Below are 57,671 nucleotides of genomic sequence, written 5' to 3' on the forward strand. Positions count from 1 at the left end.
CAAAAATGACGCGCGGCCACCCGTAGCCGCCCGGCGCGTATTCGTGAAACCACGGCACGCGAAACCAGATGCGGCTGTCGTGAACATAGTTGTCGAGAAGATGGATGGCTTCCGGGCGAAGCCGCGCAGCGGCCTCCAGCGAAGCATGCTTTTTCAGAAAGCTCGTGACGCCGCGCGCCGGCGCGGCCAGGAGGTCGTCGCCCGTACTGAAGTTGCTTAAGATCGTGCTCCACGTCGTTGCGAGCAGAATGCCGCTTTCGGCAAGCGCTACGTGCGGCGAATCGCTGTTTGGGTGGTCATGCGACACCGAAAGCGTGGTTCGCGTCTGCCCCGCGTAGGGAGAGTTCTCGTACACCGAGTGAACTGAAACTGTTTCCGTTACTTGCCAGGAAATCTTGCGTTGCTCAGGATGCAGAAAGCCGAGTAGCAGGCGCATTTCTTCGGCGCCCTGACGCAGATCGTTCTGGTCATTGGTGGTGACATCGCACGGCCCTTCGCCGGGACGCGCGGGAGAAGGATCGTTCTTGTCCGGATGTCCGACCGATCCGCAGATTGCTTCCGTGCGCCGGTCCATCGACTCGCGCGTCGCGCTGATCTGGCCGTCGAGCTGCGCGATGCGCACCGTGTTGGTCGGATAGGTGCGGTTGTCCGCCAGACGGGATTTCTCTACCTGCAATTTCGACAGCCGGTCGGCGAGCGCCTGGTATTCCGGGTCTGTTTTTCTGGCTCTGTCCACGTCGAGGGCCACCTTGTGCGGTGTCATGCTGTCCTCTTGCGCGAGACGGAAGAATTCCTGCTCGGTCACGTAGTCGGCCGTGCCGATCTTGGCGCGTAGCGTTCGCCATGCCAGCATTTCCGTCATGCCGTGCTTTATCGCATCTTCGATGCTGCCGATCGGACCGGCTGTCTTGCGCCAGTCGTTGAAGGCGGTGATGGTTTGGGGGGAGAGGGAGAAGTCGGATGCAGTGTCGGATTGAGCCAGGATATCGGAACCGCTCTGCAGCGGGACACCATATTTGAGCGCGTGAATATACATGTCATGCAGCGGGATCTGGCTTAGTTTGCCACTGTCATGATTGCCGCGGCCGGACCCACGCCCCTTGCCCTGTTCGTTCGGCGCGTATCCGCCGCCGACATCCGAATGCACGCCGGGATAGGCAATTTCAAGACGCACGCCGCCGGGATAACCGCCCACATCGCGTATCGAATCGACGGGAAAGCTCATGCGCTGTTCGTGAATCGAAAACGCGTGGACGCAATAGCGGACGGAATCGGGAATGCGCATCGCGCCGTTATTGGCGAAAGCGAAGTGGCCGTCGAATGATCCGATATCCACCGATGCACGGGTCAAATCAGGCGGCCCCACGGAGGCGACCGTGTCGAAAAGCCCCATGAAGTTGACCTGATAAGGTATTGCATACTTGCCGCTGAACTTCACCAGATTGCCACCGGGCGCCCAATCGTTGACCAGTTTGTGAACGAACGCACGCGCACCCGCTGCGCCGCGCGAAAAGCCGATCACGTTGATCCAGACTTTTTTGATGGTGCGTGGTTTGTCGCCGTTATCTATTGCATCTTTGTGCGTTACGCCGAGTATCTGGATGAGATCGTTGAAGCCGCTCATGTCGCCGTTCGCGCCTGCGGCGCACAGGGGCTTGGCCTTGTCTACCGGGACTAGAAGATGGGTTCGGTCCGGTGCGACAGTCTCATAGACTGCGTTCAGAACGCGGGTAAAGCCCCAAAGACAACGTGCGTTGAAGCCCTTGGCCATGGCCTTGCCCATCTGCAAATAAGTCTTTTCGCCGATGTCTGGTAGCGGAGTACCTACGCCGGGAATGTAGAATGGGAACAGACCATCGCTATTCTTTTCGATTGCCGCTTTAAATAATCTGGCGACGTTGGTATGGCAATATTTGAGAGAATCGCGCCGCGGATTTTTCTTGTCGTCGTTGTTATTCGTGCCGTCGAAAAACAAGCTGATATGGAGTGTCTGCTCGCATGAGCGTGTTTCGTCGTGCATTCGCAGCGCGCCATCGCGAAATGCATCATCGCTTTCGGACGGCTGCAGTCGCCCTCCATCCGCCATTTCTTCCGGCCATTGGATACTCATTGCATTCCTCCGTCGCGATACAGCCTGTTCCATTCTTCATCAATGGCACCCTGCACAACGTAAGGGTCGTCGTCCGCAGGGCGGTTGTTGGCGTTGTTTCCACCATTGTGGTTGCCGTCAGTTATCATGAGGCGCACCCTGTCACCGGGTAGAAAAATGCCCCACACTGCTCCCGCCATTCTTCCGTCGTATTGGGCGATCCGCACGTTCTCCGCCTTGTACCAATATCCCGGCGTCTTGCCGTCGCGCTTTTTGTCTACCAACCAGCGCACGGTCAATTTTAGGTCCGGTTGCCACTCGCGCGGGAATGACATGCAGCAAGTTTCCTTTGCTCCGCCGGAAGGCTCGTCGCTACCCTTCTCCATCGGCCAGACGTTTGGACCACCGCCACCGATATCGCTACCCTTCGGGCCCGTGATCGCGAAGTCATGGATGTACCAAGGCGTATAGTTCAGCGCCCTGACGCCACCGTCCAGAAGCTCGACATGCGGAGGTACGTACACAGTACTCGCCGCATCGCTCCGGATACCTGAGCATCCAGCCAGTGACGCACACAGTGAGAGCAACAGACTCCTGAACAGACGAGACTTCGCCACTCGTGATTTCGACAAGCCGTTGTTGGTAGTCTGAACCACCGTGTCTGCTTCGATGATGTTTTGCATCTGCACTCGCCCTCCAATAGGCATTGTTTCTGGCCTCTCAAACCTTCGCCACACTTCGAATCTGCTAGTCATGCGCGGGGGGATACAGCCGATTCCATTCGTCATCAATGACACCCTGCACGATGTAGGGATCGTCGTCTGCCGGACGGTCGTTGACGTTGTTTCCACCATTGCGGTTGCCGTCAGTGACCATAATGCGAACCCTGTCATCGGGCAGAAAAATGCCCCACACGGCTCCTGCTTTTCTTCCTTCGTACTGCGCGATCTGCACGCCTTCGGCCTTGTACCGGTAACCGAATACCTTGCCATCCGGTCTTTTTTTCTCGACTAACCAGCGAACAGTCAGCTTCAGGTTCGGTTGCCATTCGAGTGGAAATGACATGCAGCAAGTTTCTCCTGCACCACCGGAAGGTTTGTTACTGCCCGTTTTCATCGGCCAGACGTTTAGACCACCGCAACGATGCCACTATCCTTCGGGCCCGTAATCGCGAAGGTGTGGATATACCAGGATGTATAGTTCAGCACCTTGACTCCTCCGCCGAGAAGTTCAATATACGGCGGCACGTCCAAAGTACTCGTCGCATCACTCCGGACACCGGAACATCCAGCCAGCAATACGCATACTGATAACATCACGCCCCTGGACAGACCAGACTTCTTCGGCAGCAACTTCGACACCCAGTCGCTAATCGCGCGAAATGTCGCGCCCACTTTCCCGACCTGTTCTTGTGCTTCGCTCGGCTTGTGTGGAGTCATCCTGAACTCGCATGCCGGGCAGACTAATTCCTGTCTTGTCTCATCGCGCATTCGCCGCGCCCCGTCGCGCAAAACATCATCGCGTTTCGATACCTGCACCTGTCCACCGCCCAGTAGCATTGCTATCCATTGAAACTTCATTACATTCCGCCCTTGCGATATAGCCGGTTCCATTCGTCATCGACAACGCCTTGAGCAATGTATGGATCGTCGTCCGTCGGACGGTTGTTGGCGTTGTTTCCGCCATCATGATTGCCATCAACGATCATGATGCGAACCCGGTCTCCAGGTAGAAAGATGCCCCATACGCCTCCAGCGTTTTTCCCGTTGTATTGTGCGATCCGCACGTTCTCGGCTTTGTACCAGTATCCCGGCGTCTTACCGTCGCGTTTTTTGTCCATTAGCCAACGTACGGTCAACTTCAGGTCCGGTTGCCATTGGAGCGGGTAAGTCATGCAGCACACTTCCTTTCCTCCTCCCGCAGGCGCTTTATCCCCCGTTCTCATCGGCCAGACGTTCGGACCACCACCGCCGATACCACTACCCTTCGGGCCCGTAATTGCAAAAGCGTGGATGTACCACGGTGTGTAGTTGAGCGCCCATACACCGTCGCTCGCCAGCTCAATAGGAGGAGGCAGGTCCACCATGTTCACCGCATGATTCTGGATACCTGAGCATCCAGTCAGTGATACGCACAGTGAGAGCAACAGACTCCTGAACAGACGAGACTTCGCCACTCGCGATTTCGACAAACCGTTGTTGATCGTCTGAAACATCGTGTCTGCTTCTATGATGTTGTGCCTCTGCACTCGCCCTCCAATACGCATTGTTTCAGTGCTGCCTAACGGCTTCCGCGTTTCGAATCTGCTAGTCATGCGCGTTCCGATAGTTGCACTAGTCCTCCATCCAGCCGTTGCCTCACCCATCGAATCCTCATTCCATTCCCCCGTCGCGATAAAGCCGATTCCATTCCTCATCAAGGGCGCCCTGCACGACGTAGGGATCATCATCGGCTGGACGGTCATTGACGTTGTTTCCGCCATTACGGTTACCGTCGGTGATCATGAGGCGCACCCTGTCACCGGGCAGAAAGATGCCCCACACTGCGCCGGCATTTCTCCCGTCGTACTGTGCGATCCGCACGTTTTCGGCCTTGTACCAGTAGCCTGGCGTTTTGCCATCGCCCTTCTTATCCACCAGCCAGCGCACGGTCAGTTTTAGGTCCGGTTGCCACTCGAGTGGAAATGACATGCAGCAGGTTTCCTTGGCACCGCCGGAAGGTTTGTTACTACCCGCTTTCATCGGCCAAACGTTTGGACCACCGCCACCGATGCCGCTACCCTTCGGGCCCGTGATCGCGAAAGCATGGATGTACCAAGGCGTATAGTTCTGCGCCCTGACGCCGCCACCGAGAAGTTCAACATACGGCGGCATTTCCACAGTACTCGCCGCATCACTCCGGATACCTGAACATCCAGCCACCGCTACACCCACCCAAACCAGCAACCCACGCAACCAAACGCTCGCCCCCAAAAAGCCCGATCGACTACCCATAGCCCATTGCTCCAGATAAACGTGAACTAGCGGATCACAAAAGCAGATCCACCTCTCGCGGCCTTGAGCAGACAATCTATGCAAACACCTTTAGGCGAAAGGTCCGCAGGCGTGCTCTTCGGTCCGGGGAGTGAATGCGTCGCGGCAAACGCGGCGAACTTGCCCGGCGTGAATATCTGCGCGCCGGAGTCATCCAGCACCAACCTGCTCTTGCCTCCTTGCAGCTCCAGCTTTTCAACACCGGTAATCCGAATGACCTTGCTCAAAAGCGTGATGGACTTCGCGGAATCGAGGCTGATGGAACTCGTCAACGCGTGCAAAACGATGTCGCCCGCCGCTGCCGACAGCCTGATGCCGGCACGCTGCGCGAAAAGCCGGATGGTGTCTCGCACAGTGCCGAACAGGCTGCGTCCGCTCGCAATGGCCACATGTCCTTCGGCGGTCACCGCAGCCTGCTGGGCCGCGATGTGCACCGTTGCAGGCGACGCGATTTCAACGCCAGCCTTGCCGTCGATAAGCAGATGCGGTTCGCTCAACTGTGGAAACGCGGCGTCCGTCGCAGCCGTTCCGCGAAGCTGTTCGTTTTGAGCCTGGATCGTTCTGGCGATGTCCGCCTGGTGCCCCTCCGCATCCTGCGCTTCGCCCTGCACCGCGACCTGCGCCAACGCGTCGTGCAGCACCTGCGCCTTGTCGAGCCGGCCGACAATCTCATCGTTGTCCTTGGCGGCGGCGCAAGCGCCCGCGCGCGTCTGCGTGGTAATGAGCATGCCCTTGTTGGCTCGCATCACGCCCCACGCATCCGTCGCGAGTTCGAAGCCCTCGCCGCGCGCCTTGTCGCGTCCGCTATGTCCGTCAATGCGCGTGTTGTAGCCCAGCACCAGCCGCGACTGCGCATGATCGCTGGCCACCTGCACCTGCAACTGGCCCGGCGTGTCGTCCGTCACCACGCTGTTGGCAGCCACGCCCTTCAGGTCCCGGCTGCGCCACCCCGACAGCGCGTCGTTCTTCGGCAACTGCCACGGCGCCTGATGGAACTCAGTCGTATGCTCCGAAATGATGTAGGGACGGTCAGGATCGCTGTCGTAGTAGCCGACCAGCACATGGTGCCCGACGCGCGGCAGCCACATCGCGCCGTGTTCCACGCCATGCCAGGGTGACGCCACGCGCAGCCAGCAACTCGCGTTCTCATCTTTCTCGCCGAGCCGGTCCCAGATGAAATGCGCCTTGACCCGCCCGTACTCGTCGCAATAAACCGGTTCGTCGCCATAGCCGGTCACAACAGCCGCTTCCGCATAGGCGCGCGGCTTCTTCGCTTTCTGCGGCGTGCGGTAGAAGGTGTTGGCGGGCACTGCTGCAAACTTCGTCGTGCAGCTGTACTGGCGGTCGATCGCCCCGCGCTGCGTAACCGTGTCGTTGTTGACGATCTCAGTGATGGTCGAGACGACCAGATATTCGCCATCGCCTGGCGTGAGCGGATAGCCTTCGAGCGTGAATGTGTAGCCCGTCATCAAGCCGCGCAGGTTGCCTTTGCCCTTCGCCCGCAGACTTTTCGCGCGATGCGCTTCGACCTTCACGCGCGCCAGATGCTCGCCCTCGAACCGCGCGTCGCCGTGCAGGCCGCGCGTGCCCATGGGCCCTTCCATCGGCTGCGCGTAGTCGCCCCACGCGTACTCCTCCGCGTTGTCGAAGGCGCGCCCGCCGTAGTCTTCCTGAGCGACGGCAAGATTGCCCAGCGACTGCGTGTAGTCGTAATCGGTGAGCGACACTTTGCCCGTGGTGAGCTGCCGCGCAACCCTGAATTCGTGGACGTACTCCTCGTCGATGCGCTGACCGTCGCGCTCCAGATAGCGCAGCGTCTGGTACGCGGGGCCGTGCTTTTTATAGGCGCCAGGCGAATCGCACAGCACCAGCGTGCTGCGCTCGAAGAAGAAGCTGATGCCCCATTCCTGCCAGATTCGATTCAGATAGCAAAAATCCGACTCCCACCATTGCCGCTGGTAGTTGCGCTTGGGATACGGACGGCGCTGCATGCCAGGACCCGCGAGGCGCAGCTCGAACGGGAACGGATATTTCTGCAGGACATCCCGCGTTATTTCGATCACGTCGCGTTCCTGCCAGAACCGGCTATCGCGGTTCAACGTCGCAAGCCATAGCCACGGGCGCAGCTTGAGCCGGTAGAACGCGCGCCGGTCGTCCGCTCCGACGCACTGCGCCGAGACGATCAGGCCCGTCAGCTTGCGAATGTCGGCGCCGATATTGGACATGCCGGCGTCGCCTCTGGCGCCCTGCACCCACGTGCCGTTGCCTTCGACGGCAATGTTGAGCGTGATTTCCTTGCCGATCAGCGCATCCACATCGACTAGCGCCTGCGCTTCGCTTGCGCTCAGCGCCGCAGCGTCGATCGTGCTGACCTCGATGTCGTACTCATACAGGTGGCCGAGCTTTTCCCTGCCCCGCAGACGCGAGACTACGAACAGCGGTTCGCCCGCCCATTGCGGCAGCGCCTTGCCGGTGATTTCCAGCGTGCGCGGCTGTGTGAACCATGACATCGGCAACTCCGTTCGTTGGGTCAATCCACAGATAGGGCCGCTCAGGCCGCGCCGCGCGTACCCGCGCGCGGTGGCCAGTGCGTGATGCGTCCGCGCTGCGTCGAGCACAGCACGGTTGTCGTGAATGAGCGCTCCGACACGTGACGGGCGACGTAGCGCTCCAGCACGAGCCCGAGCGTGTACGGACTCATGCCGTCAAAGCCGCTCTCGTCGAAAGTGAGCGTGCATTCGATACCGCGGCCGAACGGCTGCGGGAAGTGCGGCGGCAAGCGGCGGTTCACGGGCGTCGCCGTCGCGCTCGTTAGCGCTTCGACCTGACGGCGCAGCACGGCGGTGTCCTCGCTCAGATAGAGGCGCAACAGTCTGCGCAATGCGTCGCCGGTCGCCGGCCGGTCGGGCGGCTCGTCGAAGGTCATGTAGCCGAGGTTGAGCTGGCCGTACAACTGCCAGGCCCGCTCACCAGACGCCAGCGGTGGCCGGGGCATGGTCGGCGCGCGCACCAGGCCGACGCTTTCAGCCGGTATCGATTTGTGCGGGAACAGGTCACGCCTGCCGTCGCATGGAATCAAGCACGGTAGATCGCGGTTGGTCAGCAACGCCTCGAGCGACAGGTAGTGAATCCCCTCGGTATTGGGCCGCTCATCCCGGTCAACCAGCGAAATAAAGGTGCGCGTCTCGGTAAAAGGGCGGCGCGTGCCGTAGTGGCGATCGTCCTCTTCGGACCGGTTCAGTTCGCGGCGGATCGTGAAATACCGCGCGCCGCGGCTCGTGCTTTCACCAACGGACGCATGCAGCGGATAAAAACGCAGCGCTTCAGAAGCTTCGGAAACCTGGCCCCAGGCCGCCTGCACGGAATGCACAGCGTAATCAGAAGACGCGGCCGGTACGGGCAAAAGCCGGTGTGACTGCCGGTCCGGATCGAGATCGAGCCGGTCCGTGCGCCTGGGGAAGAGATTGATGACCGGTGTACAGAACAGCGCGAAGTGCGACGCATCAACGGTCTCGGCCAGCCTGTGCGCGGGCCGCTCCAGCAGGAGCACGATCTCGGCCTCGTTACCGGCAATCGAGGCGAGTCCCTTGGCCAGCCCTGTGAGCGTGAAGAACCAGAAGCGTGCGGGACAGGCGAAGTACTCCTGCAACAGGTTGTGACCGTGGAACTTGCGAGGCACGGCGGGCAGCAGGCTTTGTTCCGGTTCGAGCGCTTCATGCACAACCGCGCCGCGCGTGACCGCGTGCAACGTGCCGGTCGCGAACTCGCCGGGCACGCCAGTCACGCTGGCGAGGCCCGCCGCATGAATCAGCTCGAACAGATGCGAGGCGGTAGTTTCATCACCCGAGAGATAGACCGGCAACCGGTCCAGACCGGCCAGATTCGCAATGGACGCGCCGTTCGTCGTGCGCAACCGCAGACGCAGCGCCCCATGCGCAGTCCGGCCCGCCGGCACATACCGGTCGAGCATGGGAATGTCGGGTGGAATTCCGGTCAGCCGCGCCTGCACGATCTCCAGGGGAAACAGCGTGACGTCCTGGCTGCTGCGGAATTCACAGGCGGTGACTTCGCCATCGGGAATGCGCGAGGGGAATGCGGTGCCGCGCGGCACGACCGTGCCATTCACGGCATGCTTACCCTGTGCGAGCGGGAAGAATCGCGCAACGGCTATCGACGGTGTCGGACACGTGTAGTTCGGATAGACGGTCTGCAACAGCGGCAGCGTGAATTCCGGGAACGCGTCGTCCAGCCGGATTTGCGCCCGGGCGGTCACGAGGGCCGACGACTGCAGCAGGCGCTCCACGTAAGGGTCGCCGATCTCGCCAGCGTGCATGCCGAGCCGCCGCGCGATCTTTGGATGCGCGGCGGCAAACTCCATCGCCAATTCGCGGATGTAGAGCAGTTCACGGCTGTAGTAGTCGAGCAGTCGCGGGTCCATCGCTTCGCGTCAATGCCGCTCGCGCATTGACGGGGTAAATGGGCGACGCCTCTCGTCGCGGGAATGGGCGGGTGTGCCTTCTCTCTCTTGCATAACTTTTTTTTGTTGGGGAATGGGCGCGGCATCGCCCGGAAGAGAGATTGGAGCGCACAGCACGGCGTTGCGGGACGGGAAAACTCCGCAAAAACATGCAGGCATTTCCCGCGCGCAGTCGGCATTTGATGCAGTTGAAAAAAACCGCACGGAGGTGGCTCAAGGACTTCCGGGTAGAAATCACCGAGCAAAAAACCGTCGAGCGTGCAAAACCTCAGTTCCGCGCCAGTAACCGCCAATTACTTTGCCGTCGTCAACTCCGCCCATTTGCGACCTTCGGACTAAAACAGAAACGACCTGCCCCGAACATCGCCGAACCCCAACCCCGCACGCAAAAACCGCGCTTACAGCCCTAGTGCACACGACGAAATAAACCGCTAATCTCGACCCCGCAAGCCCGTTCAGGGCCGCGCGCAGCGCAAAGAAATCCGCGCCACGCGTCTGAAAAATGGCCCTAAAAAGCCACGCCGCGCAGCGGCAAAAAAGCACCCCGTGGAGTACCCCTTTGGAAAATCCTGCACCACCGTCAGCCGTCCCTGAAGACTGGATCGCCCGCAGCCTGCGCGCCGTCTGGCACCCCTGCACGCAGATGAAGCACCACGAGCGCCTGCCGCTCGTGCCCGTCGCGCGCGGCCAGGGCGCGTGGCTCTACGACCGCGCCGGCCATCGTTATCTGGATGCCATCAGCTCCTGGTGGGTCAACCTGTTCGGCCACGCCAACCCGCGCATCAACGCGGCGCTGAAAGACCAGCTCGACACGCTCGAACACGCCATGCTCGCCGGCTGCACGCACGAGCCGGCCATCGAACTCGCCGAGCGCCTCGGCGCGCTCACAAACAACACGCTGGGCCACGCGTTCTTCGCGTCGGATGGCGCGTCCGCCGTCGAAATCGCCCTGAAGATGAGCTTCCACTCGTGGCGCAATCGCGGTTTCGCCGACAAGCAGGAATTCGTCTGCATCGCCAACAGCTATCACGGCGAAACCATCGGCGCGCTCGGCGTCACCGATGTCGCGCTCTTCAAGGACGCCTACGATCCGCTGATCCGTCACGCGCACGTCGTGGCATCGCCCGACGCGCGCCTCGCGCAACCAGGCGAAACCGCCGCCGACGTCGCGCGCCGCGCGCTCGATAACGTTCGCTCGCTCTTCGAAGCACGCGCCACGAAAATCGCCGCGCTGATCGTCGAGCCGCTGGTGCAGTGCGCCGCCGGCATGGCCATGCATGACGCGTCGTATATCGCGGGATTGCGCGCCTTGTGCGACCAATACGGCGTGCATCTGATCGCCGATGAAATCGCCGTCGGCTGTGGACGCACCGGCACTTTCTTCGCCTGCGAACAGGCCGCCATCTGGCCGGACTTTCTGTGTCTGTCGAAAGGCATCAGCGGCGGCTATCTGCCGCTCTCGATCGTGCTGTCGCGCGACGAAATTTTCGAAGCCTTCTATCACGACGACACGGCGCGCGGCTTCCTGCACTCGCATTCGTACACGGGCAATCCGCTCGCCTGCCGCGCGGCGCTAGCCACGCTCGATCTGTTCGCGAGCGACAACGTGCTCGCCGTCAACGCGCAAAAATCCTCGAAGCTGAAAGCCGCGCTCGCGCCGCTAGCCGAGCACAAGCAAGTCCGCAATCTGCGTCAGTGCGGCACGCTCTTCGCATTCGACGCCGTCCTCGACGATGCTCAGCAAGCCCAAACATTCTCGCGCCGCTTCTTCGAAAACGCGCTGCAGCGCGAACTGCTGCTGCGCCCGATTTCGACCACGGTGTATCTGATGCCCCCTTACATCCTCGACGACGAAGAACTCGCGCTGCTCGCCGCACGCACCCGCGAAACCTTCGAAGCCACGCTCGCGGAGACCCGCTAATGCATCTGCTCGACACGCTCACCGAAGGCCTGAAGGACATCGACGCGCGCGGCCTGCGCCGTCGCCGCCGCACCGCCGATACGCCGTGCGCCGCGCACATGACTGTGGACGGCCGCGCAATCATCGGCTTCGCCAGCAACGACTATCTCGGCCTCGCCGCGCATCCGCAACTCATCGCTGCCATCGCGGAAGGCGCGCAGCGTTATGGCGCAGGCAGCGGCGGCTCGCATCTGCTCGGCGGCCACTCGCGTGCGCATGCGCAACTCGAAGACGATCTCGCGGAATTCGCCGGCGGCTTCGTCGACAACGCGCGCGCGCTTTACTTCAGCACCGGCTACATGGCGAATCTCGCCACGCTCACCGCCCTCGCGGGCCGCGGCACGACGCTCTTCTCCGATGCGCTGAATCACGCGTCGCTAATCGACGGCGCGCGCCTGTCCCGCGCCGACGTGCAGATCTACCCGCACTGCGATACGGAAGCGCTGAGCGCGATGCTCGAAGCCTCGGACGCCGACGTCAAAGTGATCGTCTCCGATACCGTGTTCAGCATGGACGGCGATATCGCGCCGTTGCCGCGCCTGCTCGAACTCGCCGAACAACACGGCGCATGGCTGATCGTCGACGACGCGCACGGCTTCGGCGTGCTCGGCCCGCAAGGCCGCGGCGCGATCGCGCAGGCCGCGCTGCGTTCGCCGAATCTCATTTCCATCGGTACGCTCGGCAAAGCGGCCGGCGTCTCCGGCGCGTTCGTCACGGCGCATGAGACGGTGATCGAGTGGCTCGTGCAGCGCGCGCGTCCGTACATCTTCACCACGGCGTCGGTGCCGGCCGCGGCGCACGCGGTGTCGGCGAGCTTGCGCATCATCGGTGGCGAGGAAGGCGACGCGCGGCGCGCGCATCTTCAGCAGCTGATCGAACGCACACGCGCCATGTTGAAGGCTACGCCTTGGTTGCCGGTCGACTCGCACACTGCCGTGCAGCCGCTCATCATCGGCGCGAACGATGCCACGCTCGACATCGCCGCCACGCTCGATCGCGCGGGTCTGTGGGTGCCGGCGATCCGTCCGCCGACCGTACCGACCGGAACGTCGCGTTTGCGTATTTCGCTGTCGGCCGCGCACTCGCAGGCGGACCTCGACCGGCTCGAAGCCGGCTTGCAGCAACTCGGAGCGAAGGCGGCATGAGTAGCACAGTTCAACCCGCCCTGTCCTTATTCGTCACCGGCACGGATACAGAAATCGGCAAGACGTTCGTCTCGTCGGCACTGTTGCGCGGCTTCGTCCGCGAAGGCCTGCAAGCCGCCGCGATGAAGCCGATCGCCGCCGGCGCATTCGAACTGAACGGCGTACTGCATAACGAAGACGCGGATCAACTCGACGCCGCCTCGAACGTATTACTGCCGCCCGCGATGCGCACGCCGTATCTGCTGAAGGAACCGGCCGCGCCGCATATCGCGGCCGCGCTGGAAAACGTTACGTTCGATCTCGACCATGTCGTCGATTGTCACGCGCAGGCTTTGAAGCGCGCGGAGATCGTCGTCGTGGAAGGCGTCGGCGGCTTTCGTGTGCCGTTGACGGCCACTCAGGACACCGCCGATCTAGCCGTCGCATTGAACCTGCCGGTCGTGCTGGTGGTCGGCATGCGGCTCGGCTGCATCAGCCATGCGCTGCTGACCGCCGAAGCGATCGCCGCGCGCGGGCTCACGCTCGCCGGCTGGGTCGCGAACCGCATCGATCCCGACATGACGTTCCCCGATGAAAACATCGCATCGATCCGCGAGCATCTGGCACGTCAATACGACGCGCCGTTGCTCGGCATCGTGCCGAATCTGCATCCGGCGTCGCCCGAACTTGCGGCGGACCAACTCGACATCAATCGGCTTTTGCAGACGCTGAGGCACATGCAAACGCATTCGCAGCGCTAAAAACTCACATATCCATCCATGAGGATTGACGACATGACGCAACTGAACATCGCTCCCACGCCCGCCGGCACAGCCGCGGCAAACAACAATGCCAACACCGCGGCCGGCGCGAAGCAGGTCGCGCGCTGGCGCGTCGCCGACATCGTCGCATTGTACGAACTGCCGTTCAACGACCTGATGTTCAAGGCACAGCAAACCCATCGCGAGCATTTCGATGCGAACACCGTGCAACTGTCCACGCTGCTGTCGATCAAGACCGGCGGCTGCGAGGAAGATTGCGCGTACTGTCCGCAGTCGGTGCATCACGACACGGGCCTGCAAGCCGACAAGCTGATGCCGGTCGACGAAGTGCTCGCCGCCGCGAAAGTCGCCAAGGAAAACGGCGCGACGCGCTTCTGCATGGGCGCCGCGTGGCGCAATCCGAAAGACCGTCACCTCGAACCGATCAAGGACATGATCCGCGGCGTAAAGGCGATGGGTCTGGAAACCTGCGTGACGCTCGGCATGCTCGAAACGCATCAGGCGCAAGGGCTGCGCGAAGCGGGCCTCGACTATTACAACCACAACCTCGACACGTCGCCGGAGTTCTACGGGCAGATCATTTCGACGCGCACGTATCAGGACCGCCTCGACACGCTGGAACGCGTGCGCGATGCGGGTATCAACGTGTGCTGCGGCGGGATTGTCGGCCTGGGTGAATCGCGCCGTGAGCGCGCCGGTCTGATTGCGCAACTGGCGAACATGGAGCCGTATCCGGAATCGGTGCCTATCAACAATCTGGTGCAGGTGGAAGGCACGCCGCTGACCGGCACGGAGGCAATCGACCCGTTCGAATTCGTGCGTACGATCGCGATCGCGCGCATCACCATGCCGCGCGCGATGGTGCGTCTGTCGGCCGGCCGCGAGCAGATGGACGAAGCGTTGCAGGCATTGTGCTTCCTCGCCGGCGCGAATTCGATTTTCTACGGCGATCAGTTGCTGACCACCAGCAACCCGCAAGCGGAAGCGGACCGCAAGCTGCTCGAACGTCTCGGCATTCGCGCCGAAGCCGCGCAGCAAATGCCGCTCGATCAAAGCGGCTGCGAACATGGTTGCGATAAGCACGCTGCGCCGAACTGAGCGTATGCATAGCGCGAGATAGAGCACGCGCAATAAAAAAAGGCTGCCTCGTTTTTCGAGGTAGCCTCTTTGCTGACTGACGGCGCTAAAAACCTACTTCTTATCCACGATGATCTGATCGAACGTCCCGCCATCGGAGAAGTGCGTTTGCTGCGCTTTCTGCCAGCTGCCGAACATCTCTTCGACGGTGAAGGTCTTGATCGGCTTGAACTCCGCCGCGTGCTTCGCGAGCACGGTCTTGTCGCGCGGACGCAGATGATGCTGCGCGATGATCTCCTGCGCCGCCGGCGACCACAGATAGTCGAGATAAGCCTGCGCCTCCTTGCGCGTGCCGCGCTTGTCGACCACTTTGTCGACGATCGACACCGGCGGCGCCGCCAGCAAACTCACCGACGGATACACGGCCTCGAAATTGCCGCCGCCCACGCCTGTGTCCATCAGAGCGACTTCGTTTTCGAACGTCACCAGCACGTCGCCGATGCCGCGTTGCGTGAAGGTGGTCGTCGCGCCGCGCCCACCCGTGTCGAGCACCGGCACGTTCTTGAAGATCTCTTTTTCGAAGTCGAGCGCCTGCGCATCGGTGCCGCCGTGCTGCTTGCGATAACCCCATGCGGCCAGATATGTGTAGCGTCCGTTACCCGAAGTCTTCGGATTCGCGATCACCACCTGAACGCCCGGCTTGGCGAGATCGTCCCAGTCCTTGATGTGCTTCGGATTGCCCTTGCGTACCAGGAACACCATGGTCGTGGTGTACGGCGCGCTGTCGTTCGGCAGACGCGCGCGCCAGTTGGCCGGCACCAGTTGACCTTTCTCGGCGAGCAGGTCGATGTCGTTCGGCTGGTTCATCGTCACCACGTCGGCCTGCAGGCCTTGCAGCACCGACAGCGCCTGCGCGCTCGACGCGCCGTGCGACTGGCGGATCGATACGTTCTCGCCGCTCTTCTGCTTGTACGCCGCGATGAAACCGGCGTTGATGTCCTTGTACAACTCGCGCGTCACGTCGTACGAGACGTTGAGCAGCGATGTATCCGCGTGCGCCGTCGACATGCCCGCCAGCGCGAGCATGATTGCCGTCATGCCGGCTGCCAGCCGGCGCGATGTCCCCGTCTTGCCTGCCATCTTGTCCCCGCCTATCGATGATGAAAACCAGTGGCCGCACGAACGTGCAGCGTGAAGCGGGATTCTAACGGATCGCTTACTTGGCCAGCGGCCGCTACGCGCGTCACTCGAAGCGCGAACGGCGCGGCCCGATCACTCACACGAACGCATGCTGTACAGCCTCGAACGACTCCTCGCGAAAGCGCAGCGGCGCCGCGCAATGCACGAGCGTATCGACGAAATATTTCGCGCGCGGCCACGGACCGAAACCGGCCGCGGTGTTGATATGCCCCGCGTCGCCGAGATTGACGAACGCGCTGCCGAAACGCCGCGCGAGATCGCGCGAACCGGCGAGCGGCATCCACGGATCGGTTTCGCTGCCGATCAGGATCGAGGGCACGCCGAGACGCCGCGCGTCGAACGGTCCCGCGAAGGCGAATTTCCGCGGACTCGCGGGCGCCACGAACAGCACGCCGACCACGTCGTTCGCATGCGAGGCCTGCTGCAATGCATACGCGGTTGCAAGGCAACCGAAGCTATGCGCTGCCAGCACGAACGGCCCGCGCTCGCGCGCCAGCAGATCGCGCAACGATTTCGACCACACCGCGAGGTCCGGTGCGTCCCAGTCGGCTTGCTCGACGCGCAGCGAGCGCGCGAACTGACGCTCCAGCCAGCTCTGCCAGTGCGCGCCCTCGCTGCCGTGCAGACCGGGAACGGTGACGAGCCGCGGCGGCCATGTCGATTTGGTGCATGAAAGCATGTGTGCGCCTCGCTGCGGGAATCCGGATAGTGATTGTCCCGCCCGGCGCCGCGCGGGCGAACCAAGTTTTTGTGCTTTGTTTATGGGGCAAATGCGCAGGCAAATGCGGCGCCAGATACGGCCCGCGCGGCGGAAAGCTCAGCAACGAACCGCACGCCCGTACGCAAACGCGCGCGAATCGCGTCGAAAAAGTAGAATGAAGCCTATCCATAAAAGGAGGAGGTCTCATGCCGCAAGCGTCGTCCGCAACGCCGCAGCCGTCGCGCCGATCATGCCGTGGCTTGTTCGTCTCCAGACCCGTTCTCGCAGGCGCCTTCCGGACCGTATGAAAATCCTCTTCTACACGCCTCAATCCGATGCTGCCGCGTGGCTGCACGATCTTGCCCGCGCACTGCAGCAAGCCGATCTGCGTGAATGGCAACCGGGCGACACCGCGCCGGCCGATTTCGCGGTCGTGTGGCGTCCGCCGCGCGAGATGCTGGCCGGCCGTGACGATCTGCGCGCGATCTTCAATCTCGGCGCGGGCGTCGACGCGATCCTCGCGTTAGAACACGAACAGCCCGGCACGTTGCCGCGCAACGCGCAGTTGATCCGGCTGGAGGACACCGGCATGGCGCCGCAAATGGCCGAGTATGCGACGCACGCGGTGCTACGCTACCTGCGCCGTTTCGACGAATATCAGACGCTGCAAAACGAGCGCCGCTGGGAAGTGCTCGAGCCGCATCCGCGTGACACTTTCACGGTGGGCGTGCTCGGACTCGGCGTGCTCGGCGCAAATGTTGCACAAACGCTCGCGGCGTTCGGCGTGCCGGTGCGCGGCTACAGCCGCAGCCCGCGGCAGATCGACGGCATCACGACATTCGCTGGCGAAGCGCAGTTCGACGCGTTTCTCGACGGCGCGAAAGTGCTGGTCAATCTGCTGCCGCATACTCCGGATACGGCCGATGTGCTGAACGCGCGCACCTTCGCGAAGCTCGCGCACGGCGCCTATCTGATCAACCTGGCGCGCGGCGGGCATCTGGTCGAACAGGATTTGCTCGACGCCATCGCGAGCGGGCAGATCACCGCCGCCACGCTCGACGTGTTCCGCGAAGAACCGTTGCCGCCGGATCATCCGTTCTGGCGGGAGCCGCGCATCACGATCACGCCGCACGTGTCCGCGCTGACGTTGCGCGAAGAAAGCGTCGCCCAGATCGCGCAGAAGATCACCGCGCTCGTGCGCGGCGACACGATCAGCGGCGTGGTGAATATCGAACGCGGATACTGAACCCATCGAATCCAGTTGAAGGGAGCGCCGCCATGCGCGGCGCCGACATAGGAGACACATCATGGCCCTACCCCAGCAAGTGAAAATCGTCGAAGTCGGTCCGCGTGACGGACTTCAGAACGAAAAGGACTTCGTACCCACCGCGATCAAGATCGAGTTGATCAACCGTCTGTCGGCGGCGGGCTTTCGTAACGTCGAGGCCGCTTCGTTCGTGTCGCCGAAATGGGTGCCGCAGATGGCCGACGGCGCCGACGTAATGGCCGGCATCGAACGCCGTCCCGGCACGATCTACTCGGTGTTGACGCCGAATCTGCGCGGCTTCGAGGGCGCGCTCGCCGCGCGTGCCGACGAGATCGTGATTTTCGGCGCCGCCAGCGAAGCGTTCTCGCAGAAGAACATCAACTGCAGCATCGCGGAAAGCATCGACCGGTTCGTGCCGGTCGCGCAGGCGGCCAAGGAGCATGGCTTGCGGATTCGCGGCAGCGTTTCGTGCGCGTTGGGCTGCCCGTATCAAGGCGAAGTGCCGGTCGCGTCGGTCGTCGACGTGGTCCAGCGCTTCGCGGCGCTCGGCTGCGACGAGATCGATATCGCCGACACGATCGGCGTCGGCACACCGAAGCGCACGCGTGAAGTCTTCGAGGCGGTCACGCAGGTGTTTCCGCGCGAACGTCTATCGGGCCACTTCCACGACACTTATGGCCAGGCGCTCGCCAACATCTACGCAGCGCTGCAGGAAGGCATCGAGATTTATCACGCCTCGGTGGCGGGCCTCGGCGGCTGTCCGTATGCGAAGGGCGCGACGGGCAACGTCGCGACCGAAGACGTGCTGTATCTGATGAACGGCCTCGGCATCAAAACCGGCATCGACCTCGCGCAAGTCGTGGCGATCGGCGATTTCATCTCGACGTCGATCGGCCGGCCCAATGTTTCGCGCGCCGGCAAAGCGCTGCTCGCCAAAGCGCGCAGCGAAGCGGCCAACTGCGTTTGACGCTGGTGCAATGGGACCGCTCAACACTCATGCAATCAATCAGGACCTGAACCGATGACGGACCACGCTTCTCTCGACTCCGACGATCTCACCACGCTGCCCGACTCGGCGCGCCGCGTCGCGCTGCTGTTGCGCGAACGCGGTCACGCGGGCCGGATCGTGATGCTGCCGGAAACCGGCAAGACCTCCGCCGAAGCCGCCGCGGGACTCGGCTGCTCGGTCGCGCAGATCGCCAAGTCGATCCTGTTTCGCCGCCGTGAAGACGACGCGCCGGTGTTGGTGATCGCGAGCGGCGCGAATCGTGTGGATGAAAAGAAAGTCGCCGCGCAGGTCGGCGACATCGGCCGCGCGGACGCGAAATTCGTCCGCGAAAAAACCGGCTATGCGATCGGCGGCGTCTGCCCGATCGGTCATGCGACCGAGCCGGTCACGCTGATCGACGCCGATCTGCTCGAACTCGACAGTCTGTGGGCCGCCGCGGGTCATCCGCACGCGGTGTTCAATCTGACCGCGCAAGAGCTGATTGCGCTCACGAACGCGCCGGTGATCGACGTGGCGCTGCGCGAGACGGCGTGACGCGATGACGACGATGACGATGACAGCGGGCCTCGATAACGAAGATCACCACGCCGTGCCGTCGCCTTGCATCAACGTGTGCAGGATGGACGCGTCGACGGGCTGGTGCGAGGGATGCCTGCGCACCATCGACGAAATCGCCGGCTGGTCGTTATTCGACGACGACGCGAAGCGCGCGGTCTGGGACGCGATCGAGCTTCGCCACGCGGAGTTCGTCGCCAGGCAGCCGAAGGTGCGGCGATGAACGCCGCGCCGCGCATCGTCACGGTTGGCGAAACGTTCAGCTCGACGCTGGAGTTGTCGGCGGAGTCGGTGAAGTCGTTCGCCGCGCTCGTCAATGATCACAACCCGCTGCATCACGACGAAGCGTATGCCGCGCAAAGCCGCTTCGGCGGACTGATCGCGTCCGGCACGCAGCCCACCGCGCATTTCATGGCGCTCCTGGCAACGCACTATTCGACCTTCGCGCAACCGCTCGGTCTCGACTTCGATATCAAGCTGAAGAAAGCCGTCCACGCGAACGACACGCTCACGATCACCTGGCGCGTGAAGCATGCTTACTGGAAGCCGAGTCTGAACGGCGATCTGACGCATCTCGAAGGCTCGGTCGTGAACCAGCGTGGCGAGACCATGTTGATCGGTTCGTCGACGATTCTCGTAATGCCGAAACCCGAGGCGTCCGCGAATGCAGACACAAGCGCAAACGTAGCGCCCGATTCGCCATGATCGCGCTGCCGGAATCGATTCGGGTTTTCGAACGCGGCTGGCTCTCGTCGAACAACGTGCTGCTGGTGGACGACGCCTGCGCCGCGCTGGTCGATACCGGCTACGCCACGCACGCGCCGCAAACGCTCGCCCTCGTGCGGCAAGCGCTCGGCGCGCGGCCGCTCGACCTGATCGTCAACACGCATCTGCATTCGGACCATTGCGGCGGCAATGCGCTCTTGCAGGCGACGTGGCCGTGCCGTACCGTCATTCCGGCCTCGGAAGCCGGCGCCGTGCGCGACTGGGACGAAACGCGCCTGACGTTTCTGGCCACTGGCCAGACCTGCGAGCGCTTCGGCTTCACCGGAACGATCGCGCCCGGCGCACGCTTGCGGCTCGGCGCGCTCGACTGGGACGTGCTCGGCGCGCCCGGCCACGATCCGCATTCGCTGATGCTTTACTGCGCGGACGAACGCATCCTGATCAGCGCGGACGCGCTGTGGGAAAACGGCTTCGGCGTGATCTTTCCCGAACTGGAAGGCGAAAGCGGTTTCGCCGAAGAGCAAGCCGTGCTGGAAGCCATTGCGAAGCTCGACGTGTGTCTCGTGATCCCCGGCCATGGCGCACAGTTCACGAATGTCGAACAGGCGCTTGAACGCGCGTTTTCGCGTGTTGCGTGGCTGCGCGCCGATCCCGCGCGCAATGCAAAGAACGCGCTGAAGGTGCTGATCGTGTTCAAACTGCTCGAAGTCCGCGCGATGCACTTCGACACCTTGCTGCAAATGCTCGACGACGCCAGCGTGATGCGCGCCGCCGCGTCGATGCTCAAGCCGCGTGGTGAATGGCCCGCGTTGCTGAAGGAGATCGTCGAGGAACTGGCGACCAGGAATGGGCCGCTGGAAGTGGATGGCGCGCGCATCGTCGCGCGCGCGGCCTGACGCGCCGCCGCTGACAGAGGCAAAGCGAAATATCGTCGCTACAAAAAGAAAGCCGCTCGACCCTTGCAGGCGAGCGGCGGAAATTCTGTCGGACGTGATCAGCGTCAAGACGCATGATACGCGCGCCGGTTTTTTGACCGCATCGGTGATTTCCCTACAGAAGTTTGACGCCCGCTTTCAAAGCCGTCTGCAACACGTCGCGTTACGAGGCCCCGCAGTCGCGCGTCTTTCTATTCATTACCGATATGAATAAATTCGCGCGCCTGGTTACTCTGGAATCCGTAGCATTGTGATTCGCCGCAACAGCGCAACGCCCGTCAGGTCGACGACAGGCGCTTCTGCGGAACGATCCGCCAGCCCAGATTGACGCCGGCAGCCGCCACCAGAATCAGCACCGCCCCCAGCACCTGAATCCACGCAAGCGTTTGCCCGAACGCAACCCGGTCGACAATGATCGCCACCACTGGATAGATGAACGAGAGCGCGCCCGTCATCGAAGTCGGCAGCTTCTGGATCGCACCGTACAGGAGCACGTACATGAGGCCGGTATTGACGATGCCGAGCACGATCAGTTCGAGCCACTGCACGCCGGTTGCGGGCAACGCATCGAAGCGCACGAACGGCGCGAGCATCAGCACGCCGAGCGACACCTGGATCAGCGCGATCAGATGCGGCGGCGTGCCCTTGAGCCGCTTCGTAATGATCGACGACACCGCGTACATTGCCGCCGCGCCCACCGCGTACGCGACGCCGACCAGATATTGCCCCGGCACCGCCAGCACCGCCGGTTCGACCTTCACGACGAACACCAGGCCGACGAACGCGATCACCAGCCACGCAACCGTCGACGCGCTAATGCGCTCGCGGAACACCAGCGCGCCGAGCGCCACCAGCATGAACGGCTGCGTGTTGTAGACCGCCGTCGCCATCGAAATCGACGCGCGCGAATACGCGGCGAACAGCAACACCCAGTTGACGACGATTGCCGCGCCGCCGAGCAAGGCGAGGCCGAGCATCTTCCACGAGAACAGCTTGCGCTGGAACAGGCCGAGTAAGGCACACACGAGCGCGAGCGTCGCGCCGCCGAAAATGCAGCGGAAGAACACGACATTGAACGGGCTTTGCTGCGACGACACCACCAGCCAGCCGATGGTGCCGGACATCAGCATGGCCATGGTCATTTCCGCTGCTCCGCGGCGGATTTCGTTTGACGCCATGTTTCGATCCTCGAATTGATTCCTGCATGACGAGCAGTGTAATTAATCCGATCGTCCGAATACATGGCTAAACTTAAGCATTCTCGCCAGGCAACCTAATAATCGAAGGCCGTCATGACCAAACGCCTTGTTACTGCAACGCCCGCCCCGCTCGACGACACCGACCGCGCGCTTCTCGCTGCGCTCGCGGAAGATGCCCGTCAGCCGGTCAGCGAACTGGCGCGTCAGGTCGGCCTGTCGGCGCCGAGCACGGCGGAGCGCGTGCGCAGGCTCGAAGCGCAAGGCGTGATCGAGCGCTTCACAGTGCAGATCGATCCGCGCGCGCTCGGCTACACGCTGCAGGCCATCGTGCGCGTGAAGCCGCTGCCCGGTCAGTTGCATCTGGTGGAAGAGGTGATCCAGCGGATTCCGGAGTTCGTCGAATGCGACAAGGTAACGGGCGACGATTGCTTCATCTGCCGCCTGTATCTCCATTCGATCGAGCAACTCGACGAGATTTTGTCGAAGGTCACGGAGCGCGCGGAGACCAGCACCGCGATCGTCAAGTCGACGCCGGTCGCGCGCCGTCTGCCGCCGCTCGGCTGAGCGAGGCGCCGGCGCGGCGTCGCGTATGCGCGAAACGGAACGAACGGAAAGACTTACTGTTCGACCGCTTCGAAGAAGGACAGCATTTCGGCGACCAGTTCGTCCGGCGCTTCTTCGGGAATGTAGTGTCCGCAAGACAGCGCGCGGCCGCTCACGTCGCGCGCCACATGACGCCATTCCGCCAGCGCGTCGAAGCACTTCTCGATCACGCCCTTGTCGCCCCACAGCACGCGCAACGGGCAGCCAATCTTGTGACCGCGTTCGATGTCGGCGCGATCAAGCTCAAGGTCGATGCTCGCCGACGCGCGGTAGTCCTCGCACATCGCGTGAATCGCGTCCGGTTGCGCGAGGGCCGCGCGATAGGCGTCGAGCGCGGCGGGCTCGAACGGCGCAAGACCCGCGTGACGGCTGCCCATCACCGCGTCGACATACGCCGCTGGATTCGCGCCGATCAGTGTCTCAGGCAGCGGCTCCGGCTGGATCAGGAAGAACCAGTGGAAGTAGTGCGTCGCAAAGGTGCGGTCGGTGGCTTCGTACATCGCGAGCGTCGGCGCAATGTCTAGCAGCATCAGACGCTCGACGGCGTCCGCATGATCGAGCGCCATGCGATGCGCGACGCGCGCGCCGCGATCGTGCGCGCACACGAGAAAACGTTCGAAGCCGAAATGGCGCATCACGGCGACCTGGTCGGCCGCCATCGCGCGCTTGGAATACGGCGTGTGCGCGGCGTCGCTCGGCGGCTTGCCCGACGCGCCGTAACCGCGCAGGTCCGTGGCGATCACCGTGAAATGCTCGGCCAGTTGCGCGGCGCACTTCTGCCAGATCAGATGCGACTGCGGATGACCGTGCAGCAGCAGAAGAGGCGGCCCCGCCCCGCCCTTCACTCCAAAAATATCGACATCGCCCACGGCGACGCGAAAGGGCGTGAAACTCTCGAAGGCCATGGCGTCTCTCTCGTGATTTTGGAGTCCCTGCATTGTAAAAGCCCGATGTGTCCGCGCGAGGTGGGATAGCCCACGCAAGCATAGAACCTGAACACTCCTTCCAACTATTCCAAACGCCTCAATCGAACGCGCCCGCCGCGCTTCGCCTATAATCGAACGACCGTTCTTAAATTTTTCGCATGTCTGCGGCGGATGAATGCGCCGCAAGCCATGTGCCGCTAAACTCAGTCATCGCCGGACGCGCAACGACGCGCCGATCCGCCCAAATCAGGAGACACGCACTATGGCATTGCCCGCCGTCCTGCAAAAACTTGCGCTGCCCGTCGTCGCTTCGCCGATGTTCATCGTCAGCTATCCCGAACTCGTGCTGGCTCAATGCAAGGCCGGGATCGTCGGCTCGTTTCCCGCGCTGAATGCCCGCCCGGCTGAACTGCTCGACGAATGGCTCACGCAGATTCAGGCGCAACTCGCCGAGCACAAAGCGGCCAATCCCGATGCGCTCATCGGGCCGATCGCGGTCAATCAGATCGTCCATCAATCGAATACGCGGCTCGAACACGACGTGCGCGTGTGCGTCGAACACAAGGTGCCGATTTTCATCACGAGCCTGCGGGCGCCGGCGCGCGAAATTGTCGATGCCGTGCACAGCTACGGCGGCATCGTGCTGCACGACGTGATCAATCTGCGCCATGCGCAGAAGGCGCTGGAAGCAGGCGTCGACGGTCTGATCCTGGTCGCGTCCGGCGCGGGCGGCCATGCGGGCACGACCTCGCCGTTTGCGTTGGTCGGCGAAGTCCGGCGCATATTCGACGGCCCGATCGTGCTGTCGGGCTCGATCGCCAACGGCGGCTCGATTCTCGCCGCACAGGCCATGGGCGCGGACCTCGCCTACATGGGCACGCGCTTCATCGCGACCAAGGAAGCGCACGCGGTCGACAGCTACAAACAGGCGATCGTCAATTCCACGGCGTCGGACATCATCTATACGAACCTGTTTACCGGCGTGCACGGCAACTACATCCGCGAAAGTATCCTCAACGCGGGGCTGGACCCGGATGCGCTGCCGGAATCGGACAAGAGCGCGATGAACTTCGGCAGCGATAAGGCGAAGGCGTGGAAAGACATCTGGGGCGCGGGTCAGGGCGTCGGGCTGATGGACGACGTGCCGAGCGTGGGCGACCTGGTGCAGCGTCTGACGAAGGAATATGACGATGCGAAGGCGCGGCTCGGGATCGCGCGCTGAGGTGGTGCAGCCCGGCGTGACTCGGCGGGGTGAGCGTTGCGCGTTGGCCTGTGCGCCTTGGCGGAGGCGCTTGAGCCGGGGCGGCCGGTTCGGGGCGCTGGATCGGACACTTCGATCGGACGCCTCTGACCCACGCGCCTAAACCGGTGCGCCAGAGCTGGAACGGCTTTGCGCACTGGCCCAACTTCAGGCCAAGCCGCAGCGCTCACCGCACAGCCTGACTTACATATTGCGGCGGTACTGCCCGCCCACTTCAAACAACGCGTGTGTGATCTGTCCGAGGGAGCAGACACGCACGACGTCCATCAGCACCCCGAACACGTTTTCATCATCGATCACCGCGCGCTTCAGGCGTTCGAGCGCAGCCGGCGCCGCGTCGCGATGCTGCGCCTGGAAAGCGCGCAGACGTTGCAACTGGCTCTGTTTTTCGTCGTCGGTGGAACGGGCTAGCGCGATCGGCTGCGGCGCCTCATGCGGATGCGCGCTCAAGAACGTATTCACGCCGACAATCGGATACGAGCCGTCATGCTTGCGATGCTCGTACAACATCGACTCGTCCTGAATGCGTCCGCGCTGATAGCCGGTTTCCATCGCGCCGAGCACGCCGCCGCGCTCGGTCAGCCGGTCGAATTCGGCGAGCACCGCCTCTTCCACCAGGTCGGTCAGTTCTTCGATCACGAAGCTGCCCTGATTCGGATTCTGATTTTTCGCGAGCCCCCATTCACGATTGGTGATCAATTGGATCGCCACCGCGCGGCGCACCGAATCTTCGGTGGGCGTGGTGATCGCTTCGTCGAAGGCATTCGTGTGAAGGGAATTGCAGTTGTCGTAGATCGCGATCAGCGCTTGCAGCGTGGTGCGGATATCGTTGAAGTCGATCTCCTGCGCGTGCAGGCTGCGGCCCGACGTCTGCACGTGATACTTGAGCTTCTGGCTGCGTTCGTTCGCGCCGTAGCGCTCGCGCATGGCGACGGCCCAGATGCGCCGTGCGACGCGGCCCAGCACCGTGTACTCCGGGTCCATGCCGTTCGAAAAGAAGAACGACAGATTCGGCGCGAAGTCGTCGATCGACATGCCGCGGGCGAGATAGGCCTCGACATAGGTGAAGCCGTTCGCGAGCGTGTAGGCGAGTTGCGAGATGGGGTTCGCGCCAGCTTCGGCGATGTGATAGCCGGAGATCGACACCGAATAGAAATTGCGCACGCCATGCTCGACGAAGTACGCCTGAATATCGCCCATCACCTTGAGGCTGAATTCGGTCGAGAAGATGCAGGTGTTCTGGCCTTGGTCTTCCTTCAGGATGTCGGCTTGCACGGTGCCGCGCACGTTTTCGAGCGCTGTGCGGCGTGTGGCGATGAGTTCGTCGTCCGTGAGCGGTCGGCCTTGCTGCTGCGTCATGCGCGCGATCTGCTGGTCGATCGCAACGTTGAAGAACATCGCGAGGATAGTCGGCGCGGGACCGTTGATCGTCATCGAGACCGAGGTTTCCGGCGCGCAGAGATCGAAGCCGTCGTAGAGCATCTTCATGTCGTCGAGCGTCGCCACCGACACGCCCGAATTGCCCACCTTGCCGTAGATGTCGGGGCGCTCGTCGGGTTCTTCGCCGTACAGCGTGACCGAATCGAAGGCGGTCGACAGGCGCTTGGCCGGCATACCTTCCGAGAGCAGCCTGAAGCGGCGATTGGTGCGTTGCGGATCGCCTTCGCCGGCGAACATCCGCGTCGGGTCTTCGTTTTCGCGGCGGAATGGGAACACGCCCGCGGTGAACGGAAAGTAGCCGGGCAGATTGTCGAGCATCAGCCAGCGCAGAATCTCGCCGTGGTCGACGAATTTCGGCAGGGAAACTTTGCGGACTTCGGAGCCGGAAAGCGTCGTGACGGTGAGGGCAGTGCGGATTTCGCGGTCGCGGATGCGGACGATGTGTTTGGCGCCTGAATAGTCGGCGACGGTTTGCGGCCAGGTGTCGAGGAGCGCGCGTTCGCGTTCGCCGAGGGAGGCGCTGCGTTGGGCGACCAGGGTGTCGAGTTGCTGAAGCGGTGAAGGGGCGTCGACGGAGGTGACGTTTGCTGCTGGGTGTTTGTTTGAGTTTGGGTTGCTGTTCGCGTTGGCGTTGGCGTTGGCATTCGAATTGGCGTGCAAGTTGCCGCTCGAATTGCCACTCGGGTTGCCGTTCGGGTTGCCGTTCGAATTGCCACTCGGGTTTGCGTTCGGGTTTGCGTTCGGGTTTGCGTTCGGGTTTGCGTTCGGGTTTGCGTTCGGGTTTGCGTTCGGGTTCGCGTTCGGGTTTGCGCTCGGGTTTGCGCTCGGGTTTGCGCTCGGGTTGGCGCTCGGCTTAGCGCTCAAATTGCCGCTCGAATATTCGCTCGGGTTGCCACTCGCGCTTACCAGCGATTGCGCCACAGCCCCGGCCTGTGTACCGGCCTCCCCGAGCATCCGGCGCGCCTCGACAAGTTGCCAGCGCTCGCGCGCCAGACGCGCTTGCGCGTCGGCTCGCTCGCGATAAGCGTGGATCGTCTGCGCGATATCCGCCAGATAGCGCACCCGCGCCGGCGGTACGATGGCGTTGCGGCCGCTCGAAAAGCGCAGACCTTCGGGCGCGGCCAGACGGCCGCCGCCTGAACGCAAGCCGTGTTTGCGCAGCGCTTCGGCGACGTGCCGGTAGAGCGCGGTCACGCCGTCGTCGTTAAAGCGCGAGGCGATCGTGCCGAACACCGGCATCGTTTCCGGCGGCTTCGCGAAGTCGGCGCGATTGCGCTGCACCTGCTTGGCGACGTCGCGCAATGCGTCCGGCGCGCCCTTCCGATCGAACTTGTTGATCGCGACGAAGCCGGCGAAGTCGAGCATGTCGATCTTCTCCAACTGGCTGGCCGCGCCGAACTCCGGCGTCATGACATACAGCGATTCGTCGACGAACGGCACGATCGCCGCATTGCCTTGGCCGATGCCGGATGTTTCGACGACGATCAGATCGAAACCCGCCGCTTTGCACAGCATCAGCGCATCGGGCAGCGAGTTGGAGATTTCGCTCGACGCTTCGCGCGTCGCCATCGAACGCATGTAGACGCGCGCGCCGCCGCCCCAGTCGCCGATCGCGTTCATGCGGATGCGGTCGCCGAGCAATGCGCCGCCGGACTTGCGGCGCGACGGATCGATGGCGAGGACGGCGATGGTGAGGGAGTCGCCGTAGTCGAGGCGAAAGCGGCGGATCAGTTCGTCGGTGAGCGAGGATTTGCCGGCGCCGCCGGTTCCGGTGATGCCGAGGACGGGGATTGCGGTTGCTTTGGCCTTGGTCTTGGCTAGCGCGGACAGTTTTTCGCGGGCGGATGCGTCGATGGCGCCCGCTTCGAATGCGCTGATGAGTTGCGCGAGACAGCGGAAGGTGGGGGATGCTGGGTCGGAGGCGCTGGCTGTGTTGGCTGTGTTGGCTGTGTCAGCCACACGATCCGCGCTCGTCGCATTGCCCACGTGACTCGCCTGACTAAACGGATTGCGCACGGCATCCACGTCCTCGCCGCCGCCAGCATCGCCGCGCGAATCAAAGCGCGGCAAGCCACGCTTCGAAAACTCGTCCACCCACTCGCCAACCGGACTCTGCCCGACCGCCTCAGCCGCACGCGCGCCTTCGGCGCAGCGCGCGATCATATCGTCGATCATGCCTTGCAGCCCTAGTCGCTGTCCGTCCTGCGGCGAATAGATCTTCTCGACGCCGTAACGCTCGAGCTCCGAAATTTCCTCAGGGACAATGACCCCACCGCCGCCGCCGAACACCTTGATGCGCTCGCCGCCGCGCCCTCGCAGCAGATCGACCAGATAGCGGAAGTATTCGTTGTGCCCGCCCTGGTAGCTGGACACGGCGACGCCGTCGGCGTCCTCTTGCAACGCGGCGGTGGCGACTTCATCGACAGAGCGATTGTGGCCGAGGTGAATCACCTCGACGCCGCTCGCCTGCAGAATGCGCCGCATGATGTTGATCGACGCATCGTGGCCGTCGAACAATGCAGCCGCCGTGACAAAGCGCAGTCGCCGGCCCGCGGGCAGCTTGTGGCTGCCGGCGCGCTGCGGCGTGGACAGATCGGTCATGTCTCCCCCGGATCGTTACGCGTATGGGTGCTGGCAACCAGTATAGCGAAACGGGTCAGGGTGCCGCGGTAGCCTGGGCGGCCTAGCGCACCGCCAACGCCTTGATCTCTTCCAGCGACGGCCACAGCGATTCGTTCGCGAACCGCTCGGCGAGAAAGTCGACAAACGAGCGCACCTTGGCCGACAGATGCCGGCGGCTCGCGTAGACCACGTGAATGGGCAGCTCGCGCGGCGGTACGTCGTCCACCAGCAGCGGCACGAGACGCCCCGCGGCGAGATCGTCGCCGATCACTTCGGTGCCGAGCATCGCGATGCCCGCGCCTTGCAGCACGATCACGCGCTGCGCTTCCAGATGATTGACGATCAGATTCCCCGTCAGACGCACGCGCGGCGAGGCGTCGCCGGTGGCGGGCGCGATTTCGAGCGCCGACACGCCCGCGTATTGCAGATAGTTGTGGCGCGCCAGATCGGCGACGGTCTTCGGCGTGCCGTGCCGCTTCAGATACGCCGGCGACGCGCACAGCACGAGGTGCGCGGTCGCGATCTGCCGCGCGATCAGTGAAGAAGACTTCAGCCCGCTCGGCGACGCGCGGATCGCGACATCGAAACCCTCGTCGATCAATTCGACCACGCGGTCCGACAAGGTCATATCGACGGTGACCTGCGGATACTGCGCGGCGTAGTCGGCCACCGCGGCCATCACGTGGCTCAAGCCGAACGCCGACAGCGACGACACGCGCAAGCGCCCCTGCGGCACGACGCTCGCCGCGCCGACCACCTGCTCGGCCTCCTCGAGTTCGGTGAGCACCTGGCTCAGGCGCTCGTAGTACTCGCGGCCCGCTTCGGTCGGCGCGACCCGCCGTGTGGTGCGGTTCAACAGTCGCGCGCCGAGCTGCTGTTCGAGGTGCATCACGTGCTTGCTCGCCATGGCCGCCGACATCTCCATCCGCTCAGCCGCGCCGACAAAGCTGCCGACTTCGACCACATGGCGGAACACTTTCATGCTGACGAGGGTATCCATCTCAATCGCTCGCTTTGGGAATCAATCGACGTCATTTTGCCGGGTTTATCAAAGACTGGTCGGCAAAACGGCTTCCAAGGGCAGGAATACCGAGGCGCAGAAGCAAAAAAACCCGCCTTCCGAAGAAGACGGGCTTGGAGATCAAACTGATGCGGCCGCTACAGGAAGCCTGCAAGCAGGTGTCGAGCGGCGCGGCCGTGAAGCTTAGAACTTCGCGCGCAGGCCGACGCCGTAGGTGTTGCCGCTCGACAGGTTGGAGATATGGTCGTACATGTAGGCGGCGTAGATGTCCGTGCGCTTGGACAGCGGATAGTCGTAGCCGACCGCTGCCGTCTGACGGGTCTGATCGAAGCCGCCGCCGTCGCGCGAGTAAGCATACGACGCCATCACCGAGCCCGGGCCGAACGGCACCGTCGCGCCGCCTTGCGCCGTGTTCACGTGCCAGCTCGTGACCTGCTGGTCGTTGTACGTGTACATGTACTGGCCGAAGAACTTCACGAACTTCAGGTCGTACGACACGCCGACTTGCGCGACGCTCTGGCTCTTCAGGCCGGGCACGCCCGACGTGCCGAAGCTGCCGAGGTCGCTCGGCACATTGTTGAAGTTCACGTACTGATACACCGCCGTGGCCGCGAACGGGCCGTGGAAGTACAGCACCTGGCCGCTCCACTTCTTCGCGCCGTTCTCGGTGGTGTTGCCGAGCGCGTACATGGCCGTCGCGCTCAAGCCGTTGAAGTTCGGCGACGCGTACGACACCGCGTTGCTCCAACCCGAATCGCCGGTAACGCCCTGATCCGTCGAGTAGGTCGGGAACGTGCCGAGGCCCAGGTACGTGTGCCAGACCATCGGCGAGAACTGGTACGAGTCGACGAACGGGTTGAACAGAATCGTCGACACGAACAGCGGCGTCGTCAGACGGCCGGCCGTGACCGTACCGTAGGGCGATTCGATACCGACGTACGCGTTACGCGAGAACATCGTGTCGCCCGTGAAGCGGCCATACTGGCCGTTTTGCGCCAGGAAGAACCCTTCCAACGCGAAGATCGCCTTGTAGCCGTTGCCCAGATCCTCCGCCCCTTTCAAGCCCCAGTACGAAGTCGACATGCCGCCGCCCGAGACCTGCACCGCGGTCTTGCCGCCCGGGAATTTCTGCGCGCCGACCCATTCGTCGACCTGACCGTAGAGTTGCACGCTCGATTGCGCAAAAGCAGACGATGCACTGGCCAGCAGAGCGGCACACGCGGTTGCCTTGAGGGTGGTCTTCAGCGCACCGCTGATGCTTGTTTTCATGGGTTCTCCTGTCTTTGTCAAAAAGGGTGTGGCTGTGCGAAAGGGGGAGCTCGCGCGAATCATTGTTGTTGTCCGTTCGATCATCGAGCCAATCTGGGCGGGACCATCTTTGCGGACCATTTTTATGGACAAAAATATCGTTGGTTATTGCCGGTATATCGGTCTGATTAGTTTTGTCGCATATCGGCCTGATAAAGCCATGGCCGATGGCGCGTTCGCCGTGACGCCGCAAGTTTTGCCGCAGCGCGCAAAGCGGTGCTCACATTGCAGCGGACGGGTTGATAACGCCTCAGATGACATGCGGATGACGCGCCGCCGCAGAAACGACCAAATTTGACGATGGGAGAGGGTGTGCTGCCGAGCGTTTTCAAAAAAGTGTGGCGTCGAAACGTCACATTGACCGCGGGCGTTAGGGGTGAAGGCGAGGCGGAAGGCCGCCGTCAAGCGGTTTGAAAGGCAGGCGAGCTGGTACGGCGGGGCTAGCCGATGAGAATTTGGGAGGACGAAATGGGCAGAGTCGCCTCGCATGCGGCTTGCGATGAGGCATGCATAAGGGCGTGGTCGGATACCCAAGTGCGGGCGCCAGAACAATGTCGAAGCGTCAGGGAGATAAAAACAGATGTGTGCTTGCGCAGCCTAAACGGCAAACACTGGTTGCTCACGCAACAACCGCAACGCACAGCGCACTCAGCGCGATCGGCTAGTTCCGGTAAGGTGAGCCTTCCGATTGGCGCGGGTCGTCGGACTGGCGCTGCATGGCGCGCTGCGAACCGCGTTCTTCGTTGTAACGGGCGATATCGGCGCGAATCGAGCCGGTACGAACCGGCGCATTGGCCGGCGGCCGCGGCACCGTGCGCGACTCCGCACTGACCGGGGTGATCGCGCCGGCATACTGCATGCTGCCGCGACCGTCGCCTGCGTATCCGGCCGGGCCCGCGACACGGCGCACGCCAGGCTTGTAGACGTCGAAACCGTCGGCGTAAGCTCCGCCCGCGAAGTTCGCTCCGCCACGGGGCAGACGCGCGTTACGATCGGCCACGGCATTGCGCGCGGATGCTGCTGCGGCCCCGCCGTAGTAGCGGCCGCCGTTTTGCATTTCGCCGCGCACGGCGTGATTCGCTTCGGCATGCGAATAACCGCCACCGCCGCCGTGCGGCACGCCTGGCGCTTTCGCATAGGCGAACGAGCACAGCGCAGCGATGACCGCGCCCAACGCCCAGTGCCTCGTTCTCGACAACCCGTCCACCAGTGACTCTCACGCCCGAAGACTTGCCTGAAGCCCGCCGTTCGAGCTGCGACGGACTTGTTTTGGAATGGCACGAGCGCTGCGAGAACATCGCGGCGCCGGTTATCCCGACGGCCTTTGAACCGTAATTTATGGGTGCGGACAAAGGGTGTCGAGCCAAAAAGTGTTAGGCCTCGGACTCGGATGTAACACCTTGTTACTGCGACGTTTTTCCGCGACAGAGGCCTTGCGTGAAAACCCTGAAACCGCTTGCTTTCAATGACTTGGAGAGTCCGTTTAAGCGCTCTTGTGTATGACGAATCGCGTATGGGTTTTCGCCATGATTGTCAAAACTGGATGGACCAAACGGATCACGTCACCAATACTGAAACGTGAATCATCGCGCTGTCCGAATTTTCCGGAAACACGTTTTTTGATGCACAACCCTCATTAATCAATTCGGCAAATGAATTTGCATATTTAATCGAAAATCAACAACAATAGCGGTTTCCCATAGGCTGGGACGGCGGTTTCACGCGCACGTCCCGCGCGCTCTTGTGCGTCACCGCGCGCGCTCTTCCGCGTCACCGAATCGAGATTCCGACATGGCTCGCCCGAAACTGCTTCCCGACAACTTCACCCTGTGCCTCGTTGGCACCGTGATTTTTGCCAGCTTGCTGCCGGTTCATGGGCAGGCCGCCGTCGGGTTCAACTGGGTGACGAACGTGGCAGTCGGCCTGCTGTTTTTCCTGCACGGCGCCAAGCTCTCACGCGAAGCGATCATTGCGGGCGCGACGCATTGGCGCCTGCATCTTGTAGTGCTGCTCAGCACGTTCGCGCTCTTTCCGCTGCTCGGCCTCGCGCTTAAACCGCTCCTTTCGCCACTTGTCACGCCGGCGCTCTATGCGGGGGTCCTCTTCCTCTGCACGCTGCCGTCTACGGTTCAGTCGTCGATCGCGTTTACGTCCATCGCCAAAGGCAATGTACCGGCTGCCGTATGCAGCGCGTCGGCCTCGAGCCTGCTCGGCATCTTCATCACCCCGGCGCTCGTCAGCCTCGTCGTCACCAATCAGGCGGCCGGCGGCGGCGCTTCGCCGTGGCATACGGTAGGCAACATCGTGCTGCAACTGCTGGTGCCGTTTGTGGCCGGGCAGTTGCTGCGCCCGCTGATCGGCAAGTGGATCGAGCGCAATCGCGGCGTGCTCAAATTCGTCGACCAGGGGTCGATTCTGCTGGTGGTGTACGGCGCGTTCAGCGAGGCCGTCAACGAAGGCCTGTGGCATCAGATTCCGCTCTCCGCGCTCGGCGGTCTGCTGCTGCTGTGCGTCGTGCTGCTCGCGCTGGCTCTCGCGATGACGGTATTCGTCAGCAAGCGGCTCGGCTTTAGCCGTGCTGACCAGATCACCATCATCTTCTGCGGGTCGAAGAAGAGTCTCGCCGCCGGCGTGCCGATGGCCAAGGTGATCTTCGCCTCGCATGCGGTGGGCGCCGTCGTCTTGCCGCTGATGCTGTTCCACCAGATCCAGTTGATGGTGTGCGCCGCGCTCGCGCAGCGCTGGGGCGCCCGCGACACGAGCGGCGAGACCCACGCGGCTTCGCGCGAGCGGACCGCCGCCGCCGTTGCCCGTCGGTGAATATGCGCGCAATGCAAACAGGACATTCATAAGCGCCCTCCCTGAGCGTCATTTAAAGAAGCCGCCTCGCGCGGCTTTTTTGTTATTTCACGCGGAAACGCCGCCGCTGTCGCCTCAGCCGGATGGCATAAGCCGATTCCTGGTAACGCCAAGCCGGACAGAGCCAGCGTTCAGAATGACTCGACCGAGTCAACCACCGCACCAGTCCGGTGCAACGGTTCATTAAAACTTCACTTAATTCCAGGCAAGCCCGGCCGATAAGCCGAAGGTCGAACGCTACGCCTACCCGCCATGCAACCTCGCTCGCCCTCCCGATCCGCCGCGCCGCGCGTCGAGGAGTTGATCGCCCGGCGTGAGCTGTCCGCCGTGTTCCAGCCGATCATCGATTTTGAAGACGGCGCGATCCTCGGCTATGAAGGTCTGATCCGCGGCCCGGCCGGCACGCCGCTCGAAGCGCCGTTCGCCTTGTTTGCGCAGGCGCTCGCCGAGGGCTGCACGATCGAGCTCGAACGCGCCGCCGCGCGCACCTGCATCGAAGCGTTCGCGCAGCTCGACTTCGACGGCAAGCTGTTTTTGAATTTCAGTGCGGGCGCGATGCGCCAGTTGGCCGAGGCGCGCGACGACACGCTCGCGCTGCTGCGTCATCGCGGCGTCGATCCGCAACGGATCGTGGTCGAGTTGACCGAACAAAGCACGATTCTGGATGTAGGCAGTTTCCTGCCGGTGATCACGACATTGCGCACAACCGGCGCGCAATTCGCGCTCGACGACTACGGCACCGCGAACGCCAGCATGAGCTTGTGGGTGCGGCTGCAACCGGACGTCGTAAAGATCGACCGCTTCTTCATTCACGACATTGCCTGCGACCCGCTCAAGTTCGAGGCGGTGCGCGCGATGCAGCACTTCGCCAGCGCGAGCGGCGCGCGGCTCGTCGCCGAGGGTATTGAAAACGAAGCGGATCTGATCGTGGTGCGAGACATGGGGATTGGCTGCGGGCAGGGCTTTTTCTTCGGCCGTCCGCACGCGCAGCCGGCCCGTCAGGTGACCGACGACGCCCGCGACGCGCTGCGCGCCGGCCACATCGCCGTGTTCCCCGAGACCACGCGCGCGGTGAGCAGCGCGTCGCCTTCGGGCGGCATGGCATCGGAAAAAATGCTGGTGCATGCGCCGGCGCTGCCGCGCCAGGCGACCAACAACGACGTGCTTGAACTGTTCAACCGCCTGCCCGACCTGCACGCGGTCGCGGTCGTCGAACACGACGAGCCGGTCGCGCTGATCAACCGCCGCAGCTTCATGGACCGCTACGCGCTGCCGTATCACCGCGAGCTATTCGGCAAGCGCCCTTGCCTGCTTTTCGCCAATGCATCGCCGGTTGTGATCGAGAAATCGATGACCGTCGAGCAGATGGCCAAGCTCCTCGCAAGCGACGATCAGCGCTATCTCGCCGATGGCTTCGTCATCACCGACAACGGCAAATACGTCGGCCTCGGCACCGGCGAGAAGCTCGTGCGCGCGGTGACCGAGGTGCGCATCGAAGCCGCGCGCTACGCAAATCCGCTGACCTTCCTGCCGGGCAACATCCCGATCAGTTCGCATATTGCCCGCCTGCTCGGCAACGACGCCGGCTTCTACGCGTGCTACGTCGACCTGAACCACTTCAAGCCGTTCAACGACCAGTACGGCTACTGGCAAGGCGACGAAGTTCTGAAATTCGCCGCCGTGGTCCTCGCCGACGTCTGCGACCCCACTCGCGACTTTCTCGGCCACGTGGGCGGCGACGACTTCCTGATCCTGTTCCAGAGCGACGACTGGCGCGAGCGCGTGCTGCGCGCGATCCACGTGTTCAACGAAGGCGCGCAACGCTTTTACGCGCCGGCCGATCGCCTCGCCGGCGGCATTCACGGTGAGGACCGGCGCGGCAATCCGACTTTCTTCGGTTTCGTGACGATGGCGATCGGCTGCGTTTGCGTCGAACCCGCCGGCGGTCCGTCGCTCTATAGCAGCGAGGAAATTGCCTCGGTGGCGGCGCTGGCCAAGCGGCGCGCGAAGCACGAGACGAGCGGTTTCGTGCTGATCGACGCCGACGAAAGCGTGGCCTTGTTGCGTGGACAGGCCGAAGCCGCTCACGTTTCGCTGGAGTGAAGGAGCGGCGTCCAGATCACGCGCCGGACATTGTTTAGCTATTTTTACTAAACAGCATATTTCGGGCCAACTCCCACGCCTACGGGTATTTCCGGGTGTCGAGCGAGGGTTTTTCGGGCGGTTTTAGCGCGGTTTTACTATACAATCGCCCGAACTCAAACACCGTGCGGCCGCCTTTGCGCGTCCGCCTGATTCGATGGCCACAACCATCCGCGACGTCGCCCGCGCGGCCAGCGTGTCGATCGGCACCGTCTCACGCGCACTGAAAAACCAGCCCGGCCTTTCCGAGGCCACCCGCGAGCGCGTCGTCGAAGCGGCGCGCAAGCTCGGGTATGACGCTGCCCAGTTGCGCCCGCGCATCCGCCGTCTGACGTTTCTGCTGCACCGTCAGCACAATAATTTCGCCGTCAGTCCGTTCTTCTCGCACGTGCTGCACGGCGTGGAAGATGCCTGTCGCGAGCGCGGTATCGTGCCGTCCGTGCTGACCGCCGGTCCCACCGAAGACGTGATCCAGCAGATGCGCCTGCATGCGCCGGACGCGGTGGCGATCGCCGGTTTCGTCGAGCCGGAAACGTTGACCACGCTGGTGGCCATGCAGCGCCCGCTCGTGCTGATCGACCTGTGGGCACCCGGCATGCGCTCGGTGAATCTCGACAACGCCGCGGGCGCCACGCTCGCCATGCGGCATCTGTTCGAGCAGCAGCGCAAGCGCGTCGCGTTCATCGGCGGCTCGCTCGCGCACTTCAGCATCGCGCAGCGCGCGCTCGGCTATCGGCGCGCGTTCTTCGAGGCAGGCTTGCTGTTCGACCCGTCGCTCGAAGTAACGATCGACGCCGGCCTCGACCCCGACAGCGGCGCCGCGCGCGCCATGCATCAATTGCTCGACGCGCCGGGTCCGCGCCCGGACGCCGTGTTCGCCTACAACGACGCCGCCGCGCTCGCCGCGCTGCGCGCGTGCCTCGCACGCGGACTACGCGTGCCCGAGGACATTGCCATCATCGGTTTCGACGACATTCCCGCCGCCGCCCATGCCACGCCGCCGCTGTCGACCATCTCGGTCGACAAGGAAGCGCTCGGCCGGCGCGGCGTCGAGCTGCTGCTCGAAGACGCACCCGCCGAACTGGAAGTCCGTTTGCCCGTCCATCTCATTGCCCGTGCCAGTACTTTGGTGAAAATGCCATGACGCAATCCGATCCGCTTCACCCCGCTAACGGCGCCGCCGCGGCGCCGCCCGTCGAGAGCTTCCGCTCGCGCGACTTTCTGCTCTCACATGTCCAGGACACGCTGCGTTTCTACGCGCCGAACGTGTTCGACCCGAGCGGCGGCTTTTTCCATTTCTTCCGCGACGACGGTTCGGTCTACGACAAAACCACGCGGCACCTGGTGAGCAGCTGCCGCTACGTCTTCAACTACGCGATGGCGTATCGCCAGTTCGGCGACCCGCAGCATCTGGAATACGCGCGCCACGGTTTGCGGTTCCTGCGCGAAGCGCATTGGGACGCCCAGCACGAAGGCTACGACTGGGAGATCGAATGGCACGACGGCAAGAAGCGCACGCTTGACGCGACGCGCCACTGCTACGGCCTCGCGTTCGTCCTGCTCGCTTATTCGCATGCGGCGATGGCCGGCATCGAAGAAGCCAAGCCGATGATCGGCGCGACCTTCGAGCTGATGGAACACCGCTTCTGGGACGCCGCCGCGGGCCTCTACGCCGACGAAGCGTCGCCGGACTGGCGGGTCAGTTCGTACCGTGGCCAGAACGCGAACATGCACACCACCGAGGCGCTGCTCGCCGCGCACGAAGCGACCCGGCATCTCGTCTATCTGGATCGCGCGGAGCGGGTGGCGTCGAATATCACGCTGCGCCAGGCGAAGCTGTCGCAGGGTCTGGTGTGGGAGCACTTTCACGCGGACTGGTCGGTCGACTGGCACTACAACGAGGAAGACAGCTCGAACATCTTCCGCCCGTGGGGCTTTCAGCCGGGGCATCAAACCGAATGGGCGAAACTGCTGCTGATTCTCGAACGCTTCCGTCCGTTGCCGTGGCTGCTGCCGCGCGCCATCGAACTGTTCGACGCCGCCATGACCCACGCGTGGGACGAAGACCACGGCGGCCTCTACTACGGTTTCGGCCCCGACGGCACCGTGTGCGACCACGACAAGTATTTCTGGGTCCAGGCGGAAACCTTCGCGACGGCCGCGCTGCTCGGCAAGCGCACCGGCAACGAACGGTTCTGGGACTGGTACGACGAGATCTGGCGCTATAGCTGGGCGCATTTCGTCGATCACAAGTATGGCGCGTGGTATCGCATCCTCACCTGCGACAACCGCAAATACAGCGACGAAAAGAGCCCGGCCGGCAAGACCGACTATCACACCATGGGCGCGTGCTACGAAGTACTGGCCCACGCGCTGCCCGACGGGGCCGCCGCTGCGCCCGAATCCGCGGAGCAAACAAAATGAGCAATCAGAGCGCGAACCACGAATTTCCCTTCTTCGTCTCGGCCGGCGACATCCTCACCGATCTCGTTCGCACCGGCGCGTCACAATGGCTTTCGCGTCCCGGCGGCGCCGGCTGGAACGTGGCGCGCTGCGTCGCGCGGCTCGGTCTGCCGACGGCTTGCGCAGGGTCGTTAGGCGTCGATAACTTCTCGGATGAGTTGTGGAACGCAAGCGTCGCGGCCGGGCTCGACATGCGCTTCATGCAGCGCGTGGAGCGGCCGCCCTTGCTGGCGATCGTCCATCAGACGCATCCGCCCGCGTACTTCTTCATGGGCGAGAACAGCGCCGATCTCGCCTTCGATCCGGCACAACTGCCGGCGGGCTGGATGGGTCAGGTGAAATGGGCGCATTTCGGTTGTATCAGCCTCGTGCGGCAGCCCATCGGCAACACGCTCGCCACGCTCGCGGCCGAGTTGCGTTCGCAAGGCGTGAAGATCAGTTTCGATCCGAACTACCGCAATCTGATGGAGCACGGCTACGAACCCACGTTGCGAAAAATGGCCGCGCTCGCCGATCTGATCAAGGTGTCCGACGAAGACTTGCGCCTGATCTTCAAGACCGACGACGAAGCCGGCGCGCTTGCGCAGTTGCGGGCCATGAATCCAGCGGCAACCGTGCTGGTGACGCGCGGACCGGGAACCGCCGTGCTGATCGACGGCGCCATGGTGACCGAGGCGCAGCCGCCGCGCGTCGAGGTGGTCGATACGGTCGGCGCGGGCGATGCGTCGATCGGCGGCTTGCTGTTCAGCCTGATGACCGCGCCGCAGCGCGCATGGCCGGAGCATCTGGCGTTCGCGCTGGCCGCCGGCGCGGCCGCCTGCCGGCATGCCGGCGCGCACGCGCCGTCGCTCGATGAGGTGGTCGCGCTGCTGTAATTCTGTTGCCTTGTGCGGCGCGCATTGTCACTGAATGGAACGCCGTCGGACGGAGAACGGAAGCTCCATCATCGTGCTAGGATGAAAAAACCGAAACCTTTGGAAGATGGAGAGACGCCATGGACGACATCACCTACACCAAAGGCATTTACACGGCCACTGCCTCGACAAGAGAAGTAGAAAAAGACACCTGGCAGGGCGTGGTCACCCTCTCGCGCGACGAAGGCGATGCCACCGCCGATCAGGAAACCACGCTCTACGAAGTCGAGGCCACTTCGTCGACGCCGGAAGAAGCGCTCGAGGAAGCCAAAGCGCTTGCTCATCGCATCCTCGGAGAAATCGAACTTTAGGCAGCAACCGGCGCCGCGTCTTTCACGTTTTCGTTTGCAATCGCGCTGCGCCATCCTGAACCAACCGGCCGGAGGCGGTCATGGCTGAACAGCTCTTTCTCTACGGCGTGTATTCGATTCACGTCCGCCCGCTCGAACTCAACGGTGCCCGCTGGGACGCGGAATACGAGATCCGCCATCGCGAGAAAGCCGTCAAATCCTGGACGACGGTAGGCGGCGACAACGGCTACGGCGACGAAACCGAAGCGGTCGCGGCGGCTCATCAGCAAGCCGTCGACGATATCGAACACGGTGCCGGCATTCCCAAACCGCGAGCGTTTCCGTAAGTTTGAAGCGCGCGAACGGCGCCGCGTTTCTTTGGCGCCGGCGGCGTCTGTGTGCAACGTAAGTTGACGACGCCAGCCGGCTTGCTTGCATGCACTGCCGTTCACGCCGAGCCACGGCGTGTCGTTCGTTCGCCCGCGCATATCGGCGGCGATCCGCTGCGATACGCGGCAGGCGCAGGACGGAACGCGCGGCGGAACACAGCGGACACACACCGGCCACGCGGCAATAACTCACATTTGCCCAACTGCACGGCAAGCTCAAAATCGGCTTTTACGGCGAAGGCGGCGTGCTACGCTCTGGCCGATTCAACTTCCACGAGCCCGCGATGGCGACTGAACCATCAGACCGTCCTTCAGGCTTCGGCGACGCCGAAGCACGCGCATCGACGCGCCGCCCGGTAGGCAGCCGCGAATTCCGTCTGGACGATCGCGTGGTCATCGAGCATGGCACGCCGACACCGCTCTGGCAGGACCTCTACCACCGCGCCCTCATGGTTCGCTGGCCGGTTTTTTTTGTATCGCTCGCGGTCTTGTTCCTGCTGCTCAACACTACGTTTGCCGCGCTCTACATGGTGGGCGACACGCCGATCGCCAATCAGTTTCCAGCCGGTTTTGGCGGCGCGTTTTTCTTCAGCGTCGAGACGCTCGCCACGGTCGGATATGGCGACATGCATCCGCAAACCGTCTACGCGCACTGGATCGCCACGCTGGAAATTTTCGTCGGCATGTCCAGCATCGCGCTGGCAACGGGGCTCATTTTCGCGCGCTTCTCTCGTCCCCACGCCAAGATCATCTTTGCCCGTTACGCGGTGATCAGGCCGCTCGACGGCCGGATGACGCTCATGGTGCGCTCGGCCAATGCACGCCGCAACGTGATCGCCGAAGCCCGCGCACGGCTGCGCATACTGCGTACGGAGACCACGCTCGAAGGTTTCACCTTGCGCAAACTCTACGACCTGACGCTGGTTCGCGATCAACACCCGGTGTTCAAGCTGGGCTGGACGGTCATGCATATCGTCGACGAAACCAGCCCGCTGTTCGGCGAGACCGCCGAAACACTCAGGGACCGTGGCGTGTTGCTGCTGCTCACACTCGAAGGCGTCGACGAGTCGACCTCGCAAACCATGCAGGCGCGCCACACGTGGTCGTGCGATCAGATCTACTGGCAGCACCGTTTCGTCGACATCATGACCGAGAAAGACGGCGTGAGCCATATCGACTATGCGCATTTCAACGAGATCGCGCCGCTCGACGAGGCGCCCGTGGCAACGCACATTCGTCCATAAAAACGGCGCAAGTGTTAAGAAGAGAAAAAACAAAAAAGAGATAAGGATTTCAAAATGCTTTTGCTGGATTTCTAAAAGCATACAGCCTATGCTGCGCCGCTTCGTATGGCCACCACGACGCAATGCAGCACAGCAAAACCGCACTCGCCGCCGCCTCTCTCGCGCTGTACAGCCTGCCGTCGCTTGCCCAAGGCGACGCGTCGCTGATCAATGTTTTACCGGGCAGCGACACACTGCGCGCACAACAGCAGCGCCTCGAAGCGACTGCGACCAACGGCACGCTCGGCAACGTGCTGCGCGAGGACGCGTCGCGTGAGGAAACTGCCGATCTCGCGCATTTGCCTGCGCAGTCGCCGTGCTTCGAGATCAGCAAAGTCCGGATTACGAATAATCCGTTTCGCGCCATCGACCATCTGGTCGAAGTGGTCGAGGGCCAGTGCGTCGGCGCCGACGGCCTGAAGATCGTCCAGGACAGCGTCGCCAATAAGCTTATCGAGTACGGCTATGTCACTACGCGCGTCACAGTGCCCGAGCAGTCGCTGTCGTCGGGCACTTTGCAGCTCGATGTCGTGCCTGGCCGCATCGGCGCCATTCGCAGTGAAGGCGATACGATCGGCGATGTCGCTCGTGCTTTGCCGTCGGGCCAAGGCGCTATGTTGAACCAGCGCGCAATCGATCAGGCGCTGGAAAACATCCGGCGCTTGCCCTCGCAGGCGGATGCGCGGTTCGACATCGCGCCGGGGCAAGCAGAAGGCGAATCCGATGTCGTACTGCATGCCGGCACCGGACGCCGCTGGCACGTCATGGCCGGCTACGACAACGCGGGCCAGGATGCCACTGGCAAGAACGAACTGTTCGGCGCGCTCTCCATCGATTCGCCGTTCCATCAGTACGATCAACTGCAGGTTTCCGGCCTCACGAACGCGAACTTCGGCGCACCGGGCAAAGGCGCGAATCAGGCGAGCGCTTCGTACAGCGTGCCGTTCGGCTACGCGATGCTCACCCTCGACGCATACCGCGCAAGCTATCTGCAGACGCAGGCGCTACCGACGGCCGTCGCGCAGTTCACCGGCGAGCAGAAAGGTGCAGGCATCAGGCTCTCCGGCATCGTGCAGCGTGGCGCGACATCGCGCACCGAACTGCGCGCGCGCTTCTATCGCGCGTTGAATCACAACTACGTGAACGACACATGGATCGGCGTGCAGGATCGCGACGTGTACGGCTACGAAGTCGGCGCGTCGCATCGCCATTATTTCGGCCGTGTGCAGGTGGACGCGTCGCTCGGCTGGCGCGACACGCTGCCGGGCATTTCTCGCCAGCCCGGCTACGTGGTCGGCGACGACACGTTCAACGGGCGCGAGCAGCTCGAAACAGCGTCTCTTGCCGTGCAGGCGCCCTTTCGCCTCGCCAATCAGCCGTTCTCCTATCAATTCGTCTGGAACAGGCAGAACGCGCGCACACGGGTGACAGCGCCCGACTACTTTACGATCGGTACCCGCTACGCGGTGCGCGGCTTCGACCAGCAGGCGACGCTTGCCGCCGAAAGTGGCTGGACCGTATCGAACGAACTCGACTGGTACGCGCCGACGTCCTACGGCGTGCAAGCCTTATACGCGGGGCTCGACGCCGGTCGCGTAAACGGGCCGACGACGCGATACCTGGCGGGTAACACCCTGGTGGGAATGGTGGCGGGCGTCAAAGGCAGCCTCGCGCCGAAGAACCGCCTGTCGGCCGGCGTCAACTATGACGTCTCTGTCGGCTGGCCGCTCCATAAGCCGAACGGTTTCCCAAGTCGTTCGCCCACCGTGCTTGTGCAGATCAGCACTCTGATCTGAAAGGGCTTCCCCTTTTGTTAGCAGTATCTTAGTTATCTCAGAGAAAAAAAACATGCGGAAAACTCCTCCTCGTATTACTGACGGCAAGGGCCGGACGGTCTGGTTCGCCGCACGCGCCAGCGCATTTGCCGCGTTGTGTGCATTCGGCATGCAGCCGCTTGTCGCGAGCGCACAGGCAAAGCTGACCATTACCCCCGATGCGGGCGCGGCCACGCGCCCGACGATCGGCACATCGAGCAACGGCACCCAGGTCGTCAATATCGTTGCGCCCAATGCGGCGGGTGTGTCGAGCAATCGCTTCTCGGACTACAACGTCGGCACGGGCGGCGTGATCATCAACAACGCCACGCAGGCCGCGCAGACGCAGGTCGGCGGGACGGTTCAGGCAAACTCAGTGCTCGGCAGGCAGGGCGCGAAACTGGTCCTGATGCAGGTCACGTCGGGCGCGCAGTCGCAATTGCTCGGCACCACTGAGATTGCCGGCAACAGTGCCAATCTCGTGCTCGCCAATCCGGCAGGCATCACGTGCTCGGGCTGCGGCTTCCTGAACGCGCCGCGCGTCACGCTGGCGACCGGCACGCCGACGCTGAAAAGCGACGGCTCGCTGGATACGATCGACGTGAAGCAAGGCACGCTTGCTGTGGACGGCGGCGGGCTGAACGGCTCGACGAGCGCGGTCGATCTGATCGCGCGTGCGATCACGATCAACGGCAAGGTGCAAGGCAAATCGATCGATGCAATTGCCGGCGCCAATCGCGTCAATTACGCGTCGAAGTCCGCGCTCGCTCAAGCCGGCACGGGCAGCGCTCCGCAGGTGGCGATCGATGTGCAGTCGCTCGGAAGCATGTACGGCGACGGCGCCGTGCGTCTGATCGGTACCGAAGCGGGTGTCGGCGTGCGCGACAACGGCACGCTGACTTCACTGACCGGCAACCTGAGCGTCGGTGCCAACGGCGACGTCACGATCGCTGTGCCCGCGAGCATCAAGGCGGCAGGCACCGTTGCGATCAACGGCGCGAACGTGACGAACGACGGCTCCATCGCCGCCAATGGCAGCCTGGACGTTTATGCTACTCAGGCTCTCGCCAATCGCGGCACGATCACGGCCGACAACATGAACCTGATCGCCAACACGCTGTCGAACGCGGGCAAAGTCGCCGCGAACGGCGTGCGCATGGGCGGTGACCGGTCGCTGATTAACACCGGCACAGTCGAAGCTGCGCAACAGGCGGAACTGGCGGGCGACAGTGTGACGCTTGCGGCCGCTAGCGGCGTGAACAGTGCGAATGTGACCTTGAGGGGCGGCACCATCACGAACCAGAGCAACGCGGTGAACGCGAGCCGATTCCTCAATATCAACGCAGACCGCATCGACAACGCTGGCACACTGAGTTCGGGCGGCTCTGCCTATGTCAACGCGGCGGACACGTTCGCCAACGGCGCGAACGGCACGCTGACTGCGCGGGACGGCGTTCAGATCAGCGGTGGCAGCGTGACAAACGACGGCCTGATCACCAGCACGCGCTCGGTCGACGCCCGCGGTGGCATGACCTTGACCAATCGCGGCACTCTTACGGCCGGTGATTCCATAAACCTGTCAACGCGCGGTTCGCTGCTGAACAGCGGCAAGATATTGGCGGCCAATCTCCGCGTGTCCGCTGACCAGTCGTTGACGAATACCGGCACGATCGACGCGACGATGCAGGCAACGCTGGCGTCCAACAACGTGATGCTATCGGGTGGCAGCGTGAACGGTGGCACGGTGACGCTAAACGGCGGCACCGTCACGAACCAGAGCCAGGCGGTGAACGCGAGCCAATTCCTCAATATCAACGCAGACCGCGTCGACAACGCAGGCACACTGAGTTCGGGCGGCGCTGCCTATGTCAGCGCGTCGGACACGTTCGCCAACGGCGCGAACGGCACGCTGACTGCGCGCGATAGCGTCCAGATCAGCGGTGGCAACGTGACAAACGACGGCCTGATCGCCGGCACGCGCTCGGTCGACGCCAACGCTGCCATGAGCTTGACCAATCGCGGCACCCTCACGGCCGGTGATCTCATGAACCTGTCAACGCGCGGTTCGGTGCTGAACAGCGGCGAGATATCGGCGGCCAATCTCCGCATGAACGCTGACCAGTCGTTGAAGAATACCGGCACGATCGACGCGACGACGCAGGCAACGCTGGCGTCCACCAATGTGATGCTGTCGGGTGGCAGCGTGAACGGTGGCACGGTGACGCTAAACGGCGGCACCGTCACGAACCAGAACGCGACCGTGAGCGCCGGCCAGTTTCTCGACATTCGCGCGGACAACGTGGAAAACACCGGCACGCTGAGTTCGAACGGCGACGCCCGCCTCAACGCGATGAACACGTTCACGAACGGCGCGAACGGCACGCTGAGCGCACAGAACAACGTGCAGATTGGCGGGGCGACGCTGAACAACAGCAACGGCAGCATCGAGGCGGTGAAGGGCACGCTGTCCGTACAGGTCAGCACGATCGCCAACTTGGAGGGCAAGCTGTCGTCGGGCGACGCGATGTCGATCAATACGCGCGGCGACCTCGACAATACGGGCGGCACGATCGCCGCAGGGCGTGATGGGCAGATAGACGTCGGCGGCAAGTTGACGAACGACCACGGCTCGATCACGTCGCAAACGGCGGTGCGCGGCACGGCGGGGTCGATGTCGAATGTCGGCGGCGCGATCTCGGCGCCGATCTCCGCGGATATTCGTGTCGTCGGCGATAACGGCCGCAACAACGGCGGCTTCATCCCGCCGGTCAATCCGACGCCGAGGCCGACGCCGAGGCCGACGCCGACGCCGACGCCGACGACCTTCGATCCGCGTCCCGGCTATGTTCGCATGGATCCGCACGCGCCTGATCTTGCCAAGTACAACGGTTTCTATGGTCAGGACGGCTACTTCTATGCGCAAATTGTCATGCCGGGCTAAGCAGTTTCTTTAACCAGGCATCCCGGGCGCCGGCACGCAGCAATGCGTCCCGGCGCCCGTAATGCTTTGGAGCCGCTCAAGAACGCGCCAACCACACCAGGGCTTACCCGAATCCGCCCTTTGCGCAGCAGATCCATCTCAAAACTTCATTCAAACGCGCGGGTCTTCGCGCCCACTCGCAACTGCCCGGTCAAAGTAGAAAAAATTCTCTCCCATTGGCGCTAAAAAATAGAGTCTCTTTCGCTGCGCCACCTTCGTGGTCCCCACCACCGCGCGCGGATGCAATCGCAACTACGTTGCATGGGACCGGAGTAACCGCTAAAGCGGCAACTCCGATCGACAAACGGAGACTCACCCATGACCGCTCGCCTGCCCATCGACGGCACGCCCGCACTGGCCGATTACAAGCTTTCCGACAACCTCACCGCGACGCGCGGCCGGATCTTCCTGACCGGCACGCAGGCGCTGGTGCGTCTCGTGCTCATGCAGCGCGCCGCCGATAAGGCACGCGGCATGAATACCGCCGGCTTCATCAGCGGCTATCGCGGCTCGCCGCTCGGCATGGTCGATCAGCAATTGTGGAAGGCGAAAAAACTGCTAGCGGCGAATGATATTCGCTTTTTGCCCGCCATCAACGAAGAACTCGGCGGCACGGCCGTGCTCGGCACGCAGCGGGTGGAATCGGACCCGGAGCGCAACGTCGAAGGCGTGTTCGCGATGTGGTACGGCAAAGGCCCGGGCGTAGATCGCGCCGGCGACGCGCTCAAGCACGGCAACGCCTACGGCTCGTCGCCGCACGGCGGCGTGCTGGTGGTGGCGGGCGACGACCACGGCTGCGTGTCGTCATCGATGCCGCATCAGAGCGACTTCGCGATGATGGCGTGGCACATGCCGGTGGTGAATCCGTCGAACATCGCCGACATGCTGGAGTTCGGCTTGTACGGCTGGGAGCTGTCGCGCTTTTCGGGCGCGTGGGTCGGCTACAAGGCCATTTCCGAAACGGTCGAATCCGGCTCGACGGTCGATCTGGACGCGCTACGCACCGACTGGGCCATGCCGCAGGATTTCGAAGCGCCCGCCGGCGGCCTGCACAACCGCTGGCCCGATCTGCCGAGCCTGACGATCGAATCGCGCATGCACGCCAAGCTCGACGCGGTGCGCCACTTCGCGCGCGTGAACAGCATCGACAAATGGATTGCACCGAGTCCGCATGCGAACGTCGGGATCGTGACCTGCGGCAAGGCGCATCTGGACCTGATGGAAACGCTGCGCCGCCTCGATCTGACGGTCGCCGACCTGGAAGCGGCCGGCGTGCGCATCTACAAGGTCGGCCTGTCGTTTCCGCTGGAGATGACGCGGATCGACGCGTTCGTTTCCGGCCTGTCCGAAGTGCTGGTGATCGAGGAGAAAGGCCCGGTCATCGAACAGCAGATCAAGGACTATCTGTACAACCGCACGCAAGGCACGCGGCCCATCGTCGTCGGCAAGAACGCCGAAGACGGCACGCTGCTGCTGTCCTCGCTCGGCGAATTGCGGCCGTCGCGCATTCTGCCTGTGTTCGCCAACTGGCTCGCGAAGCACAAGCCCGCGCTCGATCGCCGCGAACGCGTGGTCGATCTGGTCGCGCCGCAAATTCTCTCGAACGCCGCGGACAGCGTGAAGCGCACGCCGTACTTCTGCTCGGGCTGCCCGCACAACACGTCGACCAAAGTGCCGGAAGGATCGATCGCGCATGCGGGGATCGGCTGTCACTTCATGGCCTCGTGGATGGAGCGCGACACGACCGGTCTCATCCAGATGGGCGGCGAAGGCGTGGACTGGGCGTCGCATTCGATGTTTACGAAAACGCGTCACGTGTTCCAGAATCTCGGCGACGGCACCTACTTCCATTCGGGCATTCTGGCGATCCGCCAGGCCGTGGCCGCGAAAGCCACCATCACGTACAAGATTCTCTATAACGACGCCGTCGCGATGACGGGCGGCCAGCCGGTCGACGGTAGCATTTCGGTGCCGCAGATCGCGCGTCAGGTGGAAGCCGAAGGCGTGTCGCGCTTCGTCGTGGTCAGCGACGAGCCGGAGAAATACGACGGCCATCACGACCAGTTCCCGAAGGGCACCACGTTTCACCATCGCAGCGAGATGGACACGGTTCAGCGCCAATTGCGCGACACCGACGGCGTGACCGTGCTGATCTACGACCAGACCTGTGCGGCGGAGAAACGCCGGCGCCGGAAAAAAGGCGAATTCCCCGACCCGGACAAGCGCCTCTTCATCAATGAGGAAGTCTGCGAAGGCTGCGGCGATTGCGGCGTGCAATCGAACTGTTTGTCGGTCGAGCCGGTTGAAACGGCATTGGGCCGCAAGCGCCGCATCGATCAATCGTCGTGCAACAAAGACTATTCGTGCGTGAACGGCTTCTGCCCGAGCTTCGTCACGGTGAAAGGCGGCAAGCTGAAGAAGGCCGCGGGCGCCGCGTTCGATCCGCAAGCGCTGGCCGCTCGCGTCGAAGCACTGCCGGTTCCGGCGACGCATCTCGACGCTGCGCCATACGACATTCTGGTGACAGGCGTCGGTGGCACGGGGGTCGTGACGGTGGGCGCATTGATCAGCATGGCGGCGCATCTGGAAGGCAAGAGCGCGTCGGTACTCGACTTCATGGGCTTCGCGCAAAAGGGTGGCTCGGTGCTGTCGTTCGTGCGCTTCGCCGCGCGCGACGAGTGGCTCAATCAGGTACGCATCGACACGCAACAGGCCGACGTGCTGCTCGCCTGCGACATGGTGGTCGGTGCAAGCGCCGATGCGCTGCAAACGGTGCGTCATGGCCGCACGCGCATCGTCGTGAACACACACGCAATTCCGAACGCCACGTTCGTGACGAATCCGGATGCGACGCTGCACGCCGACGCGCTGCTCGACAAGATGCGTCACGCAGCCGGCGCGGAACGCATGTCGACGTGCGACGCGCAAGCGCTCGCCACGCGCTTCCTCGGCGACACCATCGGCGCGAATATTCTGATGCTCGGTTATGCCTGGCAACTCGGTCTGGTGCCCGTGTCGTTCGGCGCGATGATGCGCGCGATCGAATTGAACAACGTCGCGGTGCAGATGAACCAACTGGCGTTTTCGATCGGCCGCCTCGCTGCCGAAGATCCGGCCGCGCTCGAAGCGCTGTGGCAAGCGCGGCATCTCGCGAAGCAGAGCGTGCGCGTCGATACGCTTGACGAACTGATCGCGCATCGCGAAGGACGTCTGCAGACCTACGGCGGCGCGAGCTATGTGAAGCGCTATCGCGCGCTAGTCGATGCGGCACGTCGCGCGGAAACCGCGGTGAATGCGAAGAGCGAGCGCGTGACCCGTGCGGTTGCGACCACGTTTTACCGCTTACTCGCGGTGAAGGACGAATACGAAGTGGCGCGTCTGCACACGGATGCCGCATTCCGTGAAGCACTGGAAGCGCAATTCGAAGGCGTGGCCGGCAAGGACTTCGGCATCAAGTTCAATCTCGCGCCGCCGACGCTCACGCGTCCTGAACCCGGCAAGAATCCGGTCAAGAAAACCTTCGGTCAATGGATGTGGCCGGTGCTCGGCACGCTCGCGAAATTCAGCAGCCTGCGCGGCACGATGCTCGATCCGTTCGGTCGCACGCTGGAACGCAAGATGGAACGCGAACTCGCGGGCGATTATGAAACCACGTTGCAGCGTGCACTCGCCAGGATCGATGCCGGCAATCTGGAAGACGTGGCGAAACTGGCCGACCTGCATGCTCGCGTGCGCGGTTATGGTCACGTGAAGCTTGCGAATCTGGCGGGTGTGAAGCGTGGCGAGCGCGATCTGGCCGCACGTTTGCAGATCGAAGCGGCAACGGGTGAGTCGGTGCGCAAATCGCTGGAAGAGATGAAGGGCGCGGGGCAGTTGCGCGGGATTCCGGTGGTCGTGGCGAAGTAGTTTTGGTCATGTAGATGCCGGCAAATAAAATGCCGCTTCGAGAGCGATCTCGAAACGGCATTTTTATTTGCTTTGTTGTTTCAGCTATTGAGTCATGCGCTCGTCAACAGTGTGTGCACCTTTGCAACTCTGTCTGAATCGACCGGCGCGAGACCGTTGCTGTTCACGCGCACGCCCGAGCCAAAATGCACAGCTTCAACCTGTGTTCTGCTCACGAAACCGGCAATTGCATCGACCGTCAAACCGGCTCCAGCCAACACGGTGCAATGCGAACCGGCCGCCTGCTGGACCAGCTCGCGAATCGTGTCTTCCGCGTGCAGCACGGAAGCTCGTCCGCCCGAGGTCAACACATGCGTCACCGCGTCGAAACCAAGCAGCACATCCAATGAACGGCGCAAATCCCGCGCTTCATCGAACGCGCGATGGAAGGTGATAGCCAGTCCATCCGCTGCATCGATCGCACGTGCCAGGCCTTCGCGGTCGATCTCCCCCGCCGCATTCAGCATGCCGATCACAATGCCATTCGCGCCCGCCGCTTTCACCGCGCGAACGTCGCGCATCATCACTGGATAGTCGTCGGCGTCGTACACGAACGAGCGGCTATGCGGCCGCACGATCACATTCACCGGAATTTCGACCGCCGCCACCACCGCTTCGATCAGTCCGAGGCTCGGCGTCAGGCCGCCCTCGCCCATCGCGGTGACAAGTTCGAGACGGTCAGCGCCGGCTTGCGCGGCCAGGCGCGCATCGGCGACGGTCGTGGCAATGATTTCAAGGAGGACGGACATAAGCGCGGCTGAGTGTCGTTAAAAACGACATGATGTCAGAAGCGCTACTCATCCATCCAGTCGATATCGCCGCACAACACGCAGGTCTGCTCGCCGACGCGCGTCGCCACCGAAAGCGTCACGCACGGCAATGCCTCGTTGATCGACAGATACGGCCGCGTCACATGCACGCGCTCCGGCGCATTGATCGCATCGCGGAAATACGGACGACGCAACCAGTTCGCGCCTTGCGCGTCGGCAAGCGGCAGAAAGCGCGTTTCATGCGCCGCGCGATCGGCGCGCAGCACGACGTTGCGGCCCGCCTGCTTGCCCTTCGCATCGAGCAGGAAGCAGCGCGCGGCATGATCGAGCGCGAGAAAATTCCAGCACACTTCCTCTAGCGGTTCGCCGGCCGCGAGCCGCTCCGCCGCCCGCTCGAAAGCCCGCAAGTACGGTGCGAGCCGGCTGGCGTTGCGGCGCTCGCGCACGTCGGCCTGATCGCGATAGCGCTCGGTGAGTTCGCTGATGCACGTGGTCGCGTGCAACGCATCGGCCGCGCCCGGGTTCGGACGGCCGAAGAAAAAGCCCTGCACGAAGTCCGCGTTGCAGGCGAGCGCCATCTGCGCCTCATGCTCCGTTTCCACGCCTTCGACCAGCACCAGCTTGCCCGCTTCGTGCAGCAGCGCCACGAGGCCCGGCAGGATCGTCGCCATGTCGGCGCGATGCGCGGCGTGCGACAGCATGATGCGATCGAGCTTGACGATGTCGGGATTCAATTGCCAGATCCGTTCGACGTTCGAGTGGCCCGCGCCGAAATCGTCGAGTGCGATCAGGAAGCCGCGCTCGCGGAACTGGCGCACGGCGTCGGCGAGACGCTCCAAATCTTCGGCGCGATGCTCGAGTACTTCGAGCACGATGCGCCGCGGCGGCAGATCGAGCCGCTTGAGTGTGGCCAGCAACGCGGCGGCGAGATACGGATCGGTGAGCGCGCCCGGATGCACGTTCAGGAACAACCACTCGCGCTCGGCGCCGAGTACCTTGAAATTCTCCAGATGCAGCGTCTGGGCCAGCTTGTCGACCTGCAGCACATCGCCGAGGCGCGCGGCCTCGCCGAATACGTCGAGCGGCGACACCGGCCGGTCGAGCGCGTCGTGCGCACGCAGCAGCCCCTCGTAACCGACCGCCCGCATATGCGACAGGCTGAAAATCGGTTGAAACACGCTGCTCAGCGTGAGTTCGCCATGCTGCACCGTAAAACGTTCGAGCCCCGACGTCATCTCGACACCGAAGCCATGTGGCGCGCTGGCCGTCCTTTCCTGTTGCGCAATCGTCATGCAAGTCCTCTCACGCGAGAGCCGGGCCGGTCCGAACGCGGAAGCGAACAACCTCGGGCGTCGTTTCTCAAATGTGCGTCATCGATATACCTTAAGCAAGCTCCATGCGCACGCTGACGCACATTCCAATGAAATTTGTCCGAAAGATTGACCCGTGTAAGGGAGCATGCGCCGCGCGTGGGCGTGGCGCGCACCGTTAAGGTGCGCCGCGCCGTCGTGACCACGGTTTGATCTCGCTGACAGGGCCGCATGCCACCCTGAGCGATATGTCACGCTTCGTCGGGCTAAACTTGGGCCTTACGCTTCGTCAGCATTGCGTGGACGTTTCGTCGAAGATCACCGAAGTCATACCGCTATATCCTCAGAAATAGACCGATGGACATTGTCTTTACCGTATTGATTCTGCTGCTCGCCGTCGCCGCGTCGGGCGTCCTCACCCGCATCCTGCCGTTCGCGTTGCCGCTGCCGCTCGTGCAGATCGCGATCGGCGCATTGCTCGCGTGGCCGAGGCTCGGCTTGCACGTCACCTTCAATCCGGACATTTTCATGATGCTGTTCATTCCGCCGCTGCTGTTCGCGGACGGCTGGCGCATTCCGAAGCGCGAGTTCTTCATGGCGCGCCGCTCGATCCTGATGCTCGCACTCGGCCTCGTCTTCATGACGGTGCTGGTGGTCGGCTACTTCGTGCACGCGTTGGTGCCGTCGATCTCGCTGCCGGTCGCGTTCGCGCTGGCCGCGGTGTTGTCGCCGACCGATGCGGTGGCGTTGTCCGGCATCGCGGGCAAGGGCAAGATTCCCGGGCGGCTGATGCATATCCTCGAAGGCGAGGCGTTGATGAACGACGCTTCGGGACTGGTCGCGTTGAAGTTCGCGATTGCCGCGGCGCTGACCGGCGTGTTTTCGTTGCGCGACGCGTCGATCAGTTTCGTGGTCATCGCCGTGGGCGGCCTCGCAGTGGGTGCGGCGGTGAGCTGGCTGTTCGGCTACGTGTCGGCCCACTTTCTTAATCTCACTGAAGAAGGCGATCCGGCGCCCGGCGTCGTGATGACTCTGCTGATTCCGTTCGCCGCTTATCTGGTGGCCGAGCGTTTCGAGTTGTCGGGCATTCTGGCTGCGGTCGCCGCCGGCATGATGATGAACTACACGACCATCGTGACCGCCGGACCGGCGTCATCTCGAGTGCGCGCCAGCAGCACGTGGACCATGATCGAGTTCGTCTTCAACGGCATGGTGTTCATTCTGCTGGGGCTGCAGTTTCCGCACATTCTCGGCCGGGCCCTGCTCGACGCGCACGAGACCAGTAACGCGCAGGTCTGGCGGCTGATCGGCTACATCGCCGCAGTGGCGGGCGCCCTGTACGCGATGCGCTTTGTGTGGGTGTGGTTGCTGCGCTTTTTCGCGAGCCGCAGCGCCGCGAAACTGGGCGTGGCGAACGCCGTTCCGGGTTTGCGCACCGCTGCGGTGACAACGGTGGCCGGCGTGCGCGGAGCCGTGACGCTCGCGGGCGTGTTGTCGTTGCCGGAGTTATTGCCGGATGGCGCCGCGTTGCCGGGCCGCGATCTCGCGATCTTCATCGCATCCGGCGTGATTCTGGTCTCGCTGATCGTGGCGGTGGTCGGGTTGCCGCTGTTGCTGAGCGGCTGGCGCCGCGGCAAGGATCCGCACGCGGCCGAAGAAGCGCTCGCCCGGACCATGGCCGCGCAAGCCGCGATTCGCGCAGTCGATGAGGTGCACGACAGGGAGTGCTCGAATCTCGACGAGTCGTCCTCGGCGTATGCGGCGGACGTCACCGCGCGGGTAATGGACCTCTATCGGCGCCGCCTCGCCACGCTGGATGAAGAACGCGAACCGCGCGAGCTGGCGCGCCGCGCCGACGCGCTGGAGTTCAGGATGAAGCTTGCCGCCATGCGAGCCGAGCGCAAGACGTTGCTGGAACTGCGCAGCAGTCAGGCGATCAACGACGAGACGTTGAACAAGCTGATGCGGGAAGTGGATTTGTCGGAGACTGCGCTGACGGCGCGGAGAAAGTAAGAGGCGCTCGCGCTGTGTAGTTGCGATGCCGGCGGCGGCGATGGCTTTTTCTTCGATCAAGACAACCTGCGAAGAAAAAACCTGCGCCGCCGACGAACTCACAAAGACAAGTGGTTCAGCGCGCGCGAAATTTCACGCCACCGGACCTTGCGCCGGCTTCCTTCTCAGGAGCGCGTAGAGAATGATCGCGCCGAATGTCGCGGTGCCGATACCGCCGAGACCGAAACCGCCGAGCTTCAACGAGAAATCGCCGGCGCCGAGCACGAGCGTGACCGCGGCCACGATCAGATTGCGGTTGTCGGAGAAGTCCACCTTGTTGACGACCCAGATGCGCGCGCCGGTCACGGCGATCAGCCCGAACACGACGATCGACACGCCGCCCAGCACCGGCCCCGGAATCGTCTGGATCACCGCGCCGAACTTCGGCGAAAAACCCAGCACCAATGCGATCAACGCGGCGATCACGAAGACCAGCGTCGAATAGATCTTGGTGACGGCCATCACGCCGATATTTTCGGCATACGTCGTGACACCCGTGCCGCCGGCAAAGCCGGAGACGATCGTCGCGAGTCCGTCGCCGAGAAATGCCCGGCCGACATAGCGGTCCAGATTCTGGCCCGTCATCGCGCTGACTGCCTTGATATGCCCGAGGTTCTCCGCCACCAGAATGACGGCGATCGGCGCGAGCAGGGTCATCGCCTGCACGTTGAACACGGGCGCCGTGAAATGCGGCATGCCGAACCACGCGGCGTTCGCAACGATGGCGAAATCGATCGGCTTACCCATGCCGAGACCGTTCGTGACGATCGCGTAGATCACATACGCCATCAGCAGGCCGACCAGAATCAGCAGACGCTGCAGCATGCCGCGCGCGAACACCGCGACCGCGCCCACGCACAGCACGGTGACGAGCGCCATCCACGAATCGAAGTTGCTGCCGCTCACGCCATGCACCGCGATCGGCGCCAGATTCAAACCGATCACGCAGACGATCGCGCCCGTCACCACCGGCGGCATCAGCGTCTCGATCCATTTGGTGCCGACCGCTGACACGATCAGGCCGATAATCGCGTACACCACGCCGCACGCGATGATCCCGCCGAGCGCGACCGGAATGTTCAGATTCGGGCCGTGCCCGCCATAACCCGTGACCGCGATCACGAGACCGATGAACGCGAAGCTCGAACCGAGATAGCTCGGCACGCGGCCGCCCACCAGCACGAAGAACAACAGCGTGCCGATGCCCGACATGAAGATGCACAGGTTCGGATCGAAACCCATCAGCAACGGCGCGAGCACCGTCGAGCCGAACATCGCGACGACGTGTTGCACGCCCATCGCGAACATCTGCGGCCACGCGAGCCGCTCGTCGGTGCCGACGATGCGGCCCTCGGCGGCCGCGGACTGGGGACGCCAGCGGGGGAAGTAGGAATCGGCCATGGCGGGGGTTCTCCTCTGTTCGGCGCTATGTATGGTGGGGCGGCGCAGGAACAAGGCGCCGCCCAGGAATTAGGCGCGAGTGTACGGAGTGCCATTGGGCCTGGCAAGCTCGGGGAAATGCGCGGCAAAGCCGTGGATGAATGCCGCGGCATGGCGTGGCGCTGGCCGGGTTGCTTGCAGCGGTGAGGACCAACGTTTGTTGTCGGTGCCGCCGGGCCGCGTAGCCGCGTTGCTTGCAACACCAGAGTCGAGGCTCTCTAACGACGCTGGACAGCCATGTTGCATGCAGCGGCGCGCGTAGCGCGCTCGCCAGCGACCGTCGCGCGATCCAGCACGCCCCTACCATCACCCGCGTCCTCAGCCGTGCCGCGCTTCCAGCGAAAACACCGTCACGGCCGCCTGCAACTGCCTCGCCTGATCCGCCATCGACGCCGCCGCGGCCGCCGCCTGCTCGACCAGCGCCGCGTTCTGCTGGGTCACGTCGTCCATCTGCGCGACCGCGCGATTGACCTCTTCGATGCCCGTGCTTTGCTCCTGCGAGGCCGACGAAATCTCGCCCATGATGTCGGTCACCCGTTTCACCGCGTGCGTGACTTCGGCCATGGTCTGTCCGGCCCGCTCGGCGAGTTCAGCCCCGCTGCCCACACGTGCCGTCGAGCTTTCGATCAACTCCTTGATCTCCTTCGCCGACACCGCGCTGCGCTGCGCGAGGGAGCGCACTTCGCCCGCCACGACCGCGAAGCCGCGTCCCTGTTCGCCGGCACGCGCTGCTTCCACCGCCGCGTTCAGCGCGAGGATGTTGGTCTGGAACGCGATCCCTTCGATCACCGCGATGATGTCCGTCATGCGCTTCGAGCCGGCCGCCAACTCGCGCATCGTTTCGACCACGTCGCCGACGAGGTGGCTGCCGCGCGCCGCGACTTCCGACGCGCCGTGCGCCACGCCGCCCGCCTGCTGCGCGTTCTCGGCGTTCATCTTCACCGTGGACGTCAGCTCCTGCATGCTCGACGCGGTTTCCTGCAGCGCCGCGGCCTGCTCTTCGGTGCGCTGCGACAGATCGGTATTGCCCTGCGCGATTTCGCCCGACGCCATCAAAATCGATTCGCTCGACTCGCTGATACCCGACACGATGCCGGCCAGCCGTTCGCGCATGTTGCGCAACGCGAACAGCAAACTGTGTGAGTCGCCGGCGCGCGTTTCGACGCGCACGCTCAAGTCGCCGTCCGCGATGCGGTTGGCGATCTGCATCGCGTAATCCGGTTCGCCGCCGAGCTGCCCGGCCAGACGACGCGCGATCACCGTGGCGAGCAGCATGCCCGCGACAATCGCGCCCAGCACCAGCGCGCTCATGACGATGCGCATGTGCTGATAGTCGGTGGACGCTTCCGCCTGCGCGTCGTTGGCTTGCTGGCGGCGATAGTCGATCAGCGCGGTGATGCGATCGCGCAGCGCCTCGCTCGACGCAATCGCGCGACGCACGAGTTCGTTGTTGTCGACGCCCGCCGGAATCGGCTCGAGACCGATCTGCTGATGCACGATGCCTTCCCACACCGCCGACTTGCGCAGCACGTCGTCGAACATCTCCTGGCCCTTGCCCGTTTCGATCGTCGCGCGATACTGGTCGTAGGCCGCGTGCATCTCCTTGAGCGAGCCGACAATGCTGTCCTTCAGCTTTTGACGGCCGGCGTCGTCGGCGGCGTAGCCGAGATTCGCGGCGGCCAGATCGGAATCGATCTTGTGACGGTT

At 63.2% G+C, this 57,671-nt stretch carries 47 protein-coding genes (1 of these 47 only partly in view); 27 read left to right on the forward strand and 20 right to left on the reverse strand.

The window, feature by feature from the left end; all coding sequences use genetic code 11:
• The 8 genes from ACFSNN_RS14555 to tssF all read right to left on the reverse strand — a co-directional run.
• Positions 1-2,143, reverse strand: a 2,143-nt coding sequence (locus ACFSNN_RS14555; protein WP_377779178.1) for a phospholipase effector Tle1 domain-containing protein, incomplete at its 3' end; no start/stop codon positions are given.
• Entirely contained in the window at positions 2,107-2,772 is a 666-nt protein-coding gene (locus ACFSNN_RS14560) for a DUF3304 domain-containing protein (RefSeq protein WP_134457280.1), read from the reverse strand. The genes ACFSNN_RS14560 and ACFSNN_RS14555, both read right to left, overlap by 37 nt.
• Before the next feature lie 64 nt (positions 2,773-2,836).
• Positions 2,837-3,154: a DUF3304 domain-containing protein gene (locus tag ACFSNN_RS14565; protein WP_244322792.1), complete on the reverse strand. Its 318-nt coding sequence runs from the start codon at positions 3,152-3,154 to the stop codon at positions 2,837-2,839.
• A gap of 62 nt (positions 3,155-3,216) precedes the next feature.
• Positions 3,217-3,669 carry a hypothetical protein gene (locus ACFSNN_RS14570; protein WP_244322793.1) on the reverse strand — a complete coding sequence of 151 codons (453 nt, stop codon included), beginning with the start codon at positions 3,667-3,669 and terminating at the stop codon, positions 3,217-3,219.
• A complete protein-coding gene (locus tag ACFSNN_RS14575; protein ID WP_166799262.1) occupies positions 3,669-4,304 on the reverse strand; it encodes a DUF3304 domain-containing protein in 636 nt (211 codons plus the stop codon). The genes ACFSNN_RS14570 and ACFSNN_RS14575 overlap by 1 nt, the downstream gene beginning before the upstream one ends.
• A gap of 157 nt (positions 4,305-4,461) precedes the next feature.
• Complete coding sequence (locus ACFSNN_RS14580) at positions 4,462-5,082, reverse strand: DUF3304 domain-containing protein (protein ID WP_134457282.1); 621 nt, start codon at positions 5,080-5,082, stop codon at positions 4,462-4,464.
• A 26-nt stretch (positions 5,083-5,108) separates the two neighbouring features.
• Entirely contained in the window at positions 5,109-7,631 is a 2,523-nt protein-coding gene (locus ACFSNN_RS14585; protein ID WP_134457283.1) for a type VI secretion system Vgr family protein, read from the reverse strand.
• Between the two features lie 41 nt (positions 7,632-7,672).
• On the reverse strand, positions 7,673-9,559 hold the full coding sequence (tssF, locus tag ACFSNN_RS14590; RefSeq protein WP_134457284.1) for a type VI secretion system baseplate subunit TssF: 1,887 nt from the start codon (positions 9,557-9,559) through the stop codon (positions 7,673-7,675).
• A 140-nt stretch (positions 9,560-9,699) separates the two neighbouring features.
• On the opposite strand from tssF, the gene ACFSNN_RS14595 reads away from it, so the two are divergent.
• The 5 genes from ACFSNN_RS14595 (at position 9,700) to bioB (ending at position 14,562) form a co-directional block, all read left to right on the forward strand.
• Positions 9,700-10,008: a hypothetical protein gene (locus ACFSNN_RS14595; protein ID WP_377688803.1), complete on the forward strand. Its 309-nt coding sequence runs from the start codon at positions 9,700-9,702 to the stop codon at positions 10,006-10,008.
• A 149-nt stretch (positions 10,009-10,157) separates the two neighbouring features.
• Positions 10,158-11,519: an adenosylmethionine--8-amino-7-oxononanoate transaminase gene (gene bioA, locus ACFSNN_RS14600; protein WP_134457286.1), complete on the forward strand. Its 1,362-nt coding sequence runs from the start codon at positions 10,158-10,160 to the stop codon at positions 11,517-11,519.
• Entirely contained in the window at positions 11,519-12,703 is a 1,185-nt protein-coding gene (gene bioF / locus ACFSNN_RS14605; RefSeq protein WP_134457287.1) for an 8-amino-7-oxononanoate synthase, read from the forward strand. Before bioA ends, bioF begins: the two co-directional genes overlap by 1 nt.
• Positions 12,700-13,443 (forward strand): dethiobiotin synthase, encoded by a 744-nt coding sequence (bioD, locus tag ACFSNN_RS14610; RefSeq protein ID WP_134457288.1) that lies wholly within the window; start codon positions 12,700-12,702, stop codon positions 13,441-13,443. Before bioF ends, bioD begins: the two co-directional genes overlap by 4 nt.
• Positions 13,444-13,476: 33 nt before the next feature.
• Positions 13,477-14,562 (forward strand): biotin synthase BioB, encoded by a 1,086-nt coding sequence (bioB, locus tag ACFSNN_RS14615; protein ID WP_134457289.1) that lies wholly within the window; start codon positions 13,477-13,479, stop codon positions 14,560-14,562.
• A 93-nt stretch (positions 14,563-14,655) separates the two neighbouring features.
• Here bioB and ACFSNN_RS14620 read toward each other — a convergent pair whose 3' ends face one another.
• Positions 14,656-15,681, reverse strand: coding sequence for a sulfate ABC transporter substrate-binding protein (locus ACFSNN_RS14620; RefSeq protein WP_134457290.1), 1,026 nt, complete (start codon positions 15,679-15,681; stop codon positions 14,656-14,658).
• Positions 15,682-15,817: 136 nt separating this feature from the next.
• Positions 15,818-16,420: an RBBP9/YdeN family alpha/beta hydrolase gene (locus tag ACFSNN_RS14625; RefSeq protein WP_134457291.1), complete on the reverse strand. Its 603-nt coding sequence runs from the start codon at positions 16,418-16,420 to the stop codon at positions 15,818-15,820.
• A gap of 325 nt (positions 16,421-16,745) precedes the next feature.
• Between ACFSNN_RS14625 and ACFSNN_RS14630 the strand changes: the two genes are divergently transcribed.
• From ACFSNN_RS14630 to ACFSNN_RS14655, 6 genes are all read left to right on the forward strand, one after another.
• On the forward strand, positions 16,746-17,687 hold the full coding sequence (locus ACFSNN_RS14630; RefSeq protein WP_134457292.1) for a 2-hydroxyacid dehydrogenase: 942 nt from the start codon (positions 16,746-16,748) through the stop codon (positions 17,685-17,687).
• A 61-nt stretch (positions 17,688-17,748) separates the two neighbouring features.
• Positions 17,749-18,675, forward strand: coding sequence for a hydroxymethylglutaryl-CoA lyase (locus ACFSNN_RS14635; protein ID WP_134457293.1), 927 nt, complete (start codon positions 17,749-17,751; stop codon positions 18,673-18,675).
• A gap of 54 nt (positions 18,676-18,729) precedes the next feature.
• The gene (locus ACFSNN_RS14640; protein WP_134457294.1) at positions 18,730-19,251 is read left to right on the forward strand and encodes a YbaK/EbsC family protein; all 522 of its coding nucleotides are present in this window, start codon (positions 18,730-18,732) and stop codon (positions 19,249-19,251) included.
• 4 nt (positions 19,252-19,255) lie between these two features.
• Complete coding sequence (locus ACFSNN_RS14645) at positions 19,256-19,495, forward strand: DUF1289 domain-containing protein (RefSeq protein ID WP_377688804.1); 240 nt, start codon at positions 19,256-19,258, stop codon at positions 19,493-19,495.
• Entirely contained in the window at positions 19,492-19,977 is a 486-nt protein-coding gene (locus ACFSNN_RS14650; protein ID WP_134457295.1) for a MaoC family dehydratase, read from the forward strand. Before ACFSNN_RS14645 ends, ACFSNN_RS14650 begins: the two co-directional genes overlap by 4 nt.
• Positions 19,974-20,894: an MBL fold metallo-hydrolase gene (locus ACFSNN_RS14655; protein WP_134457296.1), complete on the forward strand. Its 921-nt coding sequence runs from the start codon at positions 19,974-19,976 to the stop codon at positions 20,892-20,894. Before ACFSNN_RS14650 ends, ACFSNN_RS14655 begins: the two co-directional genes overlap by 4 nt.
• Before the next feature lie 317 nt (positions 20,895-21,211).
• On the opposite strand, the gene ACFSNN_RS14660 is transcribed toward ACFSNN_RS14655, so the two are convergent.
• Complete coding sequence (locus ACFSNN_RS14660) at positions 21,212-22,111, reverse strand: DMT family transporter (protein WP_134457297.1); 900 nt, start codon at positions 22,109-22,111, stop codon at positions 21,212-21,214.
• A 114-nt stretch (positions 22,112-22,225) separates the two neighbouring features.
• On the opposite strand from ACFSNN_RS14660, the gene ACFSNN_RS14665 reads away from it, so the two are divergent.
• Positions 22,226-22,696 carry an Lrp/AsnC family transcriptional regulator gene (locus ACFSNN_RS14665; RefSeq protein ID WP_134457298.1) on the forward strand — a complete coding sequence of 157 codons (471 nt, stop codon included), beginning with the start codon at positions 22,226-22,228 and terminating at the stop codon, positions 22,694-22,696.
• Positions 22,697-22,749: 53 nt separating this feature from the next.
• On the opposite strand, the gene ACFSNN_RS14670 is transcribed toward ACFSNN_RS14665, so the two are convergent.
• Positions 22,750-23,640: an alpha/beta fold hydrolase gene (locus ACFSNN_RS14670; protein WP_134457299.1), complete on the reverse strand. Its 891-nt coding sequence runs from the start codon at positions 23,638-23,640 to the stop codon at positions 22,750-22,752.
• A gap of 283 nt (positions 23,641-23,923) precedes the next feature.
• On the opposite strand from ACFSNN_RS14670, the gene ACFSNN_RS14675 reads away from it, so the two are divergent.
• A complete protein-coding gene (locus ACFSNN_RS14675) occupies positions 23,924-24,883 on the forward strand; it encodes an NAD(P)H-dependent flavin oxidoreductase (RefSeq protein WP_134457300.1) in 960 nt (319 codons plus the stop codon).
• A gap of 222 nt (positions 24,884-25,105) precedes the next feature.
• Here ACFSNN_RS14675 and ACFSNN_RS14680 read toward each other — a convergent pair whose 3' ends face one another.
• Positions 25,106-28,963, reverse strand: a complete 3,858-nt coding sequence (locus ACFSNN_RS14680) for a methylmalonyl-CoA mutase family protein (protein ID WP_134457301.1) — start codon at positions 28,961-28,963, stop codon at positions 25,106-25,108.
• Positions 28,964-29,045: 82 nt separating this feature from the next.
• Positions 29,046-29,984, reverse strand: coding sequence for a LysR family transcriptional regulator (locus tag ACFSNN_RS14685; protein WP_134457302.1), 939 nt, complete (start codon positions 29,982-29,984; stop codon positions 29,046-29,048).
• Here ACFSNN_RS14685 and ACFSNN_RS14690 point away from each other — a divergent pair.
• Positions 29,965-30,192, forward strand: a complete 228-nt coding sequence (locus ACFSNN_RS14690) for a hypothetical protein (protein ID WP_134457303.1) — start codon at positions 29,965-29,967, stop codon at positions 30,190-30,192. The two genes, ACFSNN_RS14685 and ACFSNN_RS14690, sit on opposite strands and share 20 nt — an antisense overlap.
• Here the strand turns inward: ACFSNN_RS14690 and ACFSNN_RS14695 are convergent.
• The gene (locus ACFSNN_RS14695) at positions 30,189-31,274 is read right to left on the reverse strand and encodes a porin (RefSeq protein ID WP_134457304.1); all 1,086 of its coding nucleotides are present in this window, start codon (positions 31,272-31,274) and stop codon (positions 30,189-30,191) included. The two genes, ACFSNN_RS14690 and ACFSNN_RS14695, sit on opposite strands and share 4 nt — an antisense overlap.
• Positions 31,275-31,398: 124 nt before the next feature.
• Here ACFSNN_RS14695 and ACFSNN_RS14700 point away from each other — a divergent pair, with 124 nt between their 5' ends.
• A complete protein-coding gene (locus tag ACFSNN_RS14700) occupies positions 31,399-31,611 on the forward strand; it encodes a hypothetical protein (protein ID WP_134457305.1) in 213 nt (70 codons plus the stop codon).
• A gap of 363 nt (positions 31,612-31,974) precedes the next feature.
• Here ACFSNN_RS14700 and ACFSNN_RS14705 read toward each other — a convergent pair whose 3' ends face one another.
• Positions 31,975-32,520, reverse strand: a complete 546-nt coding sequence (locus tag ACFSNN_RS14705) for a hypothetical protein (RefSeq protein WP_134457306.1) — start codon at positions 32,518-32,520, stop codon at positions 31,975-31,977.
• A 584-nt stretch (positions 32,521-33,104) separates the two neighbouring features.
• Here ACFSNN_RS14705 and ACFSNN_RS14710 point away from each other — a divergent pair.
• The 11 genes from ACFSNN_RS14710 to ACFSNN_RS14760 all read left to right on the forward strand — a co-directional run bounded on the left by ACFSNN_RS14710 (position 33,105) and on the right by ACFSNN_RS14760 (position 50,353).
• On the forward strand, positions 33,105-34,133 hold the full coding sequence (locus ACFSNN_RS14710) for a bile acid:sodium symporter family protein (protein ID WP_134457307.1): 1,029 nt from the start codon (positions 33,105-33,107) through the stop codon (positions 34,131-34,133).
• A gap of 291 nt (positions 34,134-34,424) precedes the next feature.
• Entirely contained in the window at positions 34,425-36,275 is a 1,851-nt protein-coding gene (locus ACFSNN_RS14715; RefSeq protein WP_134457308.1) for an EAL domain-containing protein, read from the forward strand.
• A 196-nt stretch (positions 36,276-36,471) separates the two neighbouring features.
• Positions 36,472-37,458, forward strand: a complete 987-nt coding sequence (locus tag ACFSNN_RS14720) for a LacI family DNA-binding transcriptional regulator (RefSeq protein WP_012431493.1) — start codon at positions 36,472-36,474, stop codon at positions 37,456-37,458.
• Positions 37,455-38,738: an AGE family epimerase/isomerase gene (locus tag ACFSNN_RS14725; protein WP_134457309.1), complete on the forward strand. Its 1,284-nt coding sequence runs from the start codon at positions 37,455-37,457 to the stop codon at positions 38,736-38,738. Before ACFSNN_RS14720 ends, ACFSNN_RS14725 begins: the two co-directional genes overlap by 4 nt.
• Entirely contained in the window at positions 38,735-39,652 is a 918-nt protein-coding gene (locus ACFSNN_RS14730) for a carbohydrate kinase family protein (protein ID WP_134457310.1), read from the forward strand. Before ACFSNN_RS14725 ends, ACFSNN_RS14730 begins: the two co-directional genes overlap by 4 nt.
• A 119-nt stretch (positions 39,653-39,771) precedes the next feature.
• On the forward strand, positions 39,772-40,002 hold the full coding sequence (locus tag ACFSNN_RS14735) for a hypothetical protein (protein WP_012431490.1): 231 nt from the start codon (positions 39,772-39,774) through the stop codon (positions 40,000-40,002).
• 80 nt (positions 40,003-40,082) lie between these two features.
• The gene (locus tag ACFSNN_RS14740) at positions 40,083-40,328 is read left to right on the forward strand and encodes a hypothetical protein (RefSeq protein WP_012431489.1); all 246 of its coding nucleotides are present in this window, start codon (positions 40,083-40,085) and stop codon (positions 40,326-40,328) included.
• 326 nt (positions 40,329-40,654) lie between these two features.
• Positions 40,655-41,614: an ion channel gene (locus tag ACFSNN_RS14745; RefSeq protein WP_134457311.1), complete on the forward strand. Its 960-nt coding sequence runs from the start codon at positions 40,655-40,657 to the stop codon at positions 41,612-41,614.
• A 122-nt stretch (positions 41,615-41,736) separates the two neighbouring features.
• Complete coding sequence (locus ACFSNN_RS14750; RefSeq protein ID WP_134457312.1) at positions 41,737-43,449, forward strand: ShlB/FhaC/HecB family hemolysin secretion/activation protein; 1,713 nt, start codon at positions 41,737-41,739, stop codon at positions 43,447-43,449.
• A 52-nt stretch (positions 43,450-43,501) separates the two neighbouring features.
• Positions 43,502-46,408 carry a two-partner secretion domain-containing protein gene (locus ACFSNN_RS14755; RefSeq protein WP_134457313.1) on the forward strand — a complete coding sequence of 969 codons (2,907 nt, stop codon included), beginning with the start codon at positions 43,502-43,504 and terminating at the stop codon, positions 46,406-46,408.
• 357 nt (positions 46,409-46,765) lie between these two features.
• Positions 46,766-50,353 carry an indolepyruvate ferredoxin oxidoreductase family protein gene (locus ACFSNN_RS14760; protein WP_134457314.1) on the forward strand — a complete coding sequence of 1,196 codons (3,588 nt, stop codon included), beginning with the start codon at positions 46,766-46,768 and terminating at the stop codon, positions 50,351-50,353.
• 92 nt (positions 50,354-50,445) lie between these two features.
• On the opposite strand, the gene ACFSNN_RS14765 is transcribed toward ACFSNN_RS14760, so the two are convergent.
• Both ACFSNN_RS14765 and ACFSNN_RS14770 read right to left on the reverse strand, forming a co-directional pair.
• Positions 50,446-51,141, reverse strand: coding sequence for a copper homeostasis protein CutC (locus ACFSNN_RS14765; RefSeq protein WP_134457315.1), 696 nt, complete (start codon positions 51,139-51,141; stop codon positions 50,446-50,448).
• 44 nt (positions 51,142-51,185) lie between these two features.
• Complete coding sequence (locus tag ACFSNN_RS14770; protein ID WP_134457316.1) at positions 51,186-52,454, reverse strand: sensor domain-containing phosphodiesterase; 1,269 nt, start codon at positions 52,452-52,454, stop codon at positions 51,186-51,188.
• A gap of 375 nt (positions 52,455-52,829) precedes the next feature.
• Here ACFSNN_RS14770 and ACFSNN_RS14775 point away from each other — a divergent pair, with 375 nt between their 5' ends.
• Positions 52,830-54,485: a Na+/H+ antiporter gene (locus tag ACFSNN_RS14775; protein ID WP_134457317.1), complete on the forward strand. Its 1,656-nt coding sequence runs from the start codon at positions 52,830-52,832 to the stop codon at positions 54,483-54,485.
• A gap of 132 nt (positions 54,486-54,617) precedes the next feature.
• Here ACFSNN_RS14775 and ACFSNN_RS14780 read toward each other — a convergent pair whose 3' ends face one another.
• Together ACFSNN_RS14780 and ACFSNN_RS14785 are read right to left on the reverse strand one after the other, a co-directional pair.
• Positions 54,618-55,925, reverse strand: a complete 1,308-nt coding sequence (locus ACFSNN_RS14780) for a solute carrier family 23 protein (protein WP_134457318.1) — start codon at positions 55,923-55,925, stop codon at positions 54,618-54,620.
• A gap of 357 nt (positions 55,926-56,282) precedes the next feature.
• On the reverse strand, positions 56,283-57,671 hold the 3' portion of the coding sequence (locus ACFSNN_RS14785; RefSeq protein ID WP_134457319.1) for a methyl-accepting chemotaxis protein. It continues 177 nt past the right edge of the window; 1,389 of the gene's 1,566 nt are visible here — the last part of the coding sequence; its start codon lies off the right edge, out of view; the stop codon is at positions 56,283-56,285.

Source organism: Paraburkholderia dipogonis, from assembly GCF_042680985.1.
In the GTDB taxonomy this organism is placed as follows: domain Bacteria; phylum Pseudomonadota; class Gammaproteobacteria; order Burkholderiales; family Burkholderiaceae; genus Paraburkholderia; species Paraburkholderia phytofirmans.

Coding starts and splice junctions, on each gene's coding strand:
- ACFSNN_RS14715 (WP_134457308.1), top strand. CDS start 34,425: ATGCAACCTCGCTCGCCCTCCCGATCCGCCGCGCCGCGCGTCGAGGAG.
- bioB (WP_134457289.1), top strand. CDS start 13,477: ATGACGCAACTGAACATCGCTCCCACGCCCGCCGGCACAGCCGCGGCA.
- ACFSNN_RS14630 (WP_134457292.1), top strand. CDS start 16,746: ATGAAAATCCTCTTCTACACGCCTCAATCCGATGCTGCCGCGTGGCTG.
- ACFSNN_RS14760 (WP_134457314.1), top strand. CDS start 46,766: ATGACCGCTCGCCTGCCCATCGACGGCACGCCCGCACTGGCCGATTAC.
- ACFSNN_RS14660 (WP_134457297.1), bottom strand. CDS start 22,111: ATGGCGTCAAACGAAATCCGCCGCGGAGCAGCGGAAATGACCATGGCC.
- ACFSNN_RS14695 (WP_134457304.1), bottom strand. CDS start 31,274: ATGAAAACAAGCATCAGCGGTGCGCTGAAGACCACCCTCAAGGCAACC.
- ACFSNN_RS14690 (WP_134457303.1), top strand. CDS start 29,965: ATGCTGACGAGGGTATCCATCTCAATCGCTCGCTTTGGGAATCAATCG.
- ACFSNN_RS14665 (WP_134457298.1), top strand. CDS start 22,226: ATGACCAAACGCCTTGTTACTGCAACGCCCGCCCCGCTCGACGACACC.
- ACFSNN_RS14650 (WP_134457295.1), top strand. CDS start 19,492: ATGAACGCCGCGCCGCGCATCGTCACGGTTGGCGAAACGTTCAGCTCG.
- ACFSNN_RS14770 (WP_134457316.1), bottom strand. CDS start 52,454: ATGACGATTGCGCAACAGGAAAGGACGGCCAGCGCGCCACATGGCTTC.
- tssF (WP_134457284.1), bottom strand. CDS start 9,559: ATGGACCCGCGACTGCTCGACTACTACAGCCGTGAACTGCTCTACATC.
- ACFSNN_RS14735 (WP_012431490.1), top strand. CDS start 39,772: ATGGACGACATCACCTACACCAAAGGCATTTACACGGCCACTGCCTCG.
- ACFSNN_RS14765 (WP_134457315.1), bottom strand. CDS start 51,141: ATGTCCGTCCTCCTTGAAATCATTGCCACGACCGTCGCCGATGCGCGC.
- ACFSNN_RS14620 (WP_134457290.1), bottom strand. CDS start 15,681: ATGGCAGGCAAGACGGGGACATCGCGCCGGCTGGCAGCCGGCATGACG.
- ACFSNN_RS14720 (WP_012431493.1), top strand. CDS start 36,472: ATGGCCACAACCATCCGCGACGTCGCCCGCGCGGCCAGCGTGTCGATC.
- ACFSNN_RS14655 (WP_134457296.1), top strand. CDS start 19,974: ATGATCGCGCTGCCGGAATCGATTCGGGTTTTCGAACGCGGCTGGCTC.
- ACFSNN_RS14730 (WP_134457310.1), top strand. CDS start 38,735: ATGAGCAATCAGAGCGCGAACCACGAATTTCCCTTCTTCGTCTCGGCC.
- ACFSNN_RS14710 (WP_134457307.1), top strand. CDS start 33,105: ATGGCTCGCCCGAAACTGCTTCCCGACAACTTCACCCTGTGCCTCGTT.
- ACFSNN_RS14775 (WP_134457317.1), top strand. CDS start 52,830: ATGGACATTGTCTTTACCGTATTGATTCTGCTGCTCGCCGTCGCCGCG.
- bioF (WP_134457287.1), top strand. CDS start 11,519: ATGCATCTGCTCGACACGCTCACCGAAGGCCTGAAGGACATCGACGCG.
- ACFSNN_RS14745 (WP_134457311.1), top strand. CDS start 40,655: ATGGCGACTGAACCATCAGACCGTCCTTCAGGCTTCGGCGACGCCGAA.
- ACFSNN_RS14700 (WP_134457305.1), top strand. CDS start 31,399: ATGGACAAAAATATCGTTGGTTATTGCCGGTATATCGGTCTGATTAGT.
- ACFSNN_RS14570 (WP_244322793.1), bottom strand. CDS start 3,669: ATGAAGTTTCAATGGATAGCAATGCTACTGGGCGGTGGACAGGTGCAG.
- ACFSNN_RS14635 (WP_134457293.1), top strand. CDS start 17,749: ATGGCCCTACCCCAGCAAGTGAAAATCGTCGAAGTCGGTCCGCGTGAC.
- ACFSNN_RS14565 (WP_244322792.1), bottom strand. CDS start 3,154: ATGTCATTTCCACTCGAATGGCAACCGAACCTGAAGCTGACTGTTCGC.
- ACFSNN_RS14575 (WP_166799262.1), bottom strand. CDS start 4,304: ATGTTTCAGACGATCAACAACGGTTTGTCGAAATCGCGAGTGGCGAAG.
- ACFSNN_RS14680 (WP_134457301.1), bottom strand. CDS start 28,963: ATGACCGATCTGTCCACGCCGCAGCGCGCCGGCAGCCACAAGCTGCCC.
- ACFSNN_RS14625 (WP_134457291.1), bottom strand. CDS start 16,420: ATGCTTTCATGCACCAAATCGACATGGCCGCCGCGGCTCGTCACCGTT.
- ACFSNN_RS14580 (WP_134457282.1), bottom strand. CDS start 5,082: ATGGGTAGTCGATCGGGCTTTTTGGGGGCGAGCGTTTGGTTGCGTGGG.
- ACFSNN_RS14740 (WP_012431489.1), top strand. CDS start 40,083: ATGGCTGAACAGCTCTTTCTCTACGGCGTGTATTCGATTCACGTCCGC.
- bioD (WP_134457288.1), top strand. CDS start 12,700: ATGAGTAGCACAGTTCAACCCGCCCTGTCCTTATTCGTCACCGGCACG.
- ACFSNN_RS14685 (WP_134457302.1), bottom strand. CDS start 29,984: ATGGATACCCTCGTCAGCATGAAAGTGTTCCGCCATGTGGTCGAAGTC.
- ACFSNN_RS14670 (WP_134457299.1), bottom strand. CDS start 23,640: ATGGCCTTCGAGAGTTTCACGCCCTTTCGCGTCGCCGTGGGCGATGTC.
- ACFSNN_RS14585 (WP_134457283.1), bottom strand. CDS start 7,631: ATGTCATGGTTCACACAGCCGCGCACGCTGGAAATCACCGGCAAGGCG.
- ACFSNN_RS14675 (WP_134457300.1), top strand. CDS start 23,924: ATGGCATTGCCCGCCGTCCTGCAAAAACTTGCGCTGCCCGTCGTCGCT.
- ACFSNN_RS14780 (WP_134457318.1), bottom strand. CDS start 55,925: ATGGCCGATTCCTACTTCCCCCGCTGGCGTCCCCAGTCCGCGGCCGCC.
- ACFSNN_RS14755 (WP_134457313.1), top strand. CDS start 43,502: ATGCGGAAAACTCCTCCTCGTATTACTGACGGCAAGGGCCGGACGGTC.
- ACFSNN_RS14640 (WP_134457294.1), top strand. CDS start 18,730: ATGACGGACCACGCTTCTCTCGACTCCGACGATCTCACCACGCTGCCC.
- ACFSNN_RS14560 (WP_134457280.1), bottom strand. CDS start 2,772: ATGCAAAACATCATCGAAGCAGACACGGTGGTTCAGACTACCAACAAC.
- ACFSNN_RS14645 (WP_377688804.1), top strand. CDS start 19,256: ATGACGACGATGACGATGACAGCGGGCCTCGATAACGAAGATCACCAC.
- ACFSNN_RS14750 (WP_134457312.1), top strand. CDS start 41,737: ATGCAGCACAGCAAAACCGCACTCGCCGCCGCCTCTCTCGCGCTGTAC.
- ACFSNN_RS14725 (WP_134457309.1), top strand. CDS start 37,455: ATGACGCAATCCGATCCGCTTCACCCCGCTAACGGCGCCGCCGCGGCG.